49 protein-coding genes and 3 tRNA genes are annotated in these 48,108 nt (G+C 53.9%); 21 read left to right on the forward strand and 31 right to left on the reverse strand.

What is annotated here, in order from left to right; genetic code table 11:
- Positions 1–123: 123 nt before the first annotated feature.
- Genes O0S10_RS08210 through O0S10_RS08220 form a run of 3 tightly spaced genes read right to left on the reverse strand, consistent with a single transcriptional unit; the run spans position 124 to position 2,094 of the window.
- Positions 124–726 (reverse strand): DUF2115 domain-containing protein, encoded by a 603-nt coding sequence (locus O0S10_RS08210; RefSeq protein ID WP_268925396.1) that lies wholly within the window; start codon positions 724–726, stop codon positions 124–126.
- On the reverse strand, positions 723–1,403 hold the full coding sequence (locus tag O0S10_RS08215) for a PEGA domain-containing protein (RefSeq protein WP_268925397.1): 681 nt from the start codon (positions 1,401–1,403) through the stop codon (positions 723–725). Before O0S10_RS08215 ends, O0S10_RS08210 begins: the two co-directional genes overlap by 4 nt.
- A 31-nt stretch (positions 1,404–1,434) precedes the next feature.
- A complete protein-coding gene (locus O0S10_RS08220) occupies positions 1,435–2,094 on the reverse strand; it encodes a PEGA domain-containing protein (RefSeq protein ID WP_268925398.1) in 660 nt (219 codons plus the stop codon).
- A 99-nt stretch (positions 2,095–2,193) separates the two neighbouring features.
- Here O0S10_RS08220 and O0S10_RS08225 point away from each other — a divergent pair, with 99 nt between their 5' ends.
- The 4 genes from O0S10_RS08225 (at position 2,194) to O0S10_RS08240 (ending at position 5,413) form a co-directional block, all read left to right on the forward strand.
- On the forward strand, positions 2,194–3,144 hold the full coding sequence (locus O0S10_RS08225; protein WP_268925399.1) for a DUF475 domain-containing protein: 951 nt from the start codon (positions 2,194–2,196) through the stop codon (positions 3,142–3,144).
- A 65-nt stretch (positions 3,145–3,209) separates the two neighbouring features.
- Positions 3,210–3,635 (forward strand): FKBP-type peptidyl-prolyl cis-trans isomerase, encoded by a 426-nt coding sequence (locus O0S10_RS08230; protein ID WP_268925400.1) that lies wholly within the window; start codon positions 3,210–3,212, stop codon positions 3,633–3,635.
- 2 nt (positions 3,636–3,637) lie between these two features.
- The gene (locus O0S10_RS08235) at positions 3,638–4,474 is read left to right on the forward strand and encodes a DNA-methyltransferase (protein WP_268925401.1); all 837 of its coding nucleotides are present in this window, start codon (positions 3,638–3,640) and stop codon (positions 4,472–4,474) included.
- A 159-nt stretch (positions 4,475–4,633) separates the two neighbouring features.
- Complete coding sequence (locus O0S10_RS08240; RefSeq protein ID WP_268925402.1) at positions 4,634–5,413, forward strand: heparan-alpha-glucosaminide N-acetyltransferase; 780 nt, start codon at positions 4,634–4,636, stop codon at positions 5,411–5,413.
- Here O0S10_RS08240 and O0S10_RS08245 read toward each other — a convergent pair.
- Together O0S10_RS08245 and O0S10_RS08250 are read right to left on the reverse strand one after the other, a co-directional pair.
- Complete coding sequence (locus O0S10_RS08245; protein ID WP_268925403.1) at positions 5,404–7,575, reverse strand: DEAD/DEAH box helicase; 2,172 nt, start codon at positions 7,573–7,575, stop codon at positions 5,404–5,406. The genes O0S10_RS08240 and O0S10_RS08245 overlap by 10 nt on opposite strands.
- Positions 7,544–7,954 carry a thioredoxin family protein gene (locus O0S10_RS08250; RefSeq protein ID WP_268925404.1) on the reverse strand — a complete coding sequence of 137 codons (411 nt, stop codon included), beginning with the start codon at positions 7,952–7,954 and terminating at the stop codon, positions 7,544–7,546. The genes O0S10_RS08245 and O0S10_RS08250 overlap by 32 nt, the downstream gene beginning before the upstream one ends.
- 97 nt (positions 7,955–8,051) lie before the next feature.
- Between O0S10_RS08250 and O0S10_RS08255 the strand changes: the two genes are divergently transcribed.
- The 4 genes from O0S10_RS08255 to O0S10_RS08270 all read left to right on the forward strand — a co-directional run bounded on the left by O0S10_RS08255 (position 8,052) and on the right by O0S10_RS08270 (position 11,306).
- Positions 8,052–8,126 (forward strand) — tRNA-Met (locus tag O0S10_RS08255).
- Between the two features lie 66 nt (positions 8,127–8,192).
- Complete coding sequence (locus tag O0S10_RS08260; RefSeq protein ID WP_268925405.1) at positions 8,193–9,416, forward strand: 2,3-bisphosphoglycerate-independent phosphoglycerate mutase; 1,224 nt, start codon at positions 8,193–8,195, stop codon at positions 9,414–9,416.
- A 28-nt stretch (positions 9,417–9,444) separates the two neighbouring features.
- Positions 9,445–10,470, forward strand: coding sequence for a polymer-forming cytoskeletal protein (locus O0S10_RS08265; RefSeq protein WP_268925406.1), 1,026 nt, complete (start codon positions 9,445–9,447; stop codon positions 10,468–10,470).
- On the forward strand, positions 10,467–11,306 hold the full coding sequence (locus tag O0S10_RS08270; RefSeq protein ID WP_268925407.1) for a hypothetical protein: 840 nt from the start codon (positions 10,467–10,469) through the stop codon (positions 11,304–11,306). The genes O0S10_RS08265 and O0S10_RS08270 overlap by 4 nt, the downstream gene beginning before the upstream one ends.
- A gap of 68 nt (positions 11,307–11,374) precedes the next feature.
- Here O0S10_RS08270 and atwA read toward each other — a convergent pair whose 3' ends face one another.
- Positions 11,375–13,039, reverse strand: a complete 1,665-nt coding sequence (gene atwA, locus O0S10_RS08275; protein ID WP_268925408.1) for a methyl coenzyme M reductase system, component A2 — start codon at positions 13,037–13,039, stop codon at positions 11,375–11,377.
- Positions 13,040–13,212: 173 nt separating this feature from the next.
- On the opposite strand from atwA, the gene O0S10_RS08280 reads away from it, so the two are divergent.
- From O0S10_RS08280 to O0S10_RS08290, 3 genes are all read left to right on the forward strand, one after another.
- Positions 13,213–13,575 (forward strand): DUF134 domain-containing protein, encoded by a 363-nt coding sequence (locus O0S10_RS08280; RefSeq protein ID WP_268925409.1) that lies wholly within the window; start codon positions 13,213–13,215, stop codon positions 13,573–13,575.
- Between the two features lie 115 nt (positions 13,576–13,690).
- A complete protein-coding gene (locus tag O0S10_RS08285) occupies positions 13,691–17,380 on the forward strand; it encodes a phosphoribosylformylglycinamidine synthase (protein WP_268925410.1) in 3,690 nt (1,229 codons plus the stop codon).
- Between the two features lie 128 nt (positions 17,381–17,508).
- A complete protein-coding gene (locus O0S10_RS08290; RefSeq protein WP_268925411.1) occupies positions 17,509–18,456 on the forward strand; it encodes a phosphatase PAP2 family protein in 948 nt (315 codons plus the stop codon).
- 20 nt (positions 18,457–18,476) lie between these two features.
- On the opposite strand, the gene O0S10_RS08295 is transcribed toward O0S10_RS08290, so the two are convergent.
- From O0S10_RS08295 to O0S10_RS08310, 4 genes are all read right to left on the reverse strand, one after another.
- A tRNA-Val gene (locus tag O0S10_RS08295) sits at positions 18,477–18,548 on the reverse strand.
- A 22-nt stretch (positions 18,549–18,570) separates the two neighbouring features.
- Positions 18,571–18,641 (reverse strand) — tRNA-Gly (locus O0S10_RS08300).
- A gap of 71 nt (positions 18,642–18,712) precedes the next feature.
- On the reverse strand, positions 18,713–19,633 hold the full coding sequence (gene htpX, locus O0S10_RS08305) for a zinc metalloprotease HtpX (RefSeq protein WP_268925412.1): 921 nt from the start codon (positions 19,631–19,633) through the stop codon (positions 18,713–18,715).
- Positions 19,634–19,713: 80 nt separating this feature from the next.
- Entirely contained in the window at positions 19,714–19,926 is a 213-nt protein-coding gene (locus O0S10_RS08310; RefSeq protein ID WP_268925413.1) for a hypothetical protein, read from the reverse strand.
- 82 nt (positions 19,927–20,008) lie between these two features.
- Here O0S10_RS08310 and O0S10_RS08315 point away from each other — a divergent pair, with 82 nt between their 5' ends.
- Positions 20,009–20,368, forward strand: a complete 360-nt coding sequence (locus tag O0S10_RS08315) for a hypothetical protein (protein ID WP_268925414.1) — start codon at positions 20,009–20,011, stop codon at positions 20,366–20,368.
- Between the two features lie 62 nt (positions 20,369–20,430).
- On the forward strand, positions 20,431–21,105 hold the full coding sequence (locus O0S10_RS08320) for a putative phosphothreonine lyase domain-containing protein (RefSeq protein ID WP_268925415.1): 675 nt from the start codon (positions 20,431–20,433) through the stop codon (positions 21,103–21,105).
- A gap of 88 nt (positions 21,106–21,193) precedes the next feature.
- On the opposite strand, the gene O0S10_RS08325 is transcribed toward O0S10_RS08320, so the two are convergent.
- The 10 genes from O0S10_RS08325 to O0S10_RS08370 all read right to left on the reverse strand — a co-directional run bounded on the left by O0S10_RS08325 (position 21,194) and on the right by O0S10_RS08370 (position 27,142).
- Entirely contained in the window at positions 21,194–21,403 is a 210-nt protein-coding gene (locus O0S10_RS08325; RefSeq protein WP_338148565.1) for a 50S ribosomal protein L40e, read from the reverse strand.
- Entirely contained in the window at positions 21,400–21,942 is a 543-nt protein-coding gene (gene rdgB, locus O0S10_RS08330; RefSeq protein WP_268925416.1) for an RdgB/HAM1 family non-canonical purine NTP pyrophosphatase, read from the reverse strand. Before rdgB ends, O0S10_RS08325 begins: the two co-directional genes overlap by 4 nt.
- On the reverse strand, positions 21,939–23,516 hold the full coding sequence (locus O0S10_RS08335) for a bifunctional N(6)-L-threonylcarbamoyladenine synthase/serine/threonine protein kinase (protein ID WP_268925417.1): 1,578 nt from the start codon (positions 23,514–23,516) through the stop codon (positions 21,939–21,941). The genes rdgB and O0S10_RS08335 overlap by 4 nt, the downstream gene beginning before the upstream one ends.
- 11 nt (positions 23,517–23,527) lie before the next feature.
- Positions 23,528–23,710: a 30S ribosomal protein S27ae gene (locus O0S10_RS08340; RefSeq protein WP_268925418.1), complete on the reverse strand. Its 183-nt coding sequence runs from the start codon at positions 23,708–23,710 to the stop codon at positions 23,528–23,530.
- 3 nt (positions 23,711–23,713) lie between these two features.
- Positions 23,714–24,007 carry a 30S ribosomal protein S24e gene (locus O0S10_RS08345; protein ID WP_268925419.1) on the reverse strand — a complete coding sequence of 98 codons (294 nt, stop codon included), beginning with the start codon at positions 24,005–24,007 and terminating at the stop codon, positions 23,714–23,716.
- A gap of 230 nt (positions 24,008–24,237) precedes the next feature.
- Positions 24,238–24,624: a GTP-dependent dephospho-CoA kinase family protein gene (locus O0S10_RS08350; RefSeq protein ID WP_268925420.1), complete on the reverse strand. Its 387-nt coding sequence runs from the start codon at positions 24,622–24,624 to the stop codon at positions 24,238–24,240.
- A gap of 98 nt (positions 24,625–24,722) precedes the next feature.
- Entirely contained in the window at positions 24,723–24,938 is a 216-nt protein-coding gene (gene spt4 / locus O0S10_RS08355; RefSeq protein ID WP_268925421.1) for a transcription elongation factor subunit Spt4, read from the reverse strand.
- A complete protein-coding gene (locus O0S10_RS08360; protein WP_268925422.1) occupies positions 24,938–25,510 on the reverse strand; it encodes a DNA-directed RNA polymerase in 573 nt (190 codons plus the stop codon). The genes spt4 and O0S10_RS08360 overlap by 1 nt, the downstream gene beginning before the upstream one ends.
- Positions 25,511–25,529: 19 nt before the next feature.
- A complete protein-coding gene (locus O0S10_RS08365; RefSeq protein ID WP_268925423.1) occupies positions 25,530–25,943 on the reverse strand; it encodes a type II toxin-antitoxin system VapC family toxin in 414 nt (137 codons plus the stop codon).
- Positions 25,907–27,142, reverse strand: coding sequence for a translation initiation factor IF-2 subunit gamma (locus tag O0S10_RS08370; RefSeq protein WP_268925443.1), 1,236 nt, complete (start codon positions 27,140–27,142; stop codon positions 25,907–25,909). The genes O0S10_RS08365 and O0S10_RS08370 overlap by 37 nt, the downstream gene beginning before the upstream one ends.
- Positions 27,143–27,316: 174 nt before the next feature.
- Between O0S10_RS08370 and nikR the strand changes: the two genes are divergently transcribed.
- Complete coding sequence (gene nikR / locus O0S10_RS08375) at positions 27,317–27,736, forward strand: nickel-responsive transcriptional regulator NikR (RefSeq protein WP_268925424.1); 420 nt, start codon at positions 27,317–27,319, stop codon at positions 27,734–27,736.
- Positions 27,737–27,759: 23 nt separating this feature from the next.
- On the opposite strand, the gene O0S10_RS08380 is transcribed toward nikR, so the two are convergent.
- A complete protein-coding gene (locus O0S10_RS08380; protein ID WP_268925425.1) occupies positions 27,760–28,041 on the reverse strand; it encodes a DUF2098 domain-containing protein in 282 nt (93 codons plus the stop codon).
- A 93-nt stretch (positions 28,042–28,134) separates the two neighbouring features.
- Positions 28,135–30,732, reverse strand: a complete 2,598-nt coding sequence (locus O0S10_RS08385; RefSeq protein ID WP_268925426.1) for an oligosaccharyl transferase, archaeosortase A system-associated — start codon at positions 30,730–30,732, stop codon at positions 28,135–28,137.
- A 112-nt stretch (positions 30,733–30,844) separates the two neighbouring features.
- Here O0S10_RS08385 and O0S10_RS08390 point away from each other — a divergent pair, with 112 nt between their 5' ends.
- On the forward strand, positions 30,845–31,972 hold the full coding sequence (locus tag O0S10_RS08390) for a glycosyltransferase (RefSeq protein ID WP_268925427.1): 1,128 nt from the start codon (positions 30,845–30,847) through the stop codon (positions 31,970–31,972).
- A gap of 1 nt (position 31,973) precedes the next feature.
- Here the strand turns inward: O0S10_RS08390 and O0S10_RS08395 are convergent, their stop codons facing one another.
- The 4 genes from O0S10_RS08395 to O0S10_RS08410 are packed head-to-tail and all read right to left on the reverse strand — an operon-like array spanning position 31,974 to position 34,955.
- Positions 31,974–32,564, reverse strand: coding sequence for a hypothetical protein (locus O0S10_RS08395; protein ID WP_268925428.1), 591 nt, complete (start codon positions 32,562–32,564; stop codon positions 31,974–31,976).
- A complete protein-coding gene (locus O0S10_RS08400; protein WP_268925429.1) occupies positions 32,561–33,130 on the reverse strand; it encodes a cyclase family protein in 570 nt (189 codons plus the stop codon). Before O0S10_RS08400 ends, O0S10_RS08395 begins: the two co-directional genes overlap by 4 nt.
- Positions 33,130–34,239, reverse strand: a complete 1,110-nt coding sequence (locus tag O0S10_RS08405) for a SufB/SufD family protein (protein WP_268925430.1) — start codon at positions 34,237–34,239, stop codon at positions 33,130–33,132. The genes O0S10_RS08400 and O0S10_RS08405 overlap by 1 nt, the downstream gene beginning before the upstream one ends.
- Positions 34,227–34,955 (reverse strand): ABC transporter ATP-binding protein, encoded by a 729-nt coding sequence (locus O0S10_RS08410; protein WP_268925431.1) that lies wholly within the window; start codon positions 34,953–34,955, stop codon positions 34,227–34,229. The genes O0S10_RS08405 and O0S10_RS08410 overlap by 13 nt, the downstream gene beginning before the upstream one ends.
- Before the next feature lie 128 nt (positions 34,956–35,083).
- Between O0S10_RS08410 and O0S10_RS08415 the strand changes: the two genes are divergently transcribed.
- Positions 35,084–35,239, forward strand: coding sequence for a hypothetical protein (locus O0S10_RS08415; protein ID WP_268925432.1), 156 nt, complete (start codon positions 35,084–35,086; stop codon positions 35,237–35,239).
- On the opposite strand, the gene O0S10_RS08420 is transcribed toward O0S10_RS08415, so the two are convergent.
- Positions 35,229–35,999 (reverse strand): TIGR01458 family HAD-type hydrolase, encoded by a 771-nt coding sequence (locus tag O0S10_RS08420; RefSeq protein WP_268925433.1) that lies wholly within the window; start codon positions 35,997–35,999, stop codon positions 35,229–35,231. The two genes, O0S10_RS08415 and O0S10_RS08420, sit on opposite strands and share 11 nt — an antisense overlap.
- Before the next feature lie 32 nt (positions 36,000–36,031).
- Here O0S10_RS08420 and O0S10_RS08425 point away from each other — a divergent pair, with 32 nt between their 5' ends.
- From O0S10_RS08425 to O0S10_RS08435, 3 genes are read left to right on the forward strand one after another with little or no spacing between them, the layout of a single operon-like run.
- Positions 36,032–36,973, forward strand: coding sequence for a ribonuclease H-like domain-containing protein (locus tag O0S10_RS08425; RefSeq protein WP_268925434.1), 942 nt, complete (start codon positions 36,032–36,034; stop codon positions 36,971–36,973).
- A complete protein-coding gene (locus O0S10_RS08430; RefSeq protein WP_268925435.1) occupies positions 36,963–39,140 on the forward strand; it encodes a DEAD/DEAH box helicase in 2,178 nt (725 codons plus the stop codon). The genes O0S10_RS08425 and O0S10_RS08430 overlap by 11 nt, the downstream gene beginning before the upstream one ends.
- Positions 39,141–39,191: 51 nt before the next feature.
- Positions 39,192–39,485 carry a Z-ring associated ZapG family protein gene (locus O0S10_RS08435; protein ID WP_268925436.1) on the forward strand — a complete coding sequence of 98 codons (294 nt, stop codon included), beginning with the start codon at positions 39,192–39,194 and terminating at the stop codon, positions 39,483–39,485.
- A gap of 64 nt (positions 39,486–39,549) precedes the next feature.
- Here O0S10_RS08435 and sepS read toward each other — a convergent pair whose 3' ends face one another.
- From sepS to O0S10_RS08450, 3 genes are read right to left on the reverse strand one after another with little or no spacing between them, the layout of a single operon-like run.
- A complete protein-coding gene (gene sepS, locus O0S10_RS08440) occupies positions 39,550–41,130 on the reverse strand; it encodes an O-phosphoserine--tRNA ligase (RefSeq protein WP_268925437.1) in 1,581 nt (526 codons plus the stop codon).
- Positions 41,127–42,059 (reverse strand): 4-demethylwyosine synthase TYW1, encoded by a 933-nt coding sequence (gene twy1 / locus O0S10_RS08445; RefSeq protein WP_268925438.1) that lies wholly within the window; start codon positions 42,057–42,059, stop codon positions 41,127–41,129. The genes sepS and twy1 overlap by 4 nt, the downstream gene beginning before the upstream one ends.
- A 2-nt stretch (positions 42,060–42,061) precedes the next feature.
- Positions 42,062–42,700, reverse strand: a complete 639-nt coding sequence (locus O0S10_RS08450; RefSeq protein ID WP_268925439.1) for a zinc ribbon domain-containing protein — start codon at positions 42,698–42,700, stop codon at positions 42,062–42,064.
- Between the two features lie 154 nt (positions 42,701–42,854).
- Here O0S10_RS08450 and O0S10_RS08455 point away from each other — a divergent pair, with 154 nt between their 5' ends.
- Positions 42,855–44,348 carry a DUF5906 domain-containing protein gene (locus tag O0S10_RS08455; protein WP_268925440.1) on the forward strand — a complete coding sequence of 498 codons (1,494 nt, stop codon included), beginning with the start codon at positions 42,855–42,857 and terminating at the stop codon, positions 44,346–44,348.
- A gap of 29 nt (positions 44,349–44,377) precedes the next feature.
- Here O0S10_RS08455 and O0S10_RS08460 read toward each other — a convergent pair whose 3' ends face one another.
- Positions 44,378–44,644 carry a hypothetical protein gene (locus O0S10_RS08460; protein WP_268925441.1) on the reverse strand — a complete coding sequence of 89 codons (267 nt, stop codon included), beginning with the start codon at positions 44,642–44,644 and terminating at the stop codon, positions 44,378–44,380.
- Between the two features lie 267 nt (positions 44,645–44,911).
- Here O0S10_RS08460 and O0S10_RS08465 point away from each other — a divergent pair.
- Positions 44,912–48,108 (forward strand): InlB B-repeat-containing protein (locus O0S10_RS08465; RefSeq protein ID WP_268925442.1); only part of this gene is annotated, 3,197 nt, incomplete at its 3' end.

Genomic DNA, 48,108 nt, shown 5'->3' on the forward strand with positions numbered 1-48,108 from the left:
GAATCAGACGGCCTTATGTAGAACACGTACCCGAAGGAATGCGAAAAAGAATGGGGCTCTAAGCCCCCGCACCACCATTTTTCAAACCCACAGTAACACAAAAAAACAGACCATCCGGAAAAATTACCTGTACCGCGGATCCTGCTCCGCCGGACAGAAATTACACAGCGCCGACGGCAGATCCCGTTCCTTATCCCGGATAGGACACAGCACCCGTTCCCCCTCGCGGCGGACCGTCGCCCCGCCCGGAAACGGCATCCCAATCGGATGTCCGTATCCTCCCGCAATCAGCATCACATACCCGTACACCAGCCGGTAAAAAAACTTACTCAGCGGATGCTCCATCTGCGGAAACGGATCATCCGACCTCCCCGACCGCACAAAACACTGCACCCGCGCAACCTCCCAGAACTCATGCCAAAGTACCGGATCCGTCAGCGGCGCATCAGAAACCCCGTTCGTCCGGTACACCCGCATAAACACATGATACTGATCCAGCAGATCCGAACAGTAAGGCCGATAGGCCCTCCGGTACGGATCCGGCAGTTTTTCCACCTCACGACGGATAAAACCCCCGATATACTGAAGATCAAACACCGTGTACCGGGAAAGTGCCGTCCCGATTCTCCTCACCGCCTCAGCAGTACCTGTCACCACCTGAAGAGACGCAACCGTCTCATCAATCAGCACCGCCGACTCACCGTCGGACAGAGACAGAACATTCATCTGCGAAGAACTGCCCAGGCACCCATCAGAGCAATGACCGGCAGAACCACACAGACCGGTGACTTCGTCGGTGCAGGCGGAACCGTTGTTGACAACGGCGTACCCGCGGTCGTCGGCACATCTGCTCCGGACGACACCGGAACAAGATCCGCAGCAACATTTGCCGTCGCAAAATTCTTCGGCCTCACCTCAATCAGCGTCGCATACTCATTATAACCCTCGGCTTTCACCTCAACAGAGTGCAGACCAAGCTTCACATTATCAATAGTAAAACTCCCGTCTGCAATCGTTCCGTAATAACTGTTGTCCAGAAACACCTGTGCCCCCTCTGTACCGGAAACAGACACCAGACCAACATCCTTAGCTCCCTCCGACTTCTTGTACACAGTCACATTCATACTCACATTCTGACCAGACGGAACATATGCCGAACCCTTCCAGACCTCATACGTATTACCCGGAATCTCGACACGCACATTTGCCATCGCATCTCCCGGAATAACCGTAAAAACCGGCGTGTATCCCACCAGCTTACCGGAAACCGTCACCGTCGCCCCGCTTGGCTCCGAATTGATCGTCAGTCCCGCCTCATTCTCCGCGAACGCAGAAACCGTCGTCACCCCGCATGCCGCGATCAAAAACAAACAAAGTACAGCTGTCAGTAGATACTTCTTCATATCATTACCTCCACCCTCTATCCTATTAAATTCACCGGCGCATCAGAACACCTGCCGCCGCAAGACCCGCTGCAAAGCCCGCCAGCGGAACCGGCGTCCTCGTCGGAGCGGGCGGAACAGATGCAGCGGTCGTCGGAACCGGAGTTGCCGCCGTTGCAAACGGCATCAGAATCGCATCAACGCTCGTAGTTGCGATGTTCTTCGGCTTCACCTCCACCAGACCCGTATAAGTTGCATAACCATCCTTCTGCACAACCACCTCATGCAGACCAAGCTTCACCTCATCCCTGACAAATGTCCCGTTCGTAATCGTCCCGATGAATCCGTTATCAAGATACACCTCCGCCCCCTCCGCATTGGACCCGACACTCAGATAACCGGTCGTACGAATCTTATCCTCGGTCCGGTAGAGCTTCGCCGTATACGTGATGTGCTCCCCCTTTGGAACATACACCGACCCTTTCCAGATATCATAACCTCCGCCGTGACGCTCTATCCACACGGAAACGGTTGTTCCCCCGGCAACCTCAACCGTCACCGGACTATATCCGACAAACATATCCGAGACCCGCACATCCGCCCCGCCCGGAATGGAATCGATCGTCAGTTTACTGACCGGCTCATCCGCAAGTACCCCGGGTACCGCAAACATGACGCACAGAAGAACAAAAAAAATGAAGGAACGTTTCATGTGAATAGATCAGAGTACATCCTCATAAATGAATCGCCCGTGTCGGACCGTATAAAGAGATATTAATAACCCATCAGCCCCAACATGTCCACAGTTAACATGGAGATTGCATACGCCGTTTTAGTCGTGGTTGGTCTTGTCGCGTTCGAAACCGTGGCAAGCATCGACAATGCAATCATCAATGCAGATATTTTGTCCACCATGAAAGCGTGGGCACGCCGCTGGTTCCTGACCTGGGGTATCATCATTGCAGTCTTCGGTATCCGCGGTGTGTTACCATGGCTTATCATCTGGTTCTCAACCCCGTCGCTCGGCCCCATCGGTGCACTGACCGCAACCTTCTCCGACGACGCCACCGCCGCCGCCGCAATCGAAACAAGCGCACCGTTCCTCCTATTGGCCGGAGGTATCTTCATGATATTCCTCTTCCTCCACTGGCTGATGGCCGAAGAAAAGAACTGCATCGTCCCGGGCGAACGTACCATGTCACGGCAGGGTCCCTGGTTCTACGCAGTTGCAGCAGTCATTCTGTTCCTCATCTGCTACGCAGCAGCACAGATCAACGCTCTTCTCGCAGTGGCCGCAGTGGGAGGCTCTGCAATTTTTTTCATCATGCAGGGATTCCGGCTGTTTGCCGACAAAAAATCGGCAGAACTTGAATCAGGGACCTCAAACAAATCGGACATGAGCAAACTGATGCTGCTTGAAGTAATTGATGCAACCTTCTCCATTGACGGCGTCATCGGTGCATTCGCATTTACCATGTCTGTTCCGCTGATTCTGATCGGAAACGGTATCGGCGCAGTCGTCGTACGTGAACTAACCGTCCGGAACATCGACAACATCAGAAAATATGCCTATCTCAAGAACGGTGCGATGTACTCGATCTTTACGCTCGGCCTTATCATGTGCGGCGAAGGATTCGGCCTGCACATCCCCATCTGGTTTGCACCGCTTCTGACCATCGGAATTGTGGCAGCATTCTTCTGGCTCTCGCTCAGAAAAATCAAAAGAAATGACTTCGGCGTGTGCCGCATCCCGCGGGAGTAAACCGTCTTTCCTTTTTTTGTTCCCGGACAAACGCTAATGTACCATCCCTGACATACAGAATAACCATGACCGGTGTCACTGCCGAAAGTACGCTTCTTCTTCACTTCACCAGCCGTCGTCCCGACGGAGAAATCTTTGAAGACACCCGTTCCGGCCAGCCGGTGCAGATCACACTTGGAAAAAAACAGATCAACCCGGCGTTTGAAGAAGCCCTCATCGGGAGAACCGAAGGGGAAACCGTCACCGTCACACTCCCTCCGGAGAAAGCCTATGGCAGGTACCACAAAAAACTCGTCGTCACCATCAAACGACATAAACTCAGTCTCGATCACGACCCGGCCCCGGGAGAGATCATCAGAGTGAATGTCCTGAAAAAACCCTGCCTCGTCACGGTGGTCAGTGTGACCGACAAAAGCATCACCGTAGATGCCAACCACCCGCTTGCAGGCGAAACCATAGACTACGAAATCACCATAGAAAAAATCCTCTGACCATGACACATCCGGGAACCATCCATCACTGCGACTGCATCACCGGCATGAACCAGCTGAACGCCGGATCCGTTGACATCATCGTCACCTCGCCGCCCTACAACATCGGCAAACCCTACACCACCTATGACGACACCGTCCCGCGCAATGGCTACCTCTCCTGGATGAACGAAGTTGCCGGCGCAGCGAAACGTGTACTGTCCGATGACGGCTCATTGTATCTCAACGTCGGCGGCAGCCTCAAAGACCCCTGGATTCCGATGGATGTTGCCATGGAGTTCCGGAAATCCGGATTCATCCTCCAGAACATGATCCACTGGATCAAATCCATCGCACTCCCCAAAGAAGACATGGGCAGATTCTACAACGCAGGTATTTCTGAAAACGGCGTCGCTGTCGGTCACTACAAACCGATCAACAGCCGCCGGTATCACAACGACTGCCACGAGTTCATCTTCCACTTCACCAAAACCGGCGACGTACCCATCGACCGGCTCGCAAACGGCGTACCGTATCAGGACAAAAGCAACGTCCGCAGATGGGTACAGAAAAAACAGGACATCCGCGACCGCGGCAATACCTGGTTTATCCCCTACGAAACCATCCGTGAAGAACGTCCCCATCCGGCCACCTTCCCGGTCCGGCTGCCGGTGATGTGCATCCGCGACCACGGCATCGACCGCTGCCGCCTCGTCATGGACCCGTTTATGGGCATCGGCAGCACCGCCCTCGCAGCAGTCCGGCTTGGCATTCCCTTCGTGGGATTTGAGATCGACGAGAACTACATCAAAATCGCCGAAGAACGAATCGCAGCCGAACAGCTTACTGCAAAGAATTGACATTTTCAAGTGGCAGGGATCTTTTTTTCCGAAAAATATGGAAATATCTTTATCCATCACTCCAAAAAAAATCACGCACCAAAGAATTTCAAAAACAAAATTGTCAGACTATCAGAGAATCCCAAGCACAAAATCCATTATCCGGCAGCACCAACGAAAATGGCAATGGGCGAACGGTACTGGGAGATTGATGCAATCCGGGGTATCTCCCTTATTGGCATGATTCTTTTTCACATCACCTCTCTCATGGTAATCTTTCACATGACTTTTACCATGGAATGGTACTATGAAGTTTGCCGTTACATTCACCTGGGAACGAGTATCTTCGTCATCATATCCGGCGTTGCCCTCGTTCTCCGGTACGGCAGAATGGCAGACCGCCCAAAACGGGAATACCATACGGCAATTTTCAAACGTGGCATCCAGATCTTCCTTATCGGCATTGCCGTCGCCATAGTCGCCTCCCTTGCCATCCACTTCATCATCGGAGACGGTAACTACATGCTCTTCAACTTCCTGCAGATGATGGGACTGTCCATGATCCTCTGCATCCCGTTTCTCCGGCTCGGCAAATGGAACATCATCCCCGCCATCCTTCTCATCTGGGCCGGTTTCCTCGTCAAATCCATTCACATCGAACCGATCTGGCTACTGCCGCTTGGCATTCTCCCGGACGGCATGTTCTACCCGCGTGACTACTTCCCGCTCCTCCCCTGGGTAGGCGTCATGCTTCTCGGTGTCGCCATCGGCTCCGTCCTCTATCCCCAAGGGGTCCGTCGCATCCGCATCCCGGACGCAGGGCTCGTAGGCAGAGCATTTGCCCTCATTGGCCGGCATCCGCTGGAAATCTATCTCCTGCATCTCCCGATCATCGCCGGAGTCCTCTACCTCATCATGATCGTATCTCAGGCACTTGGCATGCCGTTCGGCTATCTGTAGATACTCTCCCGCACCCGTACTGTAGCAATCCCTGCAAGAACCTGCCCCAGACAATAATACTCATCCGCCGCCATAAGAGAAAGCATCTCCCGCGGCAGCATCGCACCGAACTTCCACGTCGTATCCGGCAGCTCCGGCAGCTCGCCTGCGAGCACCTGAGAATCTGTCCGCGACAGTTCCCGCAGCAGATCACCCACACGTTCCGCCGCATCCGGTGACTCCCAACCGAAAATGCGTATTGCAAACTGATCATACCGCATGCTGTATTTCCCGTCCGCAAGTCGCTCTTTTAACAAACGTGCAAGAACCATATTTGCCCGCGCTCCCAGGAACGTTGCGGCGACCACCGACCAGCCGGTGACCTCCGGCTCAGACCGGACATGCACCGTCCCCGGTACAAAATCCTCCGGCAGTATCCGGATCAGGCCGTCAAGTATCTCCTGCTGCTCTGGCGGCAATGGAAGAAGCGTCTTTCCGCGGGCAAGAAGCTGACAAACTGCCCCGCAGACCGTAGGCGATGCATCCGCTCCCCGCATCCCGGTGCCGCTCCAGAACGGTCGTTTCACTCCGCTGCCGGAGGCAGATGCGGGCTCCACCAGCGCACGCTTATGCGCGTCATCACGGAACAGCAATCGCCAGTTTTTGCCTGCAAACGAAAACATCTTGCCGGGGTCGCTTCCCACAAACCGGGGGTCCAGAGTTCCCACAACCGTCCCGTCCGGCAGAACCGCAAGATATCCGCCCGCATCGTGAATCACCGATATCAGCGCAATCCAGTTTGACTTCCCCAGTTCCCGTTCCGCCCGCGGGCCGACAGAGTACAGATCCCCGTCACGGACCACATACTCCCGCTCCTCAAGATACAAAAGCATCTTTGCCACCGTTGCAGGAGACACAGTCGAAAAGGGCGTTAAGGAACGGAGCGAAACGGTGATTGTCTTCTGCGACACCCCACCCGTCCTGCCTTTCAGCAGAAGAAACAGCTGCTGAATCATCACATGATATGCATGTGCCGGAGCCGTGAGCGGCTCTATCTCATGCCGCATCGCTGACTCAATCGTCGCCGCAGAAATCAGGAGATCGCACGGGTTTTGCAGAATAAATGTCATCGCAGCCGCCCGCCCGCGCCTGCCGGTACGTCCCAGCCGTTGCAAAAACGCCGCAACTGATCGCGGCGGCCCGTACTGGATCACCAGATCCAGATCACCGATATCGATGCCAAGCTCCATCGTACTTGTACAGATAACACACGTCCCGCCGCTCTGATCAAACGCCGCCTCCGCCGTTGCACGATCCTCCGCCGACACCGAAGAGTGATGCAGATACACCCCGGACACCAGATCGCCGAGCGGTACCATCAGCCGCTCTGCAAAACTCCGGCTGTCCACAAACACCAGTGCCTTCTTCCCTTGCACCGCGTTTGCAATCGCCCGCACCTGCGCGGAAAAGTCCTCCTCCACCACAAAAGAAAACTGTTTCGGGGTTGCAGGAGACGGAATCTGTACCAGCTGCTTCTTCCTCCCGGACCCTGACAACCATGCCAGCAGATCCTCCGGATTTCCGACCGTCGCCGACAACCCTATCCGCTGAACAACACCCTTCCCCGAAATCATCTCCAACCGGTCTAACAGACATCGGAGATGCACACCGCGATCCGTTTCCATGAACGCATGAATCTCATCGATCACCACAAACCGGACTGAGGAAAACGCTCCCCGGGACACGGGATCCCCGAGCAGCACCTCCAGTGATTCGGGCGTCGTGAGCAAAAGATTCGGCAGTTCCCCGCCCGCGGCAAACTTCCACCGGTCGCGGGACGCCACATCGCCGTGCTGGGATGCAACCGTCAGTCCCGCCCGCCCGCACATCAGCCGAATCCTATCCTCCTGATCATTGATCAGCGCCTTTAAGGGTGAAAGATAGATTGCCCCGAGCCCTGACGACCCCGCCTTCAGCAGCGCATCAATCACCGGAATGAATGCAGCCTCTGTCTTGCCGCCGGCGGTCGGTGCGAGAACCACCACATCCGCACCGCCAGCTACCGCCCGGCAGGTCTCCTCCTGTACCGGCCGCAGCCCGTCCCATCCCATGCCGGAAAGCAGAACCTCCTGCAGACTCGGGTGAAACGACTCAAACAGCGTCATCGGATCGAAACACCGCATTCAGCTCCTCACGGAACTTTTCTGCCGACATTGCACCCACATGCAGTCGCACCGCCGTACCGTTGACGATGTACAGCACCCGTGGAATACTCGTGATGCCGAGCTGCGTCGCAATCCCGTGGTTGCGATCAGTATCACATTTGCAGAACTGCACCTCGGGAAACTCAATCGACATCTCCTCAAATATCGGGCCAAAATATCGGCACGGCCCGCACCATTCAGCCCAGAAATCAATCACCACTTTTGGCCGCCCGAGCGTGACCTCATTGAAATTATACTCCGTCAGATGCACAACGGGCCACCCTTCCGGCGGCGGAATCTTTGCAGCCATCTGTTCAAACCGTTTCCGTTTCAGCTGTTCCAGCTCATCATCTTCCATACCAGAATATGGGAAAACCAACCTAATGAGGATATGCCAACAACATATCGGAATATATTTAAGTAAAACCGTCGTATATTTTATCTCACTTACAAGAAGCGAGGTGGGGTAGTCAGGAGATCCCGACGGGCTCATAACCCGTAGACCAATGGTTCAAATCCATTCCTCGCTACTGTTTTTCTGTAGAATTTTCCAAAAGCACAATACACTTAGTCTTACCCGTCCAACGTATCAGGGAATGACAGCATCCAAAATTCTTCTTCTCATCATTGATGGCGTGGGTGACCGTCCGTGTGATTGTCTCGGCGGCAAAACCCCGCTGCAGGCAGCACATATGCCGAACCTTGACGAACTCGCAAAGACCGGCATCTGCGGCATCATGGACCCTGTCGCTCCCGGAATCCGTGCGGGTTCGGACACCTCCCACTTAAGCCTTCTCGGCTACCCGCCGCAGCAGTACTACACCGGTCGCGGCCCGCTGGAAGCCGCAGGCTGCGGCATTCAGATGGAACCCGGCATGATCGGATTCCGCGCAAACTATGCAACCCTCGACGACGCAGGCAACGTGATTGACCGGCGTGCCGGCAGAATCTCCGACACCACCGAGATATCCGCCGCCATCCGTGACGGTATTGACCTCAGCAAATACGGTGTCAGCATTCAGTTCGAGCCGGGAACCGGCCACCGTGCCGCCCTCGCCCTGAAAGGCAAAGGCCTCTCCGCCGCAGTCTCCAGTAATGACCCCAAAGAAACCGGCATCCCGCCCAAGACCATTCACCCCGAAGGAAAGGAAACTCCCGAAGCAAAATTCACTGCTGAAGTTTGCAACGAGTTCTGTCGTCAGGCAGCAGAAATTCTCAAAAATCACCCGGTCAACCTTGCCCGAAAAGCTGCGGGACAGAACCCGGCCAACATCGTCCTTATCCGGGGAAGCGGTGCCATGGGCGTCTACGAACCGTTCGGGGAACGCCACGGACTCTCAGGCAGTGTCGTTGCCGCAGCCGCCCTCATTGCAGGCATCGGCAGCTCCGTCGGTCTTCGCCGCGTTCCGGTAAACCCGGACACCCCGCTTGCGGAACAGGTTGCCCTGGTCAGACAAGAGTTTGCAACGCAGGACTTCGTTCTCTTCAACATCAAAAACGCCGATGAATACGGCCACGACGGAAAAGCAATGGAGAAAAAGGAGTTTCTGGAACAGATCGACAAAGAACTCCGTCCCCTCATGGAAATGCCGGACCTCATGATCGCCGTCTGCGGTGACCACTCGACCCCGTGCACTATCAAAGAGCACAGCGCAGATCCCGTGCCCCTGATCATTCGCGGCGACGGAGCGCGGATTGACCACGTTTCCTCCTATGATGAGATCTCCTGTGCGGCAGGTGCACTCTGCCGGATTCGCGGCGGCGACCTGATGCCGATCCTTCTGGACCTCATCGACAAAACCCATAAGTACGGCGCATAACGATTATTACATATAGACAGGGTGGAGAATGGCAGAGGAAAAAAAACGGGTTATCATCGCAGAACCCATTCCTGATAACGTCCTGATTGAAGCGGAGGAGGCATTTCCTGACTTGGACGAGGAGGAACATGCGGCAGCTTCCCCGCTCCCCGAAACAACGGAGGAACTGCCGGAAACCGAACCTCCGCAGAGTGAAGAATCCTCCGCCGTTGCCGCTATTGCAACCGCTGAACTTTTTAAGAAATGCATTCTGCCGGACAGAACCGAACTGCAGGAACGCATTCTCAAAACCAAAAACGACATTCTGGTGGGTGACCACTGCGACATAGGCTATGGTCTCTACGGCAACGACGTTGTCGTCTGCGAATTCTGCAAACTGACCGGCGATGTCGTTGCCGAGGGTGATCTCCGTATCGACAACTTCTGTGAGATCAACGGCACCGTCATCTGCAACGGTGACGCCTACCTGGGAGAAGGCGTTAAAGTGCACGGCAAACTGACCGTCGGCGGCAACCTTGACATCGGCGACAACGTCACCATTGAAAAAGAGTTCAAAGCCTTAGGTGACATCAGCATCAGAAACCCGATGCCCGTCATCCTCTACCTCCTCCTCTATGTCATGACCATGCTCCACCTCGACAACGAAGCGGAGGTGGAAAAAACGGTGAATGCCATCATCTCGGAGGCCAATTCCGAGCCGCTTGTTCTGCCGCCCCGCACCACGATGGACCTCCGCTACTTCTCCGTCTCAACCCCGATGACCGTCGGTGTAAACTGCCGTCTGCACGGAAACATCAAGGCAAAATCCGTTGCCCTGAAAAATGATGTTACCCTCTTCGGCGGGATCCATGCATCCCGCCGTGTCAGGATTGGCGAACGCACTGCAGTGCATGGCGACGTGATCGGGCAGAATATCAGAATCGAACGCGGCGCAGACATTCTTGGCGATGTTGCGGGCGACAAAGTCTGGCTGCATGAGGATGCGCTGGTGAGCGGCATCATCCGTTCGCCGGGTGGTCTGACCATCGGACGGTTTGAGGAGAAAAAGGAATGAAATCGGTTGCAGAAATGCTGGAACTGGATACCGTCCGGTTCCTTGAACCCGACTATGCATCGCTCGTGAACAGTGGCGAGCCCGGCGTTCTGATCTGCGAAGCTGAACCTACGCCCGGCGGTGCCCGGATGCTGATTGATGAAGAGGAAAATCCGGTACTGTTCGCAGTTCATGCGGGTGACGAGTGGGTGGGAACCTCATGGAACTTCCGCAGTCCGACGGAGCAGGAGTTTTCCCTCTTTACGGCGGCGGACGGCGATCTGTATCAGGAACCGCGTGCCGCAATTGATGATGCCGTGCGGGCCTATTTTGCAGAAATTCTTCGCGAAGAGATTGCCCCCGCCCGTGAAGACCTGCCGCCCGACAGAATTGAAAAAGTCCGCGATCTCCTGCACGAGGTGTGGGGAACATCTGCGCCCGGTCTCTGCCTTGATGCCTGTGCCGGTTCCGGCATCGGTTCCATGATCATCCGCGAGATGGGAGGCCGCCCGATCGCGTACGATAACGATCCGTCACTGCTTGCACTGGGTCTTGCCTCCGGCCGCCTTGCGCCGGAGGACACCCTCTGTATCGACGGAACGGTGGCGTCTGCATATCTGCCGGATGCGGAGCGCGGCATGGGAATCATGTTCGGTCAGATGTATGTGTACACACAGGATATCTGGCGGCCCATTGTCGAGGAGCTTGCGGGCATCACCGCCGAGACGCTCATTACAGTTGCAACCGAGGAAGAGGCACACTGGGTGCGTGAATGGGCAAAGGGCGTTGATCGCGATCTTGAAATATGGGAAAATGAGCGCGATCCAATTTATGACCGCTGGGTCTGTTTCGGGTAAATTTTTTCATCACACAATGTATGTTTAAGATTTTTTCAAAAAAAAAAAAATATATTTTCAGAGTATATTTACTTCTCAGCATCGGTACGTTCTTCTGCAACCGCCTCGGCCATCGTTGAAATTTCCTTCTCGGAAAGTTTTGCAAGCACCTCGTGCGTCGGACCGATATCGATGATCCTCCCGCCGCGAATGAACATACAGCGGTCGCAGACATCGCGGACAAACTCCATATCGTGCGACACAATGATGAACGTCTCATCCATCTCCTCACGGGCGTGAATGATCGAATGCTTCACATCCACCTTCGTGATCGGATCCATTGTTCCGGTCGGTTCATCCAATAGAATAATCCGCGGCTCGCGAATCAGAACCTGTGCCAGCGCAACCCGGTGTTTCTCGCCCGCAGACAGACTGGACGGATAGCGGTTCAGTACATCCTTTGCCTTCTTCTCGGTAAACCCTGCCATCCGCAGCGTAATCAGCGCCTTCCTGACCGCAAGCTCCTTCGGGAACTCAAGGCCTATGGCGTCGGTCAGATTATCAATAATTGTCCGGTGCGGGTAGAGATCATACTCCTGATGCAGCAGGCCGATGTACTGTTTGGCACGGCCGCGGAACTGATATCCGGGCTTCGTCATATCGATCCACTCATCACCAATCCGCACATCCAGCTTTCCCGCCGTTGGCTCGTAGAGACCTGCAATCATCTTCGACAGTGTCGTTTTCCCGCCACCCGAAACCCCGATGACACCGAAAATCTCCCGCTCGTTGATCTCAAACGTAATATTGTCCACCGCTTTGATGACGCCCCGGTCCACCGCGATAAACTTCTTGTACAGTTTATCGGCACGCACAATCGGATTGCCGATCTCCTGATCGCTGTACTCCAGATCATCTGCGCAGTCCTTCATGAACTCCGCAACAATTTCGGCAGGATCGCCGACCTTCACGATCATCCCGTCATCCAGAAGCACCGCCCGATCGCAGACATCCTCCAGTACCTGCGAAAAGTGCGAAGTTATCACCATGCCCATATTCGTACTCTTCGCTGCCTGATTCAGAAGACCGTGCACAATTGTTGCAGTCTTGGGATCGAGTGTGCCGGTCGGCTCATCGGCACAGAGAAACAGCGGTTCGCGTGCCAGCTGGCGGGCAAGAACAACACGCTGCTTTTCACCGCCGGAGAGATCGCGTGCCACATGCATCATCCGGTGCGTCAGCCGCACCTCATCGATCAGGTCTGCTGCACGGTTGATTGCCTTCTCCGCCGGATAGTCAATATCATCCAGCGCCCGCAGAACATTCTCAATCACACGATCATCACCGTAGAGGGCAAACGTCCGCTGAAACATCAGCGATGTTCTTGCCATGATCTTTGTCTTGAGAACAGCGCTCTCCGGCGCCCAGAAATCCACGTCCTGCGCCTCCAGAACCACACCACAGGCAGGGCACTTCTGGCCCGCACTACTGCGGAACTCAATTCTGCCGCAGACAGGACAGCGGGAAATATGATAGATGATCCTTCCTGCGGTGGGAGGATGTTCAATTCCCCGCAACAGATGAATCAGAACGGTTTTTCCGCAGCCGGATCTGCCGATCACACCGACAATCTCCCCTTCGGCTATTTCCAGATTGATATTGTTGAGAATCCTGACCTGTTCACCCGCCGGATTGTCTGCATCTGCAGGAAAATCGATACAGAGATTTTCAATGGTGATAAATGGCGTCGTCATTTGCACTATACCTCAAATACCCGGCAGGCTCATTTCATCTGCCGGAAAATGCTATCATAGTATTTATCAGGGAATATTATATACTTTGGCGCATATGAGTAAATTCATACAGATATCTGCAAACAGGCAAAAGCACTTTTAAGCGGCAGAGAAAAAAATACAGAAGATATACCATGCCGGAAAATCCAAACGAATGTCCGAAAGGCAGATACGGTCGCCCGCGGGTACGGCGGTGCATCGATCTTGACGGAGCCTCCGGCTGCTATGCACCGGTCTGTCCCCATCGACAGGAGAATATGGAATCTGTTGTCGTGTTTCCAGAGGAGATCGCGGTCCTGAAACTTGTGGATCTGGATGACCTCTCGCAGGAGGAGGCAGCAGGAGTTCTCGGTGTCTCCCGTAAAACGGCGTGGCGGGACCTGCATGAAGCGCGGAGAAAGATTGCTGATGCGCTCGTGAACGGAAAAGCCATCCGCGTCTCCTGCTGCCCTCATGAAAACAGATGCAGCAGTGTTTCACCGGACATGGAAAAATAATTTTTTTGTCTCCCGCTTTTTTCCTCATGAGTGTCTCTTCCAGTACAGCAAACTAAAAAACCCATTCCTCCTATATACTATACAGCTAACCGGGCTGACAGGTAAGGATTTTACAATGGTTTTCAGAGTATTTGTTGAGAAGAAACCCGCTCTTGCAAATGAATCGCACGCGCTCCTCCGTGAGCTTTCCACTCTTCCGGGGGTGCAGGGGATCACCTCACTCCGAATCATCAACCGCTACGATGTTGACAACATCGACGCACCCCTCTTTGCGTACGCAAAACGTACCGTGTTCTCCGAGCCGCAGCTTGACATCGTCGCAGACACTCTGACCCTTGCCAACGATGAACGGATGTTTGCCGTTGAATATCTGCCGGGCCAGTTTGACCAGCGTGCTGACAGCGCTGCCCAGTGTATTCAGCTTATCTCGCAAAAAGAGCGTCCCATTGTCCGTACCGCCCGTGTGTATGTTCTCGGCGGCAGCATCTCCGATGCGGTGCTTGACACGGTCAAAAAATATGTCATCAACCCGATCGAAAGCCGCGAGGCCGATCTTGCAATGCCAACGACCCTGGTGATGAACTGTGTTGTTCCCGCAAAAGTGGCGGTGCTGGACGGATTCCGCCGTCTGGATACTGCGGGCCTTGCCGACTTCGCCGCACAGTACGGTCTTGCCATGGACTCCGCCGACCTTGCCTTCTGCCAGAAATACTTCATCAGCGAGAACCGCGACCCGACCATCACCGAGATTCGGATGATCGACACCTACTGGTCGGATCACTGCCGCCACACGACATTCCTTACCACCATCGACAGCGTGAAGACGGAAAGTCCTCTTCTGCAGGAAGCATTTGATGAGTACCTCAAAATCCGTAAAATGATCGGCAGAACCAAACCCGTCAACCTGATGGACATAGGAACGATTGCCGTCAGATATTTGCGGACGCAGGGCAAGCTTGACAAGCTTGACGAGTCCGAGGAGGTCAACGCCTGCACCGTAAAGATCACCGTCTCCGTTGACGGAAACGATGAGGACTGGCTGCTGCTGTTCAAAAACGAAACTCACAACCATCCGACCGAGATCGAGCCCTTCGGAGGCGCCGCAACCTGCATCGGCGGCGCAATCCGTGACCCGCTTTCCGGCAGGGCATATGTGTATGCCGCGATGCGGCTGACCGGTGCCGGAAACCCGCTTGCACCGATCAGCGAAACACTGCCCGGTAAACTCCCGCAGAAAAAGATTGTCACGACCGCCGCCGCAGGTTACAGTTCCTACGGCAATCAGATCGGGCTTGCAACCGGCATGGTGGACGAACTCTACCATCCCGGCTACATCGCAAAGCGGATGGAGGTAGGTGCCGTCATCGGTGCGGCACCCGCGAAAAATGTACGCCGCGAAGTTCCTATCGCCGGGGATGTGGTGATTCTCCTTGGAGGCAGAACCGGCCGTGACGGCTGCGGCGGGGCGACGGGTTCCTCCAAGTCCCACACCGCCGCATCCCTTGAGTCCTGCGGTGCCGAGGTGCAGAAAGGGAACGCTCCCGAAGAGCGGAAAATCCAGCGGCTGTTCCGCAATCACGACGCCGCAGTTTTGATCAAGCGCTGCAATGACTTCGGTGCGGGCGGCGTCTCGGTCGCCATCGGAGAACTTGCCGACGGGGTTTTGATCAACCTCAACGCAGTGCCCAAAAAATATGACGGCCTGGACGGTACCGAGCTTGCGATCAGCGAGTCGCAGGAACGTATGGCCGTAGTAGTTGCTGCCGCTGATGCGCAGAGTTTCATCTCACTTGCCCATGCGGAAAATCTCGAAGCGACCATCGTCGCCGAGGTAACCGCTGAGCCGCGTCTGGTGATGATCTGGAACGGAGATAAAATCGTTGACATCTCCCGTGAGTTCCTCGCTTCAAACGGTGTGGAAAAGCACATCGAGGTGGAGATGGCAGTCCCGCAGCCGTTCACCCGCGAAGCCTCCGGAGATTTCGCGGAAAATTACCGGCGTCTTGCAGACGATCTGAATGTTTGTTCCAAGCGTGGACTTTCCGAGCGGTTCGACTCGACGATTGGTGCGGGTGCGGTGCTGATGCCGTTCGGCGGAAAATATCAGCAGACGCCGGTACAGGCAATGGTCACCAAGATTTCGGTAGAGAAGGGCGATACCGATGACTGTTCCCTGATGGCATGGGGCTGCAACCCGCAGATTCTGGAGAAGAGTCCCTACCATGGTGCGTATCTTGCCGTGGTTGAAAGTGTTGCCAAACTGGTTGCGACTGGTGCAACATTTTCGGATGTGTACCTCTCCTTCCAGGAGTACTTTGAAAAACTCGGATCCGATGCGCAGCGCTGGGGCAAACCCGCCGCCGCACTTCTTGGTGCACTCAAAGCCCAGATGGGTCTTGGTATAGGAGCTATCGGCGGGAAAGATTCGATGAGCGGATCGTTTGAACAGCTCAACGTGCCGCCGACGCTGATCTCGTTTGCGGTGACCACCGAGAAGATCCGCCACATCATCTCAAACGAGTTCAAAGGCCCAAACCACCGTGTGGTTCTTCTCTCTCCCGTGTATGAAGGGGAACTTCCGACAACCGGCTCACTGATTTCAGTTTTCTCGCAGGTGACAAAACTGATGCGCGAGGGACGGGTGCTCTCCTGCTGGACACCGGCCTATGGAGGTGTTGCGGAAGGTATTCTGAAGATGGGACTCGGCAATGGAATCGGCTTTTCCTATGAGGCGGGTATCCAGACAGACGATCTCTTCGGCTACCGGTACGGATCGTTCATCCTCGAACTTGCCGACGAGACGGATACAGGTGTTCTGCTCGGCAGAACAACTGCGGTGCCTGAGCTTCGTTCCGGCTCCGTGTCCGTTTCGCTTGACGAACTTCAGAATATCTATGAAGCAAAACTTGAGCCGGTGTTTGCCTGCAACATTTCCCAGGGCGAAGGAACGATCGAGAAGATCTCCTATTCCGAGCGGAACACGGCAAAGCCCCGCGTCCGGGTTGCCAGCCCCCGCGTTCTCATTCCGGTTTTCCCCGGAACGAACTGCGAGTACGACAGTGCCAAAGCGGTTGCCCGTGCTGGTGCGGTTCCTGAGATCATCATCATCAACAACATGACCGCACAGGATACTGCCGAGTCCGTAAACCGTGTGGCTGACGCCATCCGCCGGTCACATGCCATCTTCATTCCCGGAGGATTCTCCGGCGGTGACGAGCCGGACGGGTCGGGCAAGTTCATCACTGCGTTCTTCCGCAACGCGAAAATCAAGGACGCAGTGCATGATCTTCTGAAGAACCGCGACGGCCTGATGTGCGGCATCTGCAACGGGTTCCAGGCGCTGATTAAGCTGGGTCTTGTGCCGTACGGTGAGATCGTGGATGTGGATGAACACTCCCCGACCCTGACCTTTAACACCATCGGCCGCCACCAGTCGCGGATTGTGCGGACTCGCATCGCCTCCGTGAAGTCTCCGTGGTTTGCATGCGTGAACGTGGATGATGTGGTTGCGGTTCCGATCTCGCACGGCGAAGGCAGATTCCTTGCAGATGAAGAAACTCTTCGGAATCTGATCGCGAACGGCCAGGTAGCAACCCAGTATGTCGATCTCGCGGACCAGCCTACCTCTGATATTCACTTCAACCCGAACAACTCGGTGATGGCGATTGAAGCAATTACCTCACCGGACGGCAGAGTGCTTGGCAAGATGGGACATTCCGAGCGTGTGGGAGAGGGACTGTACAAAAACGTTGAGGATCAGTTTTATCTGCAGCTCTTTGAGTCGCTGGTAAAATACTACCAGTAATCTCTCTGTCTCGGAACCTTTTTTTCCTCCTTTCTTTGATGATGTCTCTCTTGTCTCACTATATTGTCTATATGTAATTATTATGAGGAATAACACGAGAATAGCTATATACTGAGATGTAATATTCTATGTATACCGGTATTGACCTTCTTTTGTACCTGCAGGCCTATCGCCTGTCGGCTCCTGAAATAATTGATAATTTTTTCCATCTCATCTCCCATCCGTTTTTAACCGGCCTTTTGCCTGTTCTGGTGATGGCCGTTATTTACTGGTGTTATGATAAACGTGCCGGGACCTACATGGCATTCAGTATTTTTTCCATTGATATATGTTCTCATTTTCTGAAACTGTTGCTCTACGTGCCCCGTCCCTGGATACTTCAGCCTGCGATTCACCCTACCGCTGAGGCAGTTTCCGGAGCCGGCGGATTTTCCTGCCCAAGTGGTCATACCACATCGGCTGCAGCTTTTTTTGGTTCGCTTGCAGTAGTATTTCGCAAACCTGTTTTTGTTCCTGTTCTCTGTATACTGGCTATTGTCTTAATCGGATTTTCCCGAATGTATCTCGGGGTTCATACTCCGGTTGATGTACTTCTGGGTCTGGCTCTTGCCGGCTTTTTTCTCTGGCTCAACTGGCATCTGTTGAAATGTATTGATCGAAACCCGCAAATGGACTGGGTTGTCACTTTAATCAGTATGGCCATAATTCTCCTTCTTGTTGCCTGTGTTTTGTTCCGTCCATATCCGGCAATCGAAGGTGTAGGACCGGAGGTTGTGGCTCATGCATTTAACGCATTTTTTCTTCCCATTGGGTGGTTCTGCGGTTTTCTGTTTGGTTGGCTGGTAGAGCGGAGAAAAATTCATTTTACGATTCCTTTAAAAACAGCTCCGCGGATACTCAGGGGTTTTGGAGGACTCTTATTTTTACTGGTGCTGCAAACGGGTTTTTCTGCATGCTTCCCTCCCCTCCTTGGTATAGAGATTGGACAGTTTTTGTCCGGCATCCTCCTCGGGCTGTTCATTTCTGCAGGATATCCGTGGCTCCTCTGTTTTGTTCGGAAAAAACGGATTGATTAATTTTTTTTAAGAAAAACGAATGGATCCGAGGAGATTCGAACTCCTGACCTTCGCCGTGTGAAGGCGACGTCATACCACTAGACCACGAATCCAAGAAAACCCACAAAAAGGGAGTGCACCGACCGGGATTCGAACCCGGGCTATTGGCTTGGAAGGCCAAAGTCATACCTCTAGACCATCAGTGCTTTTGCGTCACATATGTTTTGTTTTGAAGTAATTAAATCTGCCGGATTTTTCAGAACAAAAAAATGAGGGATTAGTATCCCTGCATCTCCTGCTTGACCTTCTCCAGGTTTGCGATACGCTTCTCAAGGGTCGGGTGCGTGGAGATCAGTTCCATCACTGACTCACCGGATATTGCCGGGATGATGTAGAATGCATTGTTGGCGGAGACCTCGCGCTTCTTATCCGGAGGTACCGTATCCATTCTGCCGGAGATCTTTTTCAGCGCACGAATTAATGCATCCGGATCACGGGTGATGTAGGCACTGCCGCGATCTGCCGCAAACTCCCGGTACCGGGAGATGGCCATTGTAACGAGGGTTCCCACAATATACACGATGACAACCACGACCATTGCAACAATGAAGACAATAATTCCTCCACCGTTTTCGCTGTCACGGTTGCTGCTGAGGAGTGCCATGATGAAGGCGTTGTTGATGATCATCGCTGCAACGGAAACCAGAAAACTGCCGATAGTCATCGTCAGCATATCGCGGTTCTTCACATGCGCAAGTTCATGGGCCAGAACTGCTTCCAGCTCCTCATCGGTGAGGATACCTCTGATTGCCTGAGTTACTGCCACAACCGCATGTTTCGGACTTCTACCGGTTGCAAATGCATTCGGTACCGGCGACGGCATGATTGCCACCCGCGGCATCGGGAGGCCTGCCTCGTCGGCGAGTTTTTTCACCATTGCATACAGTTTCGGCTCTTCGTCTTCCGATACAACCTTTGCTCTGGTTGACATCAGTACCAGTTTGTCCGAAAGGAAGTACTGGATCAACGCCATTACTGCTGCCATTCCGATTATCAGGTAGAGGTAGGAGGAACCGAACATGCCGGTACCTGCCAGCCACCACCCGATCACCGAGAAGAGTACGACGTAGATGAGGCCCATAACCAGCCACGCCACCATCTGACGGGCGAGGAGGCCGTAGTCACGCTTCCATATCATTGTAAATATTAATGTATACGCGGGAGATAATATGCTTCGTGTCCCGGATGTGGATATTCATATGTGTTATCGGCCCTGCATCACTCTGAGCTGCGGATTTTATCGATCTCCTCTCTGAGGATCTCCCGAACAAGCTTTCGCATCTCCTCCTCATTCACAATACGTGATGAGGATTTCTCAGCATTACAGTCACGGGATAATTTTTCCTGACAGGCACGGCGAATCCAGGCAACAGCACTGATTCCTGCCTCATCCGCTTTTACCTCAATCTCCCTCCACAGGGATGCGGGCATTCGGACTGTTGTCTGAAAGTCTTTTTTTTCTTTGTGCATCATGTGATGTCTGTTGCAATCAAATTTATTTCAAATGAGTTCAATGACATCAAAAAGACATCTTTATTATGTCACCAGCCCAAGAGTTCTTTGTGGCATCAATGCGATCAGTACATACGGCAGCACAGGGAATACGGTTCTGGTCGGGACGTATCTTTTCGTCAGAAGCAGGTGCGGTGTGACCCCCTGTGTTCCGAACCTGAACCAGCAGGATTTCACGCTTCTTCTGGTTGAACTTGACGCAGCAATTGAAATGGCTGATTACCTTCATGAAATTTATCAGCTCCTTGCGGAAGCAGAAATTTCTGATACGCAGGTCTGTTCCAGTATCCTGAGCAGTATTATTTTGCGTCTGGAACGTACAGCCGCACGAATTGACAGAAACAGGGTAATTGAAGAGTAAGAGGTGCACCCCGCCGCAACAAGAAACCTAAACATCTTTCTCGGACAATATTCTTGGTACATATGTCTGACGACTGCATCACCGAGTCCGGGGAAGAGATCATGACAGAGGAGCTGACCGATCTGGCGTTTGGGATGTTCACCATTTTCATGGAACAGCAGTTGGAAAAGGAGGAGACCTGTCTGTACCGCGAAGTTGAGGCAGGCACCGATCTGACCGCACGCTGCGAGACACTTCTCGCTGCATTCATCGAGGAGTATCCACCGCTTGCTCCCGCTCTTGCGATGCTTGGAACCGCTGTGGATATTGCCGGGCTGTATGCGGCAGGCGAAGGAATTATTCCGACGAAAACCACAAAATCCTACTGGATTCAGCAGGATCGCCCCGGTGCGGAAACAGGGGCAACAGGGGCAGAAGAAGCGGGAAAGTGGCTGATCTTTCTTCCACCTGAGGATATCGATGCCGCATGGCAGAAGGTGCGCAACGCAACCGTTGCCGGCACGCTTGGTATCGGTGCGAAGGTGAGCACGGCAAAGGAAAACGAGGACTCGCGCGACGACCGGAAAGTGATCTATGTTTTCACCGCCGACTGGTCGGATGAGGATGACGTCATGCGCGTGCGCGAAGAACTGAGAAATCTCGGGTTTGTGGATCGGATCGGCTACAAGCGCAACCTTGACACCTACGCGGGCGAGTACCGCGAAAAGGGAAAACGTGTGACCTACTACTCAGTCTAACTTTTTTTAAAAACTCTGAAAAAGAAAAAAATGTACGGCGCGGCAGTACCTGCGCCAGTATGCATAATGTGCGTGAGCTTTCGCTCGATTATGCTTTGCGTTCCTTGTTCTTCGGGCGAAGAGACGTGGAACCGCACTTGCGGCAGGTGGTTGCGCGGATAGCGTTACGTGCGTTGCATTTCATGCAAACTTTCACATTAAGAAGTCTTGCCTCTGCTTCTGGGAATCTCATGTATGAATAACCCCTATATTGAGTTCTATAATGTGGGTGCTGAGTGTTATTAACAATTACGCTCATCGGGAGGTGACATACCAGTCCCGGAACGCTGCAAGTGCACGGGCACGGTGCGAAAGATGGTTCTTCTCCTCCATCGACATCTCGGCAAGTGTCTTTTCACCCACGGCAAAAATAGGATCGTAGCCGAAGCCTTCCGTACCGCGTTCTGCGAACGTGATCGTTCCGTCAACCCGGCCGGAAAATACCCGGATACCGTTTGCATCCGCATAGGCGACCGCGGTTGCAAAATGTGCGTTTCGCATCTCTGTGCTTTCCATCAGCTGGAGCACACCAGCGTTGCCGATGGTGTCCTGTACATATGCGGCAAACGGTCCGGGAAACCCAGACAGCGCATCGATGAACAGGCCTGTATCGTCCACGATTAACGGAACGCCAAGCGCCGCATATGCCTGCTCTGCTTTGGCGCGGGCGATCTCTTCCACAGAGTCTGCCTGCGGCTCAATACAGTCGAAGGCAATATGTGTCACCTCGGTAATGCCGGAGAAGAATGCGGCAACTTCCTTGGCCTTGTTTTTGTTGCCGGTAACGACCGTGATCACAGATATCTCCCCCGCAGTTCTATCTCCTGCTCGCGCCCGATCACTGCATCTGCTCCGGTAAACACTGATCGGTATCCGTCGCAGAAGGCCTGCTTCAGTGTTGCAGGCGAGGACGTCGTACTCTCCAGCGTCTGGAACAGCACATGCAGATCCACTCCGCGCGGTTCGATCTCATCCGTCATCTGTGCAAGACCAAAGTCCAGCAGGTACACGCGCCCGCCCTTCCAGATCATGTTTGAGGTGGTCAGATCGCCATGCACGATACCTGCTTTGTGCAGTTTGCCGACGGATTTGCCTGCTTCATATGCATATTCATCGCCGATGATATACTTCAGCACATCACCGTCGAGTTTCTCCATCACAATCGCGTTTCCGGTCACATCGCGGATGATTGGCACCGGCACACCACCGCGCCGTGCTGCCGCAATACACCGTGCTTCAGCGCGCGTGCGTTCCACGATGAGATGTGCATCAAGTTCCGGCACGCGGTATCCTTTCGACAGTCGCGTTTTCACTGCATCTGTATCTGTAAGATCCACCGCAGCCTCCGCGCCGCGTTCCGTAATTTCCGATTGACCGGGAGCGAACAGTTCGCCCGCATCATTCCGCCAGGTCACCTCCACCTGATCCGACCGATAACCGGGGTTCACAAATGATTCCTCTATCGGAATCGTCGAACCAGCCTCCAGCATCACCTTGCCGGTGTAGGCAATCATCGCACCGTTGTCACCCATATACACGCGCGGCGGCGCCATGAACTTCGCGCCGCGCTCCTCGCACATGATCCGAAGCATCTCCTGTAAACGGCTGTTTGCACCAACACCTCCGACCAAAATGACCTCATCCTTTCCGGTGTGGGCAAGTGCGCGCTCCGTCACCTCAACACACATCGCAAACGCCGTCTCCTGAAAGCTGCAGCAGACATCCTCCATTGACTCACCGCGTGCCGTTGCCTCCTTTGCCGCACTCATCAGACCGGAGAAGGCAAGGTCCATTCCCTTCACTGTGTAGGGAAGAGGAATGTAGGACCCTTTCTTTGCCATCTCCTCGATGATCGGCCCTCCCGGATGCGGGAGATCATGACTGCGGGCGAACTTGTCCAGCGCGTTGCCAAGACCGATGTCCAGTGTCTCGCCGAAGATGCGGTAGCGGCCGTTCAGGAAACCGAGCACCTGTGTGTTTGCGCCGGATGCATACAGCACGATAGGGTCGGTAAACTTCGTGTACCAGCGGCCGATCTCCACATGGGCCACGCAATGATTCACACCGATCAGCGGCACGCCGTACTTCAGGGCAAGCGACCGCGCCGCGGTTGCAGCAGTCCGGAGAGAAGGACCAAGACCAGGTCCTATCGAAAATGCCACACCGTCGATGTCATCGCCGGCTTCGGCAAGAACTTTCCCAATCACCTCTGCGGCAACCGCCGCATGGTGCTGGGCCGCCTCGCGCGGATGAATTCCTCCCTGCGGAGGCACATATGGTGAGGAATGCAGACAAACCAGATCCTCATCAAAAACAGCGGCACTGAAGTTCCATGCGGTTCCTTCAATGCCAAGAACCCTTGTTTCGGGCATAATAATGTATTTTATTGCTTAAACTCAGTATATCCACACTTTCCGCAGGAGAAGCGGTCCTTATGCTCGCCCATGAACACACCCGGGCCGCAGCGGGGACAGTGGCGGCGCGTGGTGGTTGCCTTTCCCTGTCCGTCAACGGAATAGAGCTCACTGCGCTTCTGTGACTCTTTTGCTGCCTTCTTTGCTGCCATGATTTACTCCTCCTCAGCTGCTTTCGGCTGACCGCGGGAAATCAGGTACGCGCGTTCGGTTGCTTTCAGTGCTTCCGGAGAGTCGTAAATGCGTGCAACACCGATAACTGCTCTTGCTCCGAACCGTCCCTTCAGCGGAGAGAGAATGAGGTTTTCTACCGGGGTATTCTGCATAGCTGCGATTTTTGCTCCGATATCTGCACGGGCAGGGGTTGCGCCGTCATACGTGGCGGTGAATGCAACCTCGTTACGGCTTAAAAGCTCGTTTCTGGTATTAGAGGTGATCTTAATCTCCATCGATATCCCACAAATATTGGAATGCAGTATATTTAATACTGGTGTCTTTCATCATTTTCTCTTCTCGTAAGACCCTCCGTTCCCTTCTACCTCGGGTGAAAACGGGGGAGTTCTACAGAAAGAAAAAAAATCTCGGATGAAACCCTGCTTCGTCGGTTTGAACCTGGATGATGAGTATGCGCGATCAACCGCAGGATTGGAAACGCACAGGTTCTGAATAAGAGTGCCGATTAAACAGACTCAAAACAGGACAGCAGATCGTCGGCGCGCAAACGTAACTCCTGCGTCACCTCACAGACCACGACGCCTTCATTCGGCTGACCGTAGAGAACCAGCGCACCGTCGGGCAGAAATCTGATCAGCGGAAGAACTGCCAGATCCTCCTCACCATCCACCAGAATCATACAGGGCGTGGACATCACTGCTTCGTTAAGGACAGCAACAAGTTCATCCGTAATTGTACCCGCCGGATTTCTGACCCGCAGAATATGGTGCGAAATCTCCGGCATCGCGAGATACGGGGAGCGCATGGTAAATCCGTCGATAACGCCTACCGCAGGAATAATGCCGCGGGCAAGTGCCGAGTGGGTAACAACATCTCCTACTGTGCAGACCATCCTGCCTGACAACTGCGCAGCAATATCAGAAAATTCTGGAAAAAGAGTACCGAAAGGCTGTTTGAACAGCCCTCTGTGTTCCGACGGGAGAACAAGCATTATCGAACCTTAAGAGCGTAGCGGCCGTTGTATTCGATGTTCATCTTCTTTGCAACATCCGAATGGCGGGAGTCAATGATGACCAGATATCCGAACCACTCCGTTGTCAGGGCATTGCCCTGACACTCCGGACAGATCGTCTTGTCGGCTTCCAGCACCTTGTGGCAGGTACGGCATGCCTGCAGCAGTTTCTTCTGGGTCCGTTTCGGCGCCATTACTTCCGCTCCTTCTCCGCCTTCTCGCGGTTACACTCATCCTCAAGCCAGGCAAGAGTTCCAAGACCCGGCTGGCGCATGGTCAGCCCGATCTTCGACTCACGGGGCTCACGCTCGTTCAGCGACAGAGCTACCACACGGGCGCGCACCGTATCGCCGACTGCGATCGTTCTGCCGGTGTCTTTGCAGACAAGGCGGGAGTTTTTCTCATCGTAATCGATGTACTCATCGGTGATCTGGCTCATGTGCAGCATTGCATCAATAGGCCCGAGCGAGATGAACGCGCCGAAGCTCGTCGTCTCCACCACAATGCCTTCAATGACCTCCTGAAGGGACAGACGGAGTGAAACTGCTTCAAAATCCACATCATAATACACGCCGCCATCGCTGTAGATGATTTCACCGTCGCCGACACGGTCAACGCCCGTGACTGCAATGAAGATACCCATCTCCTTGTCAACGCTTCCCTCAAACTGCTCCTGCAGCACATCCAGAATGACGGTGTTCAGATCCTCCCCCATACGCTCCGGCGGGACTCTGACCTTATCGTTTAATTTCAGTTTATAATACATATCCTTGCTCCTCGTCGAATTATTTTCCAATCATCTCAAGCCTAGACCGTGACCGGAGTACAACAACCGGAATACGCAGGCTGAGCAGGCGGTCTTTTAGCTTTTTATCATTGGTCACTACAACAGCATTAAACATCTCTGCGGATCGGATAACCTTGTCATCCACCGGGGCTTCATCCTCGTACGGAGGAAGAACCGTGCAGCGGGCCGCAACCGTCAGACCAAACCGTGCTGCTGCTGCATTGTTCCCGCGTCCCTGTGCAAGACCGCGCAGCTCGTACACCACCTCGGCAGGTACGAGTACATCGTATCCTCCGAGCAGTTCGCGCAGACCCTCAAACAAATCCACGCTGAACTGCACGGGCATCATCAGAGCGTTCGTATCCAGAATAACCGTTACTCGGTCAGGACACCCATGCCGATCAGACGCCATCTGCCACCGACCTGCCGGCTGATTGCAATCCGGGATCCAAGCTCCGCGCAAACCGGACGCTTGAGAATAACCTCTGCCTGATTTTTCTTCGCCGCCATGACAATGCCGACCGTGACCGCTGTGCCGACGGACAGCATCAGCGGCTCTTTCAGCCGCAGCGGATCGATGTTCTGCTCAGATGCGGACCCTACCACACGATCCATTAAGGTCATGTCAAACTTCAGTTTGTCCCAGACCGGCGGAAGAGACCCGATCGCGCCGGCCACCTGACCGACAAGCGTATCGCTTTTTGTAATCGCCGGGTCAAGCTTCGTACCGATAGCAGACAGGCCGCCCGGGGTTGCGACCGGAACTTTGTGGGACGCCTTGTTCATGGAGGTAATTTTGGTCGTAATCGGCTCCCACTTCGCCTTGTTCTCGGACATGTACTGTCGTCCCGGGCGGATTTCAATATCATCGCCCTCATGGAATACACCACGAATCAGAGATCCGCCGATAACACCGCCCTTGATGTCACGCCAGGAACTTCCCGGCCGGTTGACATCAAAGGATCGGGCAATCAGCATAATCGGCGGAACATCAGCATCACGTTCCATGTCAGGAATTGTAGTGTTCAGCGCATCGATCAAAACACCGAAGTTAATCTTCTTCTGCGCGGAAACCGGGATGATCGGTGCATTCTCTGCAACCGTTCCTTTTACGAACGCTTTGATCTGTTTGTAGTTTTCAACTGCCTGCTTCTGGGGCACCACGTCAATCTTATTCTGAACGATGACGATGTTTTTGATACCGGTCAGCTCAAGAGCCATTAAGTGCTCTTTGGTCTGCGGCTGCGGACATGGTTCGTTTGCGGCAATGACCAGCATTGCACCGTCCATGATTGCCGAACCTGAAAGCATGGTTGCCATTAGGGTCTCGTGACCGGGGGCGTCCACAAAGGAGACAGACCGTACCGGTTCGAGTTTTTCGCCGCAGATCGGGCATGTATCAGTATTTGACCAGGAATCTGCACCCTCACATTTGGGGCACTTGTAAAACGTCGCGTCGGCATAGCCGAGGCGGATGGAGATGCCGCGCTTCAGTTCTTCACTGTGGCGGTCGGTCCATGAGCCGGTAAGCTGGCTGACCAGGGTGGTCTTCCCGTGGTCAACGTGGCCTACCACGCCGATATTTACGTTTGGTATTGTAGGATCATGCAAAGAAACCAAAACCTCCTCAACCTTATATAATCGACCTTCGAACAGATATAATTGTGTGATAAGCCGTACCAGTTCCTTCTTTGCATCCTTGCAGACTTCGTATGACGAATTCAGGGACTGCATAAGATTACGTAAGAAGAATAAAATAGGAAAAGCCCGATATGATAATATATTATGGTAGGAGACTCGGACCTTTCACGGATAGGAATATCCCTTCCGCAGAATCTGCTGGATAAATTTGATGGCATCATCGGACTTCGCGGTTACTCTTCCCGTTCGGAGGGAATCCGTGACGCGATCCGCAGCTACATTACGTATTATGAATGGATGTCCGATGTCAAAGGCGAGCGGCAGGGAGTGATTACGATGGTGTATGATCATGACCACCGCGGTCTGATGCAGACGATTACCGAGATTCAGCATGAGAATCGTGAGACCATTCAGTCCACCCTGCATGCACACGTGAATGATGAACGGTGTCTTGAGGTGATTCTTGTCCGTGGTGACGGGGCGAAACTAAAAGATGTTGCGGAAAAACTGATGGCGCTGAAAGGTGTTGAATCGGTCAAGCTGACGACAATTCCGGTAAACTAAATTTTTTTCAAAAAAGGAGGAGGTTATCCTCCGCCTTCACAACTCTGATCGGTATTCTGCCAGGCAGACTCGTTCATCTCACGGAATCTCTTCTGTTCCTCCTCGAGATCTTTTCTGAAGTCACTGTGCCTGGTTTCTTTGCGGGCAATCTCACTGATTGCAGTGAGCTGGTCGATACGATAGTACAGACCGGTACTGTCAAGCTCTGCAAAGGTGAATCCGTTTTCCTCCACAAGATTCACGATCTTCCCGACGGTCCCCGTTCTGCCGTACCGCACTGTCTGCCCGATTGCAGGAGTGCTCATGCTACTATGTTGGATGGTGGTGGAGTATAAAGATGTGGATTGCATTCCATTGCAGTTTGAAAAAAAGGGGATCTGATTTTTTCAGGATCCGGTTCAGTTGATGGTAAGACCCCGCATTACGGCCTCCTCGGAGACCTCGAAGGTTTCGCCGGTTCCAACGATGGTGTAGGGTCCTGTGGTCTTCACATCATACGAGCTGCCGGAGGTGGAGTACGGGACGGTGAACTGTCCGTCCACGCTTGCCTGACGGTAGGTGAAGGTTCTGCCGTTGTTGGTGGTAACGTTCACCTCAATGATGCCGTCTCCTTTGATCACGGCTCCCGGTACGTACTCAAAGCTCTTGACCCAGGCGGTTCCGCCTGCAACCGGCTGGTTCGTGTACTGGCCGTTGGCCATGACATAGTTCGGGGACTCGTGGACTAAGCGGAAGTGCTGCAGTGCCGGAACGGTTGTACTTGGCAGGTATGCAGTAGCCGTGCTTGACGGGTTTGCAATCACATATGCATGCTTGGTTGCAGGGCCTGCCGCATTGAACTGGGCGGCGGCTGCCTGAGCTTCAGCTTCGGTTGCGTAGGCTTTCACTGCGGTGATGACCGGGTAGCTGTAGTTGGCCGAGGAGTCGGTTTCCACAACTGCGATGTCTCCGGGACTGGTCATGGAACCGTCATAGTACTGAAGCCGGACGGTAAGGGTGTTGTAATATTCAGGTGTCTGCGCCTGTACCCCGGAGAGCTGACCGCTGTTGTTCGGCTGCAGGAAGGTGTAGTAGTACGGGGTGAGCTGGGCAACCGAGTCGTTCCAGATTGCCATTGCGCCAAACTTGCCGCCGGCCATCTGATAGTCGGTCATCACATAGCGGGTGCCAAGGTAATCCAGTTTTTCCATTACGGCAGATTCATTCGTACTGGTGAGCACCGCTGCAGCACCGTACGGGCCTGCGACTCCCGACTGGAACGGATTGCTGTTCGGGATGCGCTCGGCAATGGTGGTGATATAATGGCCGTAGTCCCACCACGACATAACACCGTAAGACTCTGACGGATACTCGAAGTCTTCGCCGTTGTAGATCTTGAGGTAGTCAACGCCGGTTTCCGGAGTTCCGGAGAGCATCCAAGTACATTCGGATATCCAGTCTTTTTCGGTTCCGCCGTACTTGCCGTAGCTTTCACCGGTCTGAACTGCGGTTACTGCAGAGGTTGCAACAAATGCGATTGCGATAACTGCCACGATGGCGCAGGTTCCAACCTTTATCCAGTCATGGCCGGCAGCGGCCTTTGCGGCAGCTTTTTTCCCTTTCTTTGCCGTTTTGTCTTCAGACACTTCTGATTTTCTGCTTCCCGCAATCTGCAGGAGATCCTTTTCAGCAAAGGTGATCGCCCACCCGACAAACACTGCGGCAAGAAGGGCGATGTTTGCTGCAACATAGTACTCCCAGCGGACGTGCTGCATGGTGGCAAAGATCATCAGCGCAGACCAGATGAGGACAAAGAGTGCTCCCGGTTCTTCGTGCTTCCACACACGGTAGAGGAGGTAGATGAATCCGCCCGCAGCTAAGAGGATGCCCCAGCCGAAGGAGTTGAACGCTCCTTCCATGGACCAGGATGCCATCTCAGCGATAGTGGACTGGGCTGCTGCCTGAGCGAAGAACTGGGTCAGAGATCCCATTGCAGATGTAAACAGAGAAGGGAGGACTGCGGCAACAACTCCGACAACAATGAGGACCAAAACAACAAGGGCGACAGGGTAGTAATACCACTGAAGCTGTTTCTTTGCGGCTATCTTTGATATGACATAGAGGACGATAGTTCCAAAAATCAGCCCAAGATGGGCACAGAGTACTCCAAGTGAGTATGATACGAAACTGAAGCTGAGATTCTGAATCCCATAGATCAGCATACCGATTGCGACCACCGCAAATGTAATCACGTTCAGAACAAGCAGATACTCTGTAGGTTTTCCAGAACGGTGGTTAATGATAAACTGAATCAGCGTGAAGATTGCAACGAACAGCCCGAACACAACCATGGTCGACATGGTCAGGAGACCGAGCAGATAGGCAATACCACAGATTACTCCGTATATTACCGGAATTTTCAGGGTTGCATACTCTTTGAAATCGATTTTGTGATCATTAAGTGCATACAGAGCCACTACATAGAGAAGACAGAACAACGTCGAAAACAGTGTTTCTGCGATGTGGTGGTCCAGATGCCCATACAGGGATCTTGACAGATACTGCCCGCCGATTACGGCAATAAACAGAGCGGAGATAAGTCCTGTCTTCCAGTTGCCGATTCTGGTGCCAAGCCAGTACATAACCGGAACCATTGCGGCACCCATCAGGGCAGGCACCCATCCGGCAGCGTCAATCACTTCAAGACGTGTTGCGGCGCCTGCAATTGCCGCAACTGCTGCTGCAATCCAGGTAAACAGCGGCCCCCAGACGATATCCTGTCCTGTTGGATACAAAGTCATTGGCTCAAAGAAAATGTATCCAAAATTGTTTGCAAGCGCTACTTCTATCAGCCGCAGGTTGTACCAGGCATCAGGTCCTGCGATCATATCGCCGGTTCCGGCAAGGTCCGGAAACGGCAGTATGCGTATCCAGAAGGCAAGTACTGTGAAGATGAGTACGAGTCCTCCAAGGATTCCGTAACGATATCGACGATCGTTCCAAAAACTCAGATCCATAAGCTATCACAGAGGAAATTATCTATCTATAATCTGGGTTCTTCATCAGATAAAGTAATTGGGGAGAGCGGAACAATCATTTCTTCTAACCGGCAATAACAATATTAATAGTATGATATCTGCCGCAGCAACCCTTCTGATAGTATGTGGAATTGGAATCGGATGTGTTGCTGCGTATCCGTATTTCTTATATCTCCGAAAAATTCACGGAATTTCTTTTACTGCCTCGCCAAAGCTCGCGACATATCCCTCAGTCAGTATTGTGGTGAATGCATATCAGGAGGGAGATCTCGTCAGAACACGCATTGAGGATATTTTCCATGCCGCGTATCCTTCGGATAAAATTACACTGTATGTGGTTAATGACGGTGCAGACCCGGCAACAGGTGATGCCGCAAAAAAGGCTCTCAAAGATAGTCTGATGAAGTCAGCAGTAATTGAACCAAAAGAAAGGATTGGGAAAATTAAATGCCAGAATATGGTCATTTCCATGATTACTGATGAAATCATTGTTTTCACGGACGCAGACATTACCACAGAACCTGATGCACTTGCAAAACTGATCTCACGCTTACAGGATCCGGAGATCGGTGCTGTCTGTGCGGATCTGATTCCGGTTGGTTCATCGCAGAATGTAACCGGCTCTGAAGGTGCATACCGCTCCGTCTACGGAAAAATGTGTGAGTATGACAGCCAGCTTGACGCCACCTACAACTTTAACGGCCCGCTGATCGCTTTCAAAAAATCAGCAGTACCGCATATTGAGGAAACGATCGGTGCTGATGACGCAAACCTTGCGCTGACCTGCATTGCCAACGGGTATCGTGCCATATATGCTGCGGATGCAGTCGCGTACGAATTACAACCGGTATCATTTCGCGCCCAGTACCGGCAGAAGGTCCGCCGTGCTGACGGGCTGGTGAACAGCACCCGTCTGTTTGGCTCTGCATGCCATGAAAAGCGTGCAGTCTTCTGGAAACACATATTCCCGAGACGCCGGTGGATGCTGCTGTACTCTCCGGTTCTGTTCGTGGTTTCCGCAGTTCTGCTGCTGGCAGGCTGTTTCCTCTGGTCGCTTGTGTACGGGACGATACTAATTCTGATCGGGGTTGTTGGTTTGATCTTCTCCATTGCCAAACCGGATAATCTTCTGAGCAGTTTCGTTCTGAACCAGATATATCTGATAATCGGTCTGGCAAAACGGAAAAATATTCAGATGTGGGACAGGGTCGAAAAATAATTTACGTCCCGTACGGACACCAGTGCTCTATCCCCAGCAGCGCTGCGACTCCCGCCCACTCCGGACCGAGAAGCAGAACCTCCTTCTCCAAATCCCGTGCCTCCGCAATCTCCGCAAGGCCCTCCTCTGTCAGAAGCGCATCACCGGTTACAACCACCAGCTCAGCCTCCTCCACAAACAGCGCCTGACGAAGCCCGGGAATGTCATCCCCGATCACATAGACCAGCCGATCCGCACAACGAACAGCAAGCTCCTCCAGACAGTCATCAAAGTTCACCGTAGGACACGGCGCAAGCGTGCGGGTCAGCATCAGAAAACCCGCCGCCACACTCAGCGCACCCGCTGCTGCGGCACGCGTCTTCTCCGACTTCAGCGGAGCATCAAACAGATGTTCCAGCAGCATCTTTGCTGAAAACGGATCAGGAGAACTGATCTCCGCAATCCGTCCCCCGTACTCAACACCCAGACACCTGCCGCGGCAGTAGCGGCAGACGTGATGTGACGGGAGGGGCGCATAGCGCAGATCCCCGTCCTCGCATCCCGCGCCTGCCGAGACCTCGCGCAGGCGCACAATCGCATCATGCAAAATCATACTGTTTCGTCCTCCTCCTCGATCAAAACAACCCGTGCCGGAGCTGCATCAGCTCCCGCAATCTTCAGCGGCAGCGCAATCATCCGGTACACACCGTCAGCCACACCCGTAAAATCCAGCAGCTCAATCACCATCACTCCCGCCGCAAGCAGAATGCGGTGCACCGCATCGTTTCCGATTGACGGCGTATCACACCCAACAACCTCCACCCCGGCCCGTACAAGTACTGATGCCTCCTCTTCCGAAAGCTGCGGATACGTGGCATCCCCCTCGCGGTATCCCGAACGAAACAGAACCGCAGGCGTCGTCTCCGAAACCAGCCCTCCAAAGGAAAGCAGTTCAGCGGTTGTGAACAGTTTTTCAAGCGGCAGCTCATCCACCCCTACCCCTGCCTCCCCGGAAAAATAGTGAGCCGGAGCATCAATGTGCGTTCCCGTATGCGTCCCGAGCGCCAGCGCGGAAATAGAGGACTCCCCTGATCGCAGGGGAGTCCGTACAAACTCCGGATCGCCCGGATACACAGACATCCCGGACGCAAGCGTCCGGGTCACATCATAAATTTTCATCAGAATCCGTGATCCGCAGAATCAATCGCATCATCGATCTGCTTCTGCAGTGCATCCGGCAGACCCTCAATGCGCACATCAAGGAATCCGCGGATGATCGTCGCGGTAGCCTCCTCCTCCGAAAGACCGCGCGCCATCAGATACTCAATCTCATCGCGGGCAATCTTCCCGACCGCTGCCTCATGAGAAAGTTCTACATCCACCACACGTCCATCGATCTCCGGAATCGCATGCATGATGCCGTCCCTGAGAATCAGACCGCGACACTCAATGTGTCCCTTCGTCTGCGGCGCCTCACCGGTGATCGCCCCGCGGGAAATGATCGTACCGCCGTTTGTAATCGCACGGGTAATTAACTCGGCGCTCGTCTCCGGTGCTTCCAGAATCGCACGCGACCCGGCATCAATGTGCGAACCCGGTCCTGCCACAATCACACTGGAGAAACGGGCAACCGCTCCCTTCCCGCGAAGGTGCGCGGTAGGATACATCTGCACCATCTTGGTCGGTTTCATGCAGACATAGTTTGAGATGAACGTTCCGCCTTCCTCAACAATGGAGGCAGTCCGCGGGAACACTTCGATCTCTTCTCCCCACGTGTGAATCATGGTCGAAGTTACCTTCGCATCCTTTCCGACGTAAATCTCATTGATGCCGTAGTGCGCTCCCTCTTTTGTCTTCATGGAACTCGCACATCCGGCAATCAGATGAATCTCCGCTCCTTCTTCGGCGATCACAATATTGTGGACGGTCTGGATGGTATCGCCTGCAAGGAACATGCAGCTCTGTAAGGGGAAGGTGGTCTTTGCACCTTTGCGGGCGATGATGACATATCCCCGCTGGGGATGGTCTGCGACGTACTGCGTATATTCGTCTTTGTCTTTGGGGACAACGTTCCAGAAGTATGAGGAAAGCCATGCATACTTTTCCAGGGCTTTCTCGATCATCATGACCTCAACGCCTTCGGCGTTGGAGCCTGCGTGCAGAACATGGTCGTTGACAAGAAGGAAACTCCCTGCCCGGCCTTCCAGAGAATCGGTCTGAATACCGGTTAAGGCCAGCCGCTCTTTGTCCTCGGTACTGATGGAATCAAATCCGTTCATTTCTGACATGCAATACACTCCTTATAGCCGGATGTCTTCACACTCCGGAGAATCTCGCGCGGGTTTCCGCTGCACCGCATCATCCCGTCAATGAGGACGTGACCGACATCTGCTTCGATGTAGTCAAGGATGTAGCCGGTATGGGTAATGATGAGGCCGGATTTGGTACGGTTGATCATGTGCTGATCCTTTTCCAGAAGGCTTGCCGCAGCGTTTCCGAGGAGTGCCATGTTTTCGACATCGACACCGCTTTCCGGCTCGTCCAGCATGACGAAGGAGGGGTTCTGCACCATGAGCTGGAGAATTTCACTGCGTTTGATCTCACCGCCGGAGAATCCTGCATTGACGTCGCGGTCGAGGAATTTTGTCATATGCATGCGTTTCGCAAGGGCCGGAATGTTTTCTTCCCCGATTTTGGTGGTTGCCGTGAGGAACTTGCCGAGCTTCAGGCCGGAGATGGTGGGCGGACGCTGGAACATGATGCCCATCCCAAGTTGTGCCCGTTCATGTACCGGTTTTTCGGTGACATCAACGCCGTTAAAAAGTATTTTGCCGCTGGTGACCTGGGAACTGCCAAATCCCATGATGGTACGCAGAAGGGTGGTTTTTCCCGAACCGTTCGGTCCGAGAAGTACGTGAGTCTCGCCGTCGTTAATTTTCAGATTAACGCCGTGAAGCACCTCGCGTCCGCCAACTTCCACATGAAGATTGCTGATCTCAAGCATGGAAAATCTGCTATGTAATTTGTTGCGGAGGGTTGTAAAGATACGTGTTTGATTACCTTTTCCTATGGGAAGGGCACTTTCAGTACGCGCGGTCCGGGATTTATATTCCCTCAGTCTGATGTTTGATCATGACAAGCATTGCATTAACATCAATGGCAGAACGTGCGAGCAAGTACACCGTGATTCAGCGGAAAAACCAGCTTTCCAAGCTCTGCTGGTATGCTGCGGGAACGCCCGGAAATATGGTTTCGTCCCTGAAGGACCCAAGCTACCTTATTGCGTAAGTGAAAGAATGTCGGAAAGTCCCGGGAGTATTTTCCAGGGTGCTGCCGCATCCGGGGGAAGAACGCCGTCGAACTTGCCGGTGAGAACAAGGATGCCCCGTATGGATAAAGAGGCGGCACCGCCGATGTCCGAACGCGGGTCGTCGCCGATCATGACAACCTCTTCCGGGGGAAGACCGAGAGAAGAAAGGGCAGCCTGGAAGAATGCCACGGAAGGTTTTCCGAGAAGCGTTGCGGATACGTCTGCGGCAAACTCCAGCGCTGCAACAAACGCTCCTGCGGAGAGCAGGAGTCCGTCACTTCCTTTGAAGTAGCGGTCATGTTCAAGCGCGAGAAGTTCGGCATGGTTGTTCTTCAGAACCCGGAATCCGGTAACAAACATGTCATACTCCAGTACATCGCTCAGGTCGCCGACCAGCACATGGGATGCGGCGGGATCGGCGGGATTGATTCCCGCCCGTTTCAGTTCTTCTGCGGCGTCGGGACTGCCGAGCAGCCAGCAGGATGCGGCACCTGCGTTGCGGAGATACGCGATTGCGGCGGTGAGCGGGGTGAAGATCCATTCGACCGGAACGTCCACCCCGAACCGTGCAAGCCGTGCCCGGATAGTTTCCCTGCTTCGGTGCGTGTTGTTGGAGACGAACCGGAACGGAACTCCGCGCCGGCGGAGTTCCTGTAACGCCGAAATTGCGCCCGGTATTGGTTCTCCGTTAATATAGACAACACCATCAAGATCGATCAAAAACCCCGAAACCGTCATATGAGTATCAGTATTGGAGAGAGGTAGAGAAAATGATGCAGGTAGAACAGGGATTTGTTCAGGCACTTTCCCTCAGGACATCCGTCGTGGAAAACAGTGTATTCCCGGAAGGGTTTGAAGCAGCGACTGCGGACGGATGCTGTCTGGCAATTGAGTCTGTACATTCCCTGCCGGAGTTTTTTGTTTCCGAAAAACAGCTGCGCGAACGTCTGATGCATGAGCTCACGCTCGTGCATGGTATTGGAACCGAGCGGGAACGGATGTGCCGCAGGCGCGGGATTCAGACACTCACCGATCTCCGGCGCACCAACTGGAGGTCCGAGGCACAGGAGATCGCAGAGACAATTCAGAACGGTACGCCGCGGGAGGTTATCCGGTTGTTCCGGGAAAGAGGACGCGGTGCCGATCCGCTTCTGATCGGATTCGGGGCGGCAGTGCCGCGGGAGGATCTGCTGTTCTTTGATATCGAGACGCTCGGCATGGTGCATTCGCCGATCATTCTCTTCGGCTGCGGTGTCTGTGAGGGCGGAACACTCCGGGTTACCCAGTATCTGCTTCGGGATATCGGCGAAGAGATTGCAGCCCTTGAACTCGTCGCAGAAATGATGCGGGCACATCCGGCCCTGGTCACCTACAACGGCAGGTCGTTTGACCTGCCGTTTACCAACAGCCGCCTCGCCTACTACGGCGAGCGGGAATGCCGTCCCGCACTGCACTTCGATCTGCTGCATCCCGCGCGACGTCTGTTCCGCGAAGACCTGCCCGACTGCTGTCTCGGGACCGTGGAGGAGTATGTCCTTGGCTGCGGACGCAAAGAGGATCTTCCCGGTTATCTTGTGCCGGTTTATTATCAGAAGTATCTGCGTACCGGCGATGTCGCCCCCCTGAAACAGATCGTCGATCACAACCGCAGCGATGTAACGAGCCTTGCCCTGCTGCTTGCCAGACAAACGGAGATGATGTATGGAACCTGAGATGCATACGCGGGTGTTCCCTGCCCGTCACGCGGTGTATAAAGAACCGGCAATTCTGCCGTCACCGGCGGTTCGTGAGTATCTGCACAGCCGAAAGATTCGGCTCTACACCCATCAGGCCGACTCCTATGATGCGGTAATGCGCAAGGAAAATATCATTCTCACCACCCCCACGGCGTCGGGTAAAACCCTTGCATACGCCCTGCCGGTTCTGGAAAAACTGATGCAGAACCGCGACGCTACCGCACTGTTCATCTACCCGACCAAAGCCCTGACCCGCGATCAGCTTGCCGTCCTGCAAAAACTTGACAAGGAACTCGGCGCAAAAACCCGTCCGGCAATCTACGACGGCGACACTCCCCGCGATTCCCGGTCAAAAATTCGCGGCAGTTCCCGTATTATCCTCACCAACATGTATGAACTGCACCAGATTCTCGCATGGAGGATGCAGTGGGGGGATTTCTGGACAAACCTCTCTTTCGTCATCGTTGACGAGGCTCACCGGTACCGGGGAATCTTCGGTTCGCACATTGCGCTCCTGTTGCGGCGGCTGCGGCGCATCTGCAATTATTACGACGCCCGTCCGCAGTTTATTCTCTCCTCCGCCACCATAGGTGATGCCTCGTCGTTTGCCGGAACCCTTACCGGTGTTGCGGCAACCGAAATATCGGATGACGGATCCCCCCGGGCACAGCAGACGTTCCGGCTGTACAACCCGTGGAGTTCGGGTAAAAGCAGCCTTTCCGCTACCGCTGATCTCATCCGCGATCAGGTGCAGAGCGGCATGCAGACGCTCTGCTTCACCAAATCCCGCAACATGGCAGAGATCACCGCACTCCGCTGCCGGGAGGAGATGCCGGCAGGCCGCATCTCCTCCTATCGCGGCGGCTATCGTCCGAACGAGCGGCGTCACATCGAAAAAAATCTCAAGGAGGGTGATCTTGCAGGTGTCATCAGTACCAATGCGCTGGAACTCGGTATCGATGTCGGCAGTCTTGATTCGGTGATCATCAGCGGATTTCCGGGGACGATGATGTCCGTTCGTCAGCAGGCGGGACGTGCGGGACGCAGCGGGAAGGACGCGCTCATCACGTTTGTTGCGAATCTTAACCCGCTGGATCAGTATTTTATGCGGTGCCCCGACGCCTTCTTTAACGCGCCCTACGAACACCCGATCCTCGATCTCGAAAATCCCTACGTTTTGCGGTCGCATCTCCTCTGTGCCGCAGCCGAACTTCCCTACCGGACCGAACGGGACGCCGAGTACTTCGGTACGTCTGCTGCCGAGCTCATCCATGATCTGAAGGAAGAACATCTCCTTGCAAGTACTCCCAAAGGGTATGTGTACTGCGGCACCGAGTCTCCTGCCCAGCAGGTTTCACTCTCCGGCAGAATGTCGGGAACCTGCACGGTCATGTACGGCAGCCGTGTTCTGGAAACAATGGACGAATCCCAGATGTTTCGCGAAGCGTATCCGGGCGCCGTCCTCTTCCATCAGGGAGACCGCTATCGTGTGGAGGAGATTGACCGGAAAAATCTCGTTGTCCGGGTCAGAAAGATCACGGACAACTATCATACCCGCCCGCTCTACACCACCGACGTCCGCATTCTTTCCCGGGAAAAAACCTGCCGGCACGGGGACCTCCTCGTTCATTATGGTTCGGTTTCCGTCTGCTCACAGATGATCGGCTACTCGGTTCTTGAGTACGACCAGATCGTTTCCACCCACCCCCTTGACGTTCCGCCGCTCTCGTTTACCACCAAAGCCTGCTGGATTGTCCCGGACTGCTGCGGAGAAATCCCGCCTGCTGATGTTGCCGGGTCTTTGCACGGGGCGGAACATGCCCTGATTGCTGCCATGCCGGTACATGTACTCTGTGATCGTTCCGATATCGGCGGCGTTTCCACCCCGTTCCATCCGGACGTCGGGGACGCGGCCATCTTCATCTATGACGGCATGCCGGGCGGTGTCGGTCTTGCCGAAAAGGCAGCCGGAGTGTTTCCGGAGATTGTCCGGCTTGCACAGGAGATGGTATCCCGCTGTTCCTGTGAGTCCGGTTGTCCTGCCTGTATTCACTCGCCCAAATGCGGAAACAACAATCAGCCCCTAAGCAAAACCGGTACGCTTACTCTGCTTTCCTGCCTGGTAAAAGAGCTGGAAACCTGAAAACCCATGAGTATATATACGTAAAATGAGAACGGTAACTACGGTATAACCATGAAAATTGAGAAAGTTGGCGTGTCTTCCGCCGCATTTGTTTTTGGAGGTATTTTTGCGGTCCTTGGTGCCATTGGAGGATTCCTTGAGGGAATCTCTGCAATGGTCGGACTTTCCTTCAGAATCGGAATTATTCAGGGTCTCGGCATAGGTCTTCTGGAGACCATCATGCTGATTGTCATCTACGCAGTCGTTGGCCTCATCGTCGGTCTGATCGTTGGTGCAATCTGTGCCTGGGCATTCAACCATTCCTCCAGACTCTTCGGCGGCATTGAGATTACTGTAAAGGAATAATGCTTTCTGAAAAAAAATCTTTTTTGCAAAATTTCTCTGTGGCTTTCCAGGCAAAAAGAAAAAATTACTGAATCTTTGACGTTACCGTCAAAAATACCGGGCCGCGGAGGTCGAGTTTCTTTTTGTTGTCGGTGACATACCGCATTGCATACTCTTCTATCTTCAGGTTCACATCGCTTGGGTGTTTTGACATTTTCACCTGCACGGATGTGCCCTCGCCGAGACGTGCGGCTTCTTCGATGCGTGCCACGGCGAGGTTTGCCGCGGCATACAGGAACGAGATGCCGGTCGGGACGCCTTCAGCCCGGACTTCGGCAAATTTTTCGGTGTCCGGGACACCGAGGATTGCACCGTTCCGGACGAATACTTCGTTCAGGGCTGCGGGTCCGAGCAGGCGGGAGTTTTCTTCGGGTTCTGCAACCGAGATTGTCACAGTCTTCCCGAACAGTTCTCCCGTCCATGCGGGGAACTCGCAGGGGGAGGGTTCGTTTGCGTGCGGGGCAGCGGTTGCAACGATTGCCGCGACCGCCCGGCGGCCTTCGAGGGTCTGCGGTTCTTCACGCAGGCCGACGGCTTTTGCAAGTTCTGTGTCCGAGTAAACCGGCGGGTAGAGCTGGGCGAAGGAGAGTTTGCGCACGTCTTCGGCCTGGGTTAAGACCATGGCGAGCCGCTCCACACCCATGCCGAGGTTCATTACGGGGACACCGACGCCGTATTCGGCGAGTGCGGCGGGCGAGTAGATGCCGAAGGTGGCGACTTCAACCCAGCCGTGCACCGGATGTTTTCCGTATACTTCGGTCTGGGTTTCGGGCATGTAGTATTTGGAACGTTTTTCGTCGGGCTGGAACCGGAATTCGGTGAATCCGAATGCGGAGAGCAGGCCTTCTGCGACGGCTTTTCCTTCATCGACGGTGACGTCTTCGCCTGCGACGATACAGGAGGCGGAGTGGTAGGTGCGCAGATGTGTTGCGTCCTCTTCCTGTTCGCGGCGGAAGCAGCGGTCAACGGAGAACATGCGGATGGGCAGCGGGCGTTTGTCCCACATCTGGGCAAGGGAGAGGAACCAGCCGCTGGTCATGTGGGAACGCAGGGTGGTGCGGGAGGATTCGGGTGCGAGTTCCCGGAATTCGGGGAAGACGGTGTCGAGGATGTGGACGACGACTCCGTCGTCCACGCCAAGAGCGACGGACATTTCGTGCGTGAGGTCGTCGCCGTCGAATTTACCTTTTTTGTAGCCGTGCAGGCACTTCATGAGTTTTTCGCCGGTTGCCTCGTCAACGGGGCTACCGGTGATGGCGGCGATTGCGTCGAGACGTTCCCGGGAGATGCCGACGTTCGGGCGCGGGAGTCCGCCGACGTAATAGACGCGGTCGAGAACTGCGGCGGCTTCGGGGCCGAACTGACGGTAAACGTCCTGTTCGTCGATGAAGACGGGTACCATTGCTTCGTCAAAGCCCATGGAGAGGTAGGCTTCCCGGAGGCGTGCGATGGTGTCGAAGATCGGGTGGACTTTTGCCCGGCGGTACGTGTAGCGCGGGTAGATGCCTGCGGCGGCGGGCGGGGTGATGACGGAGGGTCCTGCGTGCCAGGCTCCTTCGAAGTCGGTTTTTCTGCGCTGTCTGAACTCTTCTATGTCGAATTTCATGGTTTTCTCTCAAGGCATACGACCCGGCTGGGTGCGTTTTCGTCGCGTATCTGGTAGTCTGCGTGTTCTGCGATGGTACGGGCGAAGGTTCGGATTTCGTCCATGTCCGGCACTGCAGTTTCTGGTAATCTCATTCGACTGTATCCAAGATACATGTATCCTTTGATCTCGATGAAGCGGGGGGATGCTTCGCGGATGAGACCGGCGAGGTCTGCGGCGGTGCGGTCGTTGTATCCTTTGACGAGGGTTGTCCGTACTGCGGTGCGGGTGCCTTCTTCTTCTTTTTTGGGGAGGAGGGAGAGGGAGGTCCGGATGTTTTTCCACATGGCGGCGGGGTCGCCTGCGGGGCGGCAGAGCCTGGTGTAGCCGGTGAGGTCGGCGGCGTCTAAGGAGAGGTAGAGCTGGGTGGGGCGGATTTTTTGGATCATGGGGGGGATGGTGCCGTTGGAGACGACGAAGACGCTGTTTCCGGCTTGGCGGAGGAGGTCGATGAGTTCGGGGAGCCGGGAGTAGAGGGTGGGTTCTCCGGAGAGAGAGATGGCGTACTGGTTGGGGTTGCTGGTGGCGGTTTTCCAACGGGCGGGGTCTGTCCAGGGTTTGTCGCCGGAGAGTCCTTTTCGCTGCATGCGGGGGATTGCGGCGATGATCTGTTCGGGGGTGAGTTCGGTTTCCCGGGTGATTTCGTGTTCCATGCTGCGCCAGCAGAAGAGGCAGCGCTGGTTGCAGCGGAGGGTGGGGGTCATCTGGACGCAGCGCCAGCTTTCGATGCCGTAGAACTGGTGTTTGTAGCACTGGTCGCCGCCCCGCAGTGCGCGTTTGCACCACATGCAGGGTTTGACTGCGGCGGAGGAGCCGGGGGCGATGAAGTTGTAGCCCTGGCGGTGGAGGGAGTCTGCGGGGGTTTTGGGGGGTGAGGTGGTGCGGGGCATGGTCAGAGGGTGTCGAGGGTGTCGAGGAATTTCTGGTTGTATTCGATGAGGTGGGCGGCGGTGTCTTCGAGTTGTTCGATTTCGGCGAGGCGGTGGGAGATGCGGCTGATCATTTCGGGGATTTGGGAGAGGTCGGGGGTCTGGAGGAGGGTTTCTGCGGCGCGGATGTCGGTGGTGGTTTCGGATCGGTCGCTGAGGAGGATGGTGTTCTGGATTTCTTTTAGGAGGAGACGGGTTTCGTTTATCTGGAGGGTGAGGAAGGGTTTTTGTTCGGGTTTGATTTCGTCTTCGCAGTCTTCGAGGGAGAAGAGGCTGGTTTCGAGGCTGGTTTCGGTGGTACAGAGTTTTCTCTGGCGGAACATGAGTTCGTCAGTGGTGTACCGGAGTGTTTCGATCCAGTGGTCGGGACGGGTGAGTTCTGCGCCGCAGAGTGCGCAGTGTTTGCCGGTCGGGGGGTTGAGGGTCTGGCACTGAGGGCAGGGGATGGAGGTGATGTAGTGCCGGCAGGATTTTTCGATGATGTCGGAGCGGTCGGTGCGGTGTCTCCAGGCGAAGTCGTCGATTGCGGTGAGGAGGGGGAGGGGGAGTCGGAGGGAGATGAGTTTTTTTTCGGGCTTGCCGCCGTCAGGCTGGTCGGTCATTGGTATTATGTATGTTGTTGAATACACTTAATGGTTTTCAAATACGTTCGTAATACCACTGTGGTGAAATCGTTCTTCCGAGATACATTTATTATTCATGAAATACAAATGTATTACAAGAATACCTATGAATGTCAACTCCGAATATTCTGATATGGATCTCGCGTCCTATGCGGGTTCCTTCTCCGCCGAAACTACTACTACCGAGATCTGTGTTCTCGAAGAGAATCCTTTTGCTCTGCCGGATAACCGCCTGCGGCTGGAGATGCTTCGTGCGGAGATCCTGTATTATGATGAGGCCGGTCTTCCGAAGGTTAAGATTCCTGCTTTTTCTGCGTATCTTGTGGAGCTGTTTAAGCCGGTTACGGTTTCGGGTGTCCTGTGGGTTTATGATCGCAAGACCGGGCTCTATAAACAGAACGATCATTATGTTGAGGCGGAGATTCAGCGGGTGCTGGATGCGATGCTGTACCGCGGGCCGGTTGTTTCCCTGAAGAAGGATCTTGTTTCCCGCCTTACGGATTACCGGGTGGTGGAGGAGAGTCCGTTTGATCTGGTTGCGGGGATTCCCGCGCTGGATTGTGTGGTTGAGCCGGGGCCGGATGGCGGGGTGTCCCTGATTCCGTATGGGCCGAGTCTGTTTGTGCGGGTGCGGGCGGCTACGCGGTTTGCGGATGCGCCGGAGAGTTTTCCGGAGGGGGAGCGGTTTTTCCGGGAGATTTCGTGTGATGATCCGGAGTGGGTGCGGGATGTGTTCCGGGTTCTGGGGTATTGTCTGCTGCGGGGGAATCCGTCGCAGAAGTTTTTTGTGCTGCATGGTTCGGGAGGGAACGGGAAGGGGGTGCTTATTGAGTGGGTGATGCGGGCTGTCGGGCAGCTCGCGGGGCGGGTTGCGCCCCGCGAACTGTTCTGCGGGAATCGGGCGGAGCGGGAGACGACGCTTGCGGGGAATGCGCACCGGAGGCTTCTGGTGGTGTCGGAGGCGGGCGGGGGTGTGCTGAATGATGATCTGCTGAAGCGGGTGACGGGGGATGCGGCGGTGATGCTGAATGCGATTTATGCGGGGGAGCGGGAGTATGTGATGTGCGGGACGCTGGTGTTTGTGACGAATTCGCTGCCGGTGTTTTCTTCGGGGGGGAAGGGGATGATGCGGCGGGAGGTGTGTATTCCGTTTGATCTGGATGTTGCGCCGGATGCGCAGGATGAGGAGCTGCTGGAGCGGCTGGCGACGCCGGAGGGGAACCGCTGGCTGCTTTCGAAGATGGTTGCGGGGGCGCTTGAGTATGTGCGGGCGGAGAGTAAGTCGGCGTTCTGGGGTTCGCTTTGTGCGCGGATTAGGGGGGATTCGCGGGAGGTTCTTGCGGGGCAGGATTCGCTGGGGGAGTTTGTGCGGGTGTGTCTGGTGCGGGAGGAGGGAGCGCGGACGCCGGGGCGGGAGGTGTTTGCGCGGTGGTATGCGTGGGAGTTCGGGGATGAGCAGGAGGTGCATGAGGCGCGCGGGGGGAGGGGGCTGCGCCGGAATGTGAGTGCGGCGGAGTTGTATGCGGGGCTGCGGATGCGGGGGGTTGAGGTGCGGAAGCGGATGCGGGTCGGGAGAAAACTGGAGACGAATGTTCTGATGGACTGGCGTCTTGGGGAGGATTCGTAATGTTGTTACCGATGGGTGCGGTAACAAATTCATCCTTTTTCTTTGGTTTGTTTTGGATTCAAAAGTGTTTTTGGAATTTTTTTATTTTTGTTACCGATGGTTTGGTACTGTGCTGTGAGTTTTTGTTTTGTTTTTGTACAGAGTACTGTTTTTGCGGTAACAGCGGTAACAAATTTTATGATTTCTTTGGATATTCGGTTATTTTCGTTTTGGATGGTTTTTATGAGATTTTTTTTGTTACCGACCGACAGGTAACAGGAGGTTGAATCCTGAGCAGATAGGATATAATACAGCATCCATTATAAAAGTATCTTAACCATGAAAAACAATCGCCAAAATGTCAAAAACACAAAAATATCAGTGCAGCTACATTAAACGGAGAATACAACCGCATAGCGAAATTCCCAACCAGTCCGGTCAATCTCCGGTAAAACCCCCGATATCTCCACAAAAGCACCCTGAAGAACACTGCCCCGCATGCTATCCTATCTGCTTAGGATGTGACGGGCTCCCCACGTTGTGGTTTTCCGCTGCGTATCTGTTTTGTCCTGAGGAGGAGTTTCATGAGTTTACGTAAGTACGGGACGTTCTGTCCCAAAGATGATGCAGCGAAGCTGCTGCGGCGCGGTGTGGTGCTGCTCGCGGCTCTGCTGCTGGTGTGTACGCTGATGGCGGGAGCTGTCAGTGCGGAGACCACTACTGTTAACGATTTTCAGGGGTTGCAATCAGCATTTCAGAATGGTAATGAGATCAAATTAACGGCAGATATCCTCACTGTTCCGGTGAATACCCTGATTGTTTCTGACGATGTGACCCTCACTTTGGATTTAAATGGTCATACGTTGGGAAACACCACTTTTGCCTCAGAAAAGGACACGGATGGTAACATTCAAAAAATTCTGAGCGTAACTGGTGGCTCACTCACTCTCAAAGATTCCGGTTCAACGGGTAAATTACTGAGTAACTGGACTGCTATTCATGTAACAAAAGGTACTCTGGACCTTCAGGGGGGTTTCTATTCAGGATACCATGCTTCAGCCCTTTCAGAAGATAACTATGGATATACCATTGTTATCCAGGGAAGCGAGAGCAACACAGCTTCAGATTATTCCAAAGTTACTATTGGGAAAAATGCTGTTGTAGAAGGATACTCTTATGCAGTTCAGATTTCACAGGCAGGATCATCGTCCTCCTATGGTGTGGTGTTGGATGTGTATGGCACCCTAAAAGGAAATGAAACTGCTGCAAATATGGGTGGTCATTATGGCGGTGTTGGAATTACCGTTAATGGTAATATTAAAGAGACCACTGGGAATATTCCGAAAATCACTATCCATGATGGAGCTGTTCTTCAGGGATTCCATGGAGGTAATACAGATACCGGTGATGCTGACGGTCCGGCAATTTATGCGGCAGGGCATGCAGAATGGATTATCAATGGCGGTACGTTCTCCGGAGATGAGGCATTAGGCATCAAAGATGGTAAGTGGATTATCAATGGCGGTACGTTTACTGCAAATGGTGCATACTATCGTCCGGCCACGGCCCATTCCAGTGGATCAGAACAGACCGGTGCTGCAATTAGTGTCACCAATACCTACGAACGAACGGTTACAATAGAGATTACAGGTGGTACATTCACGAGCACACAAGGAATTGCTTTTTATGATGGGCTTACTGGTGGAGAAGGGAAGTCATCCGGCTTAACGTCTTTGAAAATTACCGGGGGTACTTTCACCAGTGCGGCAAATAAAGAGGTCATCGTTCTTGATGACACTCCAGAAAATAAGGAGGTATCTCTCACCGGCGGAACCTTCATCGTCAATTCTCGTGAGGGATTGAAGAATGCCCTTGAGCTTGGCGGCAGCGGCTACACCGTGAAACTGGGTGAGGGTATCACCTATGGAGAGTATAACAAAACCAGCAGAATCGATCTGACAAAAGCAGGTACTCTCACACTTGACTTAAACGGAAAAACAATCACTGCCCAACCCACTCCAAAGACTGACACTAATTTTGGAAGCAGTTTCATCAAAATCAATGAGGGAGTAACACTTACCGTCAAAGATTCAGCTTCCAGCGGTACAATAACCGTAAATGATGCATCAACTTCCATTTCTGACCTGAGTAACAAGCCATATATCTTCTTTGTGGCGAAAGAAGGTGTCCTGAACCTTGCATCAGGTACGTTTGCAAGCCCGGCTGGATATGTCATCGGTGGAAACGGAGATAAAACAAGTTCTACCGGTGGAACGTATGCGTCTCCTGAAATTACCATTACCGGCGGTACATTAACAGCCGGTCAGACTGCAATCTATATGCCTGCATATGGAGGAAAACTGACCATCACCGATGGAACTGTAACCGGTACTACCGGCGGCATTGACATCCGTACAGGAACTATCACCATTACCGGCGGAACAATTGCCTCCACTGGAAACAATGTTGCAGCACCGACTGCTGTCACAGGTCATCCGCTTTGCGATGGTTCTGCAATCGTTTTGGAATCTTCAAGTGCATATGAGACGAACATTGTTTTGAAAATCAGTGGGGATGCCGTCATCAAGAGTACCAACGGCGCTGCACTTCGTAATCTCGTCCGTAGCGGTGACGTTATCAGTGGAAAGACTGCTTCCGTTACGGTAACCATTGAAGGGAGTGCAAAACTTGAAGGAAAGACTGCGGCAATTGAAAACGCCCGCTACACGGGTGACACGGACACCAGCATCGTCGGTACTTTCAATCTCAACGGCGGCAGCTACAAAGGTGATGAGATACTGAAAGAGATTGATTCTTCTGCCGTCCACTATCCATCCGGCTACTCCATGACGAAGCAGGCAGACGAGAGCGGCTACCACTTCGTCACCAAAGTCGTAGAACCGACAATTTCTGAAAAGGTCGAGACTAAGGAAGACGGCAAGACCACCATCAGCGCCGCACCCGGAGATACACTCGACTACAACGAGGCTTCCAAGACCGTGACCATGAAAGACGAGACCAGTGGTGTCAAACTGGAAGTCATCTATGGAAATGATGCACAAAAGACAGGAGAGACAGTTTCCGGTACCGTAAACAGCATTACCGCAACGTACGAGGATGTTGATCTTGACGGGGGCCACGCTGTTTCTCTGGAGATTGCCCTTGACGGAGACAACCCCGCAGAGATCACAGCACAGCTTCCCTCCATCATCAAATCAGTGAAAGTGGATATCGTCAAGACCTCACTTTCCGCAGACTACAACAATGTTCAGATTCTGACGATGTTTGAAGCGCTCTCTTCCGACCTTGGCAAATTCAATGATGCCATCAAGGACAAAGGCATTGTCATTACCTTCAAAATCCCGGCCACTGCGGTTGGCAGCAACCCGGTCTTCTCCATCGCCCACTTTACCGCCAATGGAGATATCAAAGGCATCCTGAACCCTGACTCTGTGGTGAAAGATGGAGACTACTGGATCATAAAAGTTACCGCAACGGAGTTCTCCGGCTATGCGCCGTTCACTGGGACCGCAAAATCCTCAGGATACAGTAGTTCCGGCAACACGAACAACGCCTTCCGTGTCCTCTTCGACACCTCCGGCGGCAGCTATGTCAGCCCCGCCACCGGCCTCTCCTACGGCGACAAAATCAGCCAGCCCGCCAACCCCGTCAAAGACGGCTACACCTTCGGCGGCTGGTACAAAGACGCAGCATGCACCCAAGCCTGGAGCTTCAGCGACAGCATCCCGGGCGACATGACCCTGTATGCAAAATGGACGTC

This window comes from Methanocorpusculum petauri (genome assembly GCF_026891975.1).
Classification (GTDB): Archaea; Halobacteriota; Methanomicrobia; order Methanomicrobiales; family Methanocorpusculaceae; genus Methanocorpusculum; species Methanocorpusculum petauri.

Excerpts from the sequence above, each read along its gene's own strand:
- O0S10_RS08270 (WP_268925407.1), top strand. The coding sequence starts at position 10,467 with ATGAAATCGGTTGCAGAAATGCTGGAACTGGATACCGTCCGGTTCCTT.
- O0S10_RS08400 (WP_268925429.1), bottom strand. The coding sequence starts at position 33,130 with ATGAAAATTTATGATGTGACCCGGACGCTTGCGTCCGGGATGTCTGTG.
- O0S10_RS08450 (WP_268925439.1), bottom strand. The coding sequence starts at position 42,700 with ATGACCGACCAGCCTGACGGCGGCAAGCCCGAAAAAAAACTCATCTCC.
- O0S10_RS08425 (WP_268925434.1), top strand. The coding sequence starts at position 36,032 with ATGATGCAGGTAGAACAGGGATTTGTTCAGGCACTTTCCCTCAGGACA.
- O0S10_RS08360 (WP_268925422.1), bottom strand. The coding sequence starts at position 25,510 with ATGTATTATAAACTGAAATTAAACGATAAGGTCAGAGTCCCGCCGGAG.
- O0S10_RS08405 (WP_268925430.1), bottom strand. The coding sequence starts at position 34,239 with ATGTCAGAAATGAACGGATTTGATTCCATCAGTACCGAGGACAAAGAG.
- O0S10_RS08240 (WP_268925402.1), top strand. The coding sequence starts at position 4,634 with ATGGCAATGGGCGAACGGTACTGGGAGATTGATGCAATCCGGGGTATC.
- O0S10_RS08335 (WP_268925417.1), bottom strand. The coding sequence starts at position 23,516 with ATGCCCGAAACAAGGGTTCTTGGCATTGAAGGAACCGCATGGAACTTC.
- O0S10_RS08435 (WP_268925436.1), top strand. The coding sequence starts at position 39,192 with ATGAAAATTGAGAAAGTTGGCGTGTCTTCCGCCGCATTTGTTTTTGGA.
- O0S10_RS08285 (WP_268925410.1), top strand. The coding sequence starts at position 13,691 with ATGGTTTTCAGAGTATTTGTTGAGAAGAAACCCGCTCTTGCAAATGAA.
- O0S10_RS08225 (WP_268925399.1), top strand. The coding sequence starts at position 2,194 with ATGGAGATTGCATACGCCGTTTTAGTCGTGGTTGGTCTTGTCGCGTTC.
- O0S10_RS08265 (WP_268925406.1), top strand. The coding sequence starts at position 9,445 with ATGGCAGAGGAAAAAAAACGGGTTATCATCGCAGAACCCATTCCTGAT.
- htpX (WP_268925412.1), bottom strand. The coding sequence starts at position 19,633 with ATGATATGGAAGCGTGACTACGGCCTCCTCGCCCGTCAGATGGTGGCG.
- O0S10_RS08320 (WP_268925415.1), top strand. The coding sequence starts at position 20,431 with ATGTCTGACGACTGCATCACCGAGTCCGGGGAAGAGATCATGACAGAG.
- O0S10_RS08215 (WP_268925397.1), bottom strand. The coding sequence starts at position 1,403 with ATGAAGAAGTATCTACTGACAGCTGTACTTTGTTTGTTTTTGATCGCG.
- O0S10_RS08390 (WP_268925427.1), top strand. The coding sequence starts at position 30,845 with ATGATATCTGCCGCAGCAACCCTTCTGATAGTATGTGGAATTGGAATC.
- O0S10_RS08220 (WP_268925398.1), bottom strand. The coding sequence starts at position 2,094 with ATGAAACGTTCCTTCATTTTTTTTGTTCTTCTGTGCGTCATGTTTGCG.
- twy1 (WP_268925438.1), bottom strand. The coding sequence starts at position 42,059 with ATGCCCCGCACCACCTCACCCCCCAAAACCCCCGCAGACTCCCTCCAC.
- O0S10_RS08245 (WP_268925403.1), bottom strand. The coding sequence starts at position 7,575 with ATGCGGTGTTTCGATCCGATGACGCTGTTTGAGTCGTTTCACCCGAGT.
- O0S10_RS08230 (WP_268925400.1), top strand. The coding sequence starts at position 3,210 with ATGACCGGTGTCACTGCCGAAAGTACGCTTCTTCTTCACTTCACCAGC.
- O0S10_RS08235 (WP_268925401.1), top strand. The coding sequence starts at position 3,638 with ATGACACATCCGGGAACCATCCATCACTGCGACTGCATCACCGGCATG.
- O0S10_RS08415 (WP_268925432.1), top strand. The coding sequence starts at position 35,084 with ATGACAAGCATTGCATTAACATCAATGGCAGAACGTGCGAGCAAGTAC.
- sepS (WP_268925437.1), bottom strand. The coding sequence starts at position 41,130 with ATGAAATTCGACATAGAAGAGTTCAGACAGCGCAGAAAAACCGACTTC.
- atwA (WP_268925408.1), bottom strand. The coding sequence starts at position 13,039 with ATGACGACGCCATTTATCACCATTGAAAATCTCTGTATCGATTTTCCT.
- O0S10_RS08385 (WP_268925426.1), bottom strand. The coding sequence starts at position 30,732 with ATGGATCTGAGTTTTTGGAACGATCGTCGATATCGTTACGGAATCCTT.
- O0S10_RS08290 (WP_268925411.1), top strand. The coding sequence starts at position 17,509 with ATGTATACCGGTATTGACCTTCTTTTGTACCTGCAGGCCTATCGCCTG.
- O0S10_RS08460 (WP_268925441.1), bottom strand. The coding sequence starts at position 44,644 with ATGCTGTATTATATCCTATCTGCTCAGGATTCAACCTCCTGTTACCTG.
- O0S10_RS08280 (WP_268925409.1), top strand. The coding sequence starts at position 13,213 with ATGCCGGAAAATCCAAACGAATGTCCGAAAGGCAGATACGGTCGCCCG.
- O0S10_RS08395 (WP_268925428.1), bottom strand. The coding sequence starts at position 32,564 with ATGATTTTGCATGATGCGATTGTGCGCCTGCGCGAGGTCTCGGCAGGC.
- O0S10_RS08380 (WP_268925425.1), bottom strand. The coding sequence starts at position 28,041 with ATGAGCACTCCTGCAATCGGGCAGACAGTGCGGTACGGCAGAACGGGG.
- O0S10_RS08455 (WP_268925440.1), top strand. The coding sequence starts at position 42,855 with ATGGATCTCGCGTCCTATGCGGGTTCCTTCTCCGCCGAAACTACTACT.
- O0S10_RS08345 (WP_268925419.1), bottom strand. The coding sequence starts at position 24,007 with ATGGAGATTAAGATCACCTCTAATACCAGAAACGAGCTTTTAAGCCGT.
- O0S10_RS08410 (WP_268925431.1), bottom strand. The coding sequence starts at position 34,955 with ATGCTTGAGATCAGCAATCTTCATGTGGAAGTTGGCGGACGCGAGGTG.
- O0S10_RS08325 (WP_338148565.1), bottom strand. The coding sequence starts at position 21,403 with ATGAGCGTAATTGTTAATAACACTCAGCACCCACATTATAGAACTCAA.
- O0S10_RS08250 (WP_268925404.1), bottom strand. The coding sequence starts at position 7,954 with ATGGAAGATGATGAGCTGGAACAGCTGAAACGGAAACGGTTTGAACAG.
- nikR (WP_268925424.1), top strand. The coding sequence starts at position 27,317 with ATGGTAGGAGACTCGGACCTTTCACGGATAGGAATATCCCTTCCGCAG.
- O0S10_RS08350 (WP_268925420.1), bottom strand. The coding sequence starts at position 24,624 with ATGGTCTGCACAGTAGGAGATGTTGTTACCCACTCGGCACTTGCCCGC.
- spt4 (WP_268925421.1), bottom strand. The coding sequence starts at position 24,938 with ATGGCGCCGAAACGGACCCAGAAGAAACTGCTGCAGGCATGCCGTACC.
- O0S10_RS08340 (WP_268925418.1), bottom strand. The coding sequence starts at position 23,710 with ATGGCAGCAAAGAAGGCAGCAAAAGAGTCACAGAAGCGCAGTGAGCTC.
- O0S10_RS08310 (WP_268925413.1), bottom strand. The coding sequence starts at position 19,926 with ATGCCCGCATCCCTGTGGAGGGAGATTGAGGTAAAAGCGGATGAGGCA.
- O0S10_RS08365 (WP_268925423.1), bottom strand. The coding sequence starts at position 25,943 with ATGGCGTCTGATCGGCATGGGTGTCCTGACCGAGTAACGGTTATTCTG.
- O0S10_RS08315 (WP_268925414.1), top strand. The coding sequence starts at position 20,009 with ATGACATCAAAAAGACATCTTTATTATGTCACCAGCCCAAGAGTTCTT.
- O0S10_RS08430 (WP_268925435.1), top strand. The coding sequence starts at position 36,963 with ATGGAACCTGAGATGCATACGCGGGTGTTCCCTGCCCGTCACGCGGTG.
- O0S10_RS08420 (WP_268925433.1), bottom strand. The coding sequence starts at position 35,999 with ATGACGGTTTCGGGGTTTTTGATCGATCTTGATGGTGTTGTCTATATT.
- O0S10_RS08210 (WP_268925396.1), bottom strand. The coding sequence starts at position 726 with ATGAATGTTCTGTCTCTGTCCGACGGTGAGTCGGCGGTGCTGATTGAT.
- O0S10_RS08260 (WP_268925405.1), top strand. The coding sequence starts at position 8,193 with ATGACAGCATCCAAAATTCTTCTTCTCATCATTGATGGCGTGGGTGAC.